Origin of the sequence: Xanthomonas arboricola pv. guizotiae (genome assembly GCF_002940205.1) — a bacterium.
In the GTDB taxonomy this organism is placed as follows: Bacteria; Pseudomonadota; Gammaproteobacteria; order Xanthomonadales; family Xanthomonadaceae; genus Xanthomonas; species Xanthomonas arboricola_C.
The window spans coordinates 1-56,445 of the sequence record NZ_MDSK01000009.1 but is presented as its reverse complement, the minus strand read 5'-3'; the positions used below and the strand labels follow the sequence as shown (position 1 = coordinate 56,445).

Below are 56,445 nucleotides of genomic sequence, written 5' to 3'. Positions count from 1 at the left end.
GCGAGCGGTTGAGCAGGCGCACGCTCCACACCAGCCCCGCATACAACGCCAGCAGCGCCAGCAACGCACCCGGCGCGCCCCAGGCCATCAGGAACGGAAAGAATTCGGTGCCCACATTGATGTTGGGCGCATCCAGCGGGATGCTGGTGCCGGCAGTGGCGATCGAGCCACTGAACGGCACCAGCTGATTGACCAGGAAGCTGGCGTTGACATAGCCCTTGGCCAGGATCGCGCCGAAGTTGTACGGCCCGGCGCTGATGTACAGCAGCAACCACTGCACGCCCTGCGGCATGGCACGATACAAGGCACTGAACGGCAAGGCGACCGTGGCCAGCGAGCCGGAACGCAGTGCGCCGAGGATGGAAAACACCCCGCCGCCGGCCAGCACCAGCAGGCCAATGGTCTTCCACGGCAGGCGACGTGCCGGATCGCGGCGCAACAGCATCACCAGCACGAACGAAAACAGCCCGGCAAAGATGCGGTTGCGGTCGATCACCACGATCGGAAACACGAATCCCAGCGTCAGCATCGCCGCGCGCAGCCCGCGATGGCGCACGCACAGCAGCGCGATCGGCGGCAGGATCCAGCACATGTTGGAGATGTGCCGCACATGCGCGCGCAGCGGGCTCAAGGTGGCATACGAGGACGGATCGCTGAACAGCGGAATCGGAAACAGCGCCACGTCCACGATGCAGAACAGCGTCACCACTGCCGCCAGCGTCATCACCAGGAAGGCGTCGCGGGTGCCGGCGTAACGGTAGGCGCGAAAGCGCTCCAGCGCAGGCAACTGCACGCGCAGCACGGCGTCCAGCACGCAGGTCGCGGCGGCGGCGGCCGCCAGCAGCGCGATGCCGTCAAGATAGTCGCCGGGCAGCGTATAGGTCAGCAGCGTCAGCGCGCAGCTGAGCAGCATCGGCAGTGCCAGATAGGTCGCCGGCCGGCGCAACAACGTGCTCATGCCGGTTTCACCGCGCTGCGCGCCAGCCTGGGCCACCACCTGGCTGGCAGCGACACCCAGGCATAGGCGAGCAGATGCCCGATCACCCGGTGCGGCCGGCGCTGCAGGAACGCCACCTTGGCGGCGATGTAGTGCGACTGCGCGTGCAGCAAACTGCGCTCGGGCGCATCGAACAATTCCGCACAGCGCATTGCCACCTGACGCGACTCGCTCAGGTTGGCGATGCGCGCGCGCACGTCCGCGGTCTTGCTGAGATTGCGGCCATGCAACCGGTACGCGCACACCGGCACGTCGACAAAACCCAGCGCATCACGCGCGGCCAGGCGCAGGAAAAAATCCCAGTCTTCGATCCGCAGCGACTCGTCCCAGCCGGCGCGCGCATCGAAGGCACTGCGACGCAGCAAGGCCACCGCGCCGCCGACCGCCCACTGCTGGATCACCGCGCGGCGGATGCCGGACGCGGAGCGGTACAGGTCCACATCCACCCGGTGCAGGTCGCGCATGGCGCTGCCGTGCAGCAGCTGCCCATGCTGGTCGACCACGCAGGCATCGCCAATCACCGCCAGTTTCTGCGGATGCGCGCGCAGGTAGCGCACCTGCGCATCCAGCCCGCCGGCCAGCAGATAATCGTCGCTTGCGCCCAGCCGCAGGTACTCGCCGCGCGCACGCAGCGCCAGCTCGTTGAGCGTGGTTGCCACCCCACGGTTGGTTCGCTGTACGAACTGCACCGGCAGCCGATGGCCATGGCTGGCGATCCACTGCGCAATCTTCTCGCCGGTCGCGTCGCTGGAGCCGTCGTCGATGATGACCAGCTCCTTGCACGGGTATGGGTCTTCCAGCACGCTGTCCAGGCAGCGTTGCACGAAGCGTTCGTGGTTGAAGGCCGGAATCAGCACCGATACCAGCGGCCAGCGCGCGCGCCCGGCAGGTTGGGTGGAATCGCTCATGCCGGCTGCGCCAGATAGCGCCGCACCACCACGATGTTGAACAGCAGATACAGCACGTAGTTGGCGAGGAAGGCATACATCGCACCGATCAGCCCCCATTGCGCGGTGAACAGATACACCAGCGCCAGATAGCTGACGGCAAACACGCATTCGGAGATCACGAACAGCCGTGTCATCGCCTTGGCCAGCATCACGTACGACAGCACGAAGGCCGCGATCTTGATCACATCGCCCAGCAGCTGCGGGGCGTACAGCGGCGCGGCCCGTGCAAACCGGGCGTCGAACAGCAGCCAGGTCAGCCAATCGCGACACAGGTACACGCCCAACGCCATCACGATCACCGCCGGCAGCACATGGCGATACGCGGCCCGCAGCTCGCGCCCGAGCGCTGCGCGCTCCTGCAGCGATGCCAGCTTGGGCAGGTAATACACGTTGATTGCGGTCGTGAAGAACAGCAGATACGCGTCCGACACCCGGCTCACCGCCTGCCAGTAACCCACCTGCTGCCAGCCGAACTGCAGCGCCAGATGGTCGCGCACCAGCATGGCCACCAGCTGCGGCACCAGCGTGGCGGTCAGCGTCATCACCGAGAACGCCGCCAGCCTGCGCGTCATCTGCGCATCGAAGCGCATGCGCAACATCTCGCGCCGGAAATAACCGCTGCGCCGCAGCGCCGGCACGCCGGCCAGCAACCACAGCACCTGGCCCAGCACCAGCGCCAGCAAGGCGCCCTGCAGCTGTGCCCGGCTGGACAGCCATGCCACCAATGCCGTGCTCAGCACCGCGCCGCTGACCTGCACGAAAGCCAGGCGACGCACGTCCATGAAGCCGTTGATCACCGCCAGGATGTAGTTGACCAGTGCGATGCCCAGCTGCGCCACCGCCGCCACGCAGATCAGCGGCCGGTACGCCGCATCGCCGAGCAGGCGCTCGGCAATGGCGCCACTGAACAGCAACGCCAGTGCCGCCATCACGCAGGCCGCGCAGAACGCGTACCACAGCGCTGCGCCGAGCAGACGTGCCAGCGCAGCCGCGTCGTCGCGGTACTCGGCCACGTACTTGACGATGCCGGCACTGATGCCGCCGCCTGCCAGCACCGCCAGCACCGCCATCAGATTGAGGAACTGGCCCAGCCGGCCGACTCCTTGCGGGCCGGCGTAGACCGCCACCAGCTTCACCACCACCAGCGCGGCCAGCAGCTTGGCCAGCGTCGCAACGCCGGTGTAGGCGCTGCTGCGCACGACATTCATGCAGCGCCGCCAAACGACTGGCATGCGGCAATCACCTGCGCAACCGACGCATCGTCCAGTGCCGGCCCCATCGGCAGGCTCAGCACCTCACGGTGCAGCCGCTCGCTCACCGGCAGGCAGGCATCGCCCAAGGCGGTGTAGGCCGGTTGCCGATGCGGCGGCACCGGGTAATGGATCTGGGTATGGATGCCCGCGCGCAGCAGATGCGCCTGCAAGGCATCGCGCTGGGCGCTGCGCACCACGAACAGATGCCAGACGTGCTGCGCGTCGGCCACCACCGTGGGCAAGGTGATCAGGGGGTTGTCGATGCCGTGCAGGTAGCGCTGCGCCACCGCACGGCGGCGGCCGATCTCATCGTCCAGATAGCCCAGCTTGACCCGCAGGAACGCCGCCTGCAATTCGTCCAGCCGCGAATTCACACCCTGGCAGAGGTGGTGATACTTCAGCTGCGACCCGTAGTTGCGCAGCGCGCGGATGCGCTCGGCCAGGCGCGTATCCGAGGTCACCACCGCGCCGCCATCGCCGAGTGCGCCCAGGTTCTTGGTCGGGAAGAAACTGAACGCCGCCGCATCGCCGAAGGCGCCGGCACGGCGCCCGTGCGCGCTGGCGCCATGCGCCTGCGCGGCATCTTCGATCAGCAGCAACCCGTAGCGATGCGCCAGCGTCTGTAGCGCCGCCATATCGGCCAACTGCCCATACAGATGCACCGCCATGATGGCGCGCGTGCGCGGGCCGATCGCCTGCTCCACGCTGGCCGGGTCGATGTTGAAGGTCGCAGGGTCCGGCTCCACCGGCACCAGCACCAGGTGGTTCTGGCTGATCGCAAGAAAGCTGGCGATGAAGGTATTGGAGGGCACGATGATTTCATCGCCCTCGCGCAACACGCCCAGCTCGCGATAGCCGCGCAGGATCAGCGACAACGCATCCAGCCCGTTGCCCACACCCACCGTCTGCGCAGCGCCACAGTAGCTGGCGAATTCTTCCTCGAAGGCGGCCAGCTCCTGCCCAAGCACATACCAGCCGGCGTCGATCACCCGCGCCGCGGCGACCTTCAGCGCATCGGCATAGCGCGCATTGACCGCGCGCAAATCCAAGAACGGCACATCCATTACAGCATCCACCGATAAAAATCCTGTACCACGGCGCGTGCGCCGAAACGTTCCTTCTGTTCGACCAGACCGTCGTTGAGCACCTGACCGGCCTGCTCGGTCGAGATACCGAAGCTGAAGTAATGGCGCTGCGCATACACCTGGCTGATCAGCTCGGCCAGCAGCAGGCTCAGCGCATCCAGCTGGCGACCGCGCGCGGACACCGCCAGATACTGGGTGTGCACGCTGCGACCGAAATCCAGTACCAGTGCTGCCGCCAACAGCTCCCCTTCGGCTCGCGCCTCATGCAGCACGATCTGCTGCGGAAACCGGCGTTGCAGCAATTGCAGCTCGTCCAGCCGATGCGTCGGCGCCACCTGGTGGCGCTGCAACACCTCGGTCAGCAGGGCATGAAATTCATCGAGTCGGGTGCCGACCCGGATCTGCATACCGGCCTTGCGCGCCTTGCCCAGCGAGCGTCGCCGTTCGGCGCTGAACGCAAATGGCTCGCGCAAGGCGATCGCCGAGGACAGATCGCGCCGGTACAGCTGCGCGCCCACGCGATGCAGGGCGTACAGGTCTTCTTCGGCCGGATATGCGTGAAAGATATGCGGCACCGGCTTGTACACAAGCGCGCGTACCCCGCGCGCACGATAGTGCGCGGCGATCTGTTCGAACACCTGCAAGGTCGCAGCCGCGCGCAGGGCCGTGGACGACAGCAGGCCGGCATAGGTCAGGCCGGCGTGGCTGCTGACACAGTCGCCCTCCACGTTCGCCGGCAACACCGCCACCACCTCACCACCGCGCTCGATCAGCAACGATGCGTCCACGAAGCGGTCGGCGTGATAGTCCATGTAGCCGCGCCGATGCAACACATTGCCGTTGCGCGAGGACGCCACCAAGGCATCCCAGGCAGGCGCATCGCCGGGCAGATACGACCTAACCGAAAACATGGCGCCCCTGCAGGTCCGGCGGCAACGCGGCATCGGCCAGGCCGAAGCCGGCCTGCCCCATTGCATTGCCGTTGTAGAACATCAACACCCGATCATGCTGCTGGATCAAGGCCGGGTAACAGAGTGTCTGCGCATCCCAGCCGTGCTCGGACAGCTGCAGCCCGAGCTGGCCGTCATCGCGCTGCCACTGCACACCGTCGCGACTGGACGCGAAACCCGGGAAATACCCGCCGTGCGTATCGCCGCGGGTGAAATACATCAGATAGCGATCGCCCAGGCGGTACACGCGCGGACGGCCGATGCGGTACTCGTCGCCCTGCGGACGCAGGCACACCGCGTCGTCGGCAGGGAGATGGCGCAGATCGTCGGTTTCCGCATAGCGGATGTGGTAGCGCGGATACGGCTGGCCGCCGATGCTTTCCCAATCGTCGCCCACCGCGTACCACAGCCGCCACCGCCCATCCTCGAAACGAGCCGAGTGCACTGCGGCAATCGTGCTGCGCCCGGGCGCGCGATCCAGCAGCGGGGTGTCCTGCAAGCGCTGGAAACGCTCGCCGCCATCGCGGGACAGCGCAAGCCCGGTGAAGGCCAGGAACTTGGCCTTGGCCACGCGCTGGAAGCCGACATAGAACATGTACAGCCCATCCGGCCCGGCCACCACATCGCCGAGAATCATGCCGTTGTCGTCGAAACAGCCAGCGCGGCCGATGTCCAGCACCGGCTGCCGGCTGACGCCGACGATCTGCGTGGGTGCGTCGGCGCGTACGTCCACATAGCCGATCCGGCTCACGCCCTGCGCATCGCGAAAGCCCGCATAGACACGCAGTACCTGCGCAGACAACCGGTAGGGCGTCGGCGTCAGCGCGGCGTGCTGCATCCAGCCGCCCACGCCATCGCGTGCGACGTCGAAGACCAGGCCGCGCTTGGTCCAGGCAAACATGCTCACAGCTCCACGTCGAAGCTGGACCTGCCGGCCACCGCGCGCGCCGGCGAGCCGACGTAGACACGCTCGGCATCGGTATGCCGGGTCACCAGCGCAGCGGCGCCGATGATGTTGTCGGCGGCGATGCGCACCTTGTCGCTGAGCGTGGCGTTGACACCGATGAAGCTGCCGCGCCCGATCTCGCAATAACCGGAAATCACCGCATGCGAAGCGATGAAGACATTGTCCTGCACCACCGTGCGGTGGCCGATATGGTTGCCGCTCCACAGGATGCAGTTGTCGCCGATCCGGGTGAACGGCTGGATCACGTTGCCTTCGAACAGGAAGCAGTTGGCGCCGATCTGCGCATTGCGCCAGACGAACGCACGCGAGCTGACATAGCTGGCGCAGCGATACCCGCGCCGCAGCATGTCCTGGAAAAAGCGCGTCCGCAGGCGATTGAGCTGCGTGGCCGGGATGGCGACGAAGACCTCGTACTGTTCGGGCGGATAGCGCTGTTCGAGCTCCTCGTAGGCCACCACCGGCAACTCGGCCAGCGTGGGCCGCAGCAGGAAGTCGCGCTCCACGCTGAAGGCCACCACCGTGTAGTCGCTGTCGTGCTGAAAATACTCGCAGGCGATCTGCGCAAATTCGCCTGCGCCCACGATCACCAGGGGCTTGTGCACGCTCATGCTTCCAGCCTGCGTGCATCCAGACCGCTGCCAGCGCGCACTTCGCTGAGGAACTGGTCGTAATCGAGAATGTAGTCGGCGGGATCGTAGAACTGGTCGGCCAGCACCATCAGCACGCAGTCGGGGCTGAAGCGATGCAGGTCGCGCCACACCATACGGCCGAGCAGCAGGCCCTGCGATGGATCGTCCAGCACCACTTCCTGCTGGCCGTGGCCGTCGCCCTGATCCAGCAGGATCGTCACCGAGCCATGCAATGCCACGGCCAGCTGGTTGAGCCTACGGTGCGCATGCTGTCCACGATGGACGCCGTTGCGGGTGCCGAACAGGTAATACACACGACGTATCTCGAACGGGACATTGCGCTGCTGCTCCAACGAGATGAGCAGCCCGCGATCGTCGCCGTGGGTATGCAACTGGATGCGTTCGATGGCCATGATCGGAAGGGCGTAACCGCTGACTGCACGTAGTGCGACATGCCTGAGTGCGCCGGCCTGCGCGAAAGGTTGCGCAGCGTCACGGCGCTGCGAACCCAGGTGCGCGCAAGCGCAGTCGCTGCCGCCAACACCGTGCCCGTGCACGCCACCTGCGCACCGCGATGCAACCTTTCATCGGCATCGCCGCACATATCGGTGCACGTTCACCTGGCCGCTGCTGTTGGCCGGCGTGGGGAGCCAGGCCTGGCAGCGCACTGCGAACTGCCGGAACCAACGACCACCACCGGTGAGGACACCGATCAGATGCGTTCATCCCCTCAGGCGCCCGACACGGCAGCCACCGCCAGCGCCCCCACGCTGCCACTGCCGGAACAGACCGCGCCGGCCGCGCGCGTCGTTCCCCTGCCCAAACCCATGCGCGTGCTGCACTGGCTGACGGTGCTGTGCCTGGTGATGGCGGCCACCTTGATCCTGTTGCGCGCCGAGCTGGATGGACGCGCACTGCGCCAATGGCTGCTGGAAGGCCATCGCCATTTCGGCCTGATGGTGCTGCTGCTGTTCGTGTTGCGGGTGGGTCTGCGCCTGCGGCTGCGCACGCTGCCGCCCGGCCCGCCTGCATCGCTGCTCATGCGTCTGGCCGCCGGCGGCACCCATCTGGCGATGTACGGCCTGATGCTCGCGCTGCCGCTGATCGGCTGGTCGCTCAGCAATGCCTTCGGCAAGACCGTCTATCTGTTTGGCCTGGCCCTGCCCAATCTTGTGGAAGCCGATGCAGACCTGGGCGACACCCTGGGTGCCTGGCATCTGAATGCCGCCTGGGCATTGCTGGCCCTGGTGCTGGTGCACATCGGCGCCGCGCTCTGGCACCACCTGGTACTGCGTGATGGCCTGCTGCGCCGCGTATTGCCGGGCAAGCACGCATGAGCAGTGCCGGTTCTGCCGCCCGCCGCCGTTTCCACCCTGCCTTACCCCGTTCCGTCGAACAAGGACTTTCCATGCCTACTTCCCAGCCTGCTCCGCGCCGCGCCGCCGCATCGCGCACTGTCTCCCTGACGTCCTTGTTGTGCGTGTCCGGTCCGCTGTTGCTGCTGGCCAGCACGCAGGCGCAGGCGGTTCCCTCGTTCGCACGCCAGACCGGCTCTTCGTGCGCGGATTGCCATGTCGGTTCCTACGGTCCCTCCCTCACGCCCTATGGCATGCGCTTCAAACTGGGCGGGTTCACCGATACCAATGGCGAGGGCACCAAGATTCCAGTCTCCGGCCAGCTCACCTGGTCGCGCAACAATCCCAGCCGCGGCGACAGCACCGCACGTCTGCGCCAGGCCGATCTGTACCTGGCTGGTCGGGTCAACGACAACATTGGCGGCTACTCGAAGATCCGCTCCACCAACAGCGGCAATGCCACCTTCGATACGCGCCTGGACGACGTCGATCTCCGCTTCGTCGCCAAACCGTTCCAGTTGGGCGGCAAGGACACCATGATCGGTGTCAGCGTCAACAACAATCCGGGCATCTCCGACCCGATCCACGTGTTGCCCAATGCCTCCACGCTGACCCCGGCCTCCAACGGCGGCGCGTCCACCATGCTCAGTTCCTCGGCGCTGTCCAACCGCGTGATCGGTGCCAGCTTGTACGGCCTGTACGACAAGAACTGGTATGGCGAAGTGGGCAGCTACAGCGCCCTGTCGCCGTCTGCGCAGGACCGCCTCGGCTGGCCGATCAACGGCGACCCGGGCAAGCTCAGCGACACCAGCTATGCGCGTCTGGCCTATATGAAGGACATGAAGCGGCAGTTCTTCTCGGTGGGCCTGACCGCGCTCAATACGCGCCGCCAGCGTCCGCGCAACGGGCCCAGCGACGACCTCACCGATCTCGGCTACGACCTCACCTACCAGTTCCTTGGCACCCGCGAACACGTGGCGTCGCTGGCCTACGTCAACATCTACGAGCGCCGCAAGTACGGCAGCCCGCTGATGCCTTCCGACCCGAGCATGCCTGCGCTGGACCGTGGCAGCGTGCGCGATCAGACCTTCAGCGTGAACTACGCCTACAAGCAGACCTATGGGGTGCTGGCCGCGCACATGATCAACACCGGCTCGTTCGATGCGGCGCGGTACTCGCCGGTGGGCATTCCCGACACCACCAGCAATCTGATCCTGCTGTACTGGAGCCCGTTCGGCCGCGAGGGCACCTACACCACCAACGCCAACCTGCGCGTGTCGGCCGGCTGGTTCCGGTTCGACAAGTTCAACGGCAGCACGTCCAACGTGTTCCGCGGCCCGCCGATCACCAATCCGCGCGATCTCGACAGCTTCACGCTATCGGTCAACCTGACGTTCTGATCCCACCACCGCTGCACGCAATCGTACGGACCCACATGCATCCATTCAACAAGACCCTGATGTGCGCTTCGCTCGCCGGCCTGCTGCTGGCCGGCGCCACCCTGGCTACCCCGGCACGTGCCGCCGATGGCAAGAGCGTGTTCACCACCGAATGCGCCGAATGCCACAGCGCCACCCAAGGCAAGAACAAGAAGGGCCCCTCTCTGTTCGGCATCGTCAACCGCATCCCTGGCAGCGCGGCCGATTTCAGCGGCTACTCGCCCGCGCTCAAGGGCTATTCGGCAGTCCTCAAGAGCCGCTCGGAGGATCCCCCGTCGAGCAAGGGCGCTTGGGACGCAAATAGCCTGAAGGCCTTCCTGAAGCAGGACTCCAAGGCAGCCCTGCCCGGTACCAAGATGAAATATGAGGGTCTGGAAGACACAGATGAACTGAACGCACTGATCACCTACCTCAACACCCTGCACTGAGTCGTACCGCGCAGGACATCGCCACGGCGGCCGGTACGGCGCCGTTGGCGAGGAGGAAGAAGCAGGCGAGGACGCGCAGCGGACCCTGCTGGACGTAAGGACATTGCCAGCGCCCGGGCCTGCTTCAAGCGCGGTACAGCCGGCACGCCGCAGTCTCCGCCGCCGGCAGCCTGACCACCCGCAGCAGCACGGCACAGGTGCGCGGGACCGCGTTGCCTGATGCACTCCCTTCGCGTATACGGACGGAACCGGCGCAGCTGCGGCGGTCTCTTCCTGCGTGATGGATCACTATCGCGCCCCGCTCCGTGCCGACGTCCCACGCCCTTGCCGAACGTTTTGCCCGCCAAGCAGTCCCCTTTCCGAACGCGACGCCGGTGCGCCTGCGACGGGCAGTCATGGGCCGCGCCCGGCCCGGCGTCACGGCGGCGCCGACTCCTTTTCGCTGGTCTGCAGTGCGCGCACCCGCGCTGCCGGCAGCTGCAGCAGCTTCGCCGCACGCGGTTGCGCAGGGGCCTGCTGCTAGCGCTGATGGCCAGCCCCTGCGGCAGCGCGCTGGCGGACAACCTGGGCGGCGCGGTGGCGCTGACCTCGCAGTTGATCGACCGCGGCATCTCGATCGCGCCCAACAAGGCCACCCTGCAGACCGCCGGCTACTGGCTGCCCGCACCCGGCTGGTCGATGTCGGCATCGGTCGCGCTGCAATCGCCCTCGCTGAGCAGGCCGGTGGCGGTGACCGCCCAGGCCGCACGTGCCTGGATGCTGGGCGACCGCTGGCAGATGCAGGCCAGCGCGCTGTATTACGGCTACCCCACCAACCAGGCCACGCGCACCTTCGACCGCCAGGAGGCCAGCCTGGCCTGGTCCTATCGCGACGTGCTGACCCTCTCGGTGGCGACCTTCAATTTCCCGCGCGCCGACCAGTCGCCGTGGAATGTCGCCATCGACGTCACCGCCAATGTCCCGCTGCGCGACGACCTCAGCCTGACGGTCGGCGCCGGCTCGTCACGGTTCCCGGCGATGGCCTACGGCGCCGCCCGGTCCGGCCGCTATCAGTATGGGCAATTCGGCCTGCGCTGGAGTCGGGACCGATGGACGCTGAAGCTGGAACGCATCCTCACCAGCGGCAACACCCCACGCCTGCAGGGCGGCCCTGGCGAAACGCCCTGGCTGAGTACCGCGTCGGTCACCTTCTGATCCCCACGCAACCTTTTGCCCGCCCGCGGGCACTGACATGCGTCCCAAGCCGTGCCAGCCCCGATGAATGATTCCGACACCCTGGGTGATGCCACCGATCGCATGCTGCTGCGCCGCATGGCGGCGGGCGATCGCGCCGCGTTGTCCACCATGTACACCAGCTATCACGGCCGGCTGTGCCGCTTCCTGTCGCGCCTGACCCGGCGCCCGGACATCATCGAGGAAGCCATCAACGACTGTTTCTGGATCGCCTGGCAGAAAGCCGGCGACTTCCGCGGCGATTCGCAGGTTTCGACCTGGATCATGGGCATTGCCTACCGCTGCGGCCTCAAGTGCCTGCGCCAGCACGACGGCGAGGCCATCGACGATACCGCGGTGGTGGAAGACCACGCCCCCAGCGCCGACGACAACGACGACCGCGAGCTGCGCGACTGGCTCGACAAGGGCATGGAACGGCTGTCGCCGGACCAGCGCCTGGTGATCGAACTGGTCTACGGCGTCGGCCACAAGCTGGAAGAAGTCGCCGAGATCATGCAGTGCCCGGTCGGCACCATCAAGGCCCGGCTGTTCCATGCGCGGGTCAAATTACGCAATGTGCTGCCCGGCCTGGCCGGCGGCGCCCCCTATACGGAGACCATGCAATGAAGACGTTTTTCATCGCGCCTGGCAAGGAATGCTCGCTTGCCTGGGAACTGATGCCCGCGGTCCTGCTCGACAGCGCCACCGAGGAAGAAAACACCTGGCTGATCGCGCACGTGGCCAAGTGCGCCTCGTGCAGTGCCGAGTTCGCCCAGCAGAACCGCCTGCGCCAGGCGCTGGCGCTGCCGTCTGCGGTAAAGCTGGACGCCAACGCCGGCCTGCAGCGCCTGCTCGGCCGCCTGGACGCGCCGGAGCAGGCCAGCGCGCCCGCGCCGCCGCCAGCGCGCCGCTCCGGTAGCTGGACGGTGCGCGCCCTGGCGGCCGCGGCGCTGGTGCAGGCAATCGGCCTGGGCGTCATGGGCGTCAGGCTGGCCGCGCCCGCGCCCTCGCACGATTACCGCACGCTCAGCAGCGCCACCGCCCAGCCGGTGCCGCAAGGCGCCATCCGGGTGGTGCCGGACGCCAGGATGACCGTGGCCGACTGGGACCGCCTGCTGCATGCACAGCAGTTGCAGGTGATCGGCGGGCCCAACGAGATGGGCGCCTACACCGTGGTGCCGGCCCAGCCGCAACCGCCGGCCCAGCCGCAGCAGACCGTGCAGCAACTGCGCGCCAACCCGGGCATCCGCATGGCCGAGATCGTGTCCGCACCATGAAGCGCCTGCTCGCCATCGGCATCATCGCCGCCTGCATCGGCCTTGGCCCGCAGGCCGCCGCGCAGGAGCCGGCGCACCTCGCCGCCAGCGCCAGCACGCCATCGGCGGCCGATGCGCACACGCCCGACAGCAGCCGCGACATCCTGCTGGCGGTGGCCAACCCGCTCAGCGCACCGCCGGCCCGCGCCGGTTCCAGCCTGATCGGCTACGCCTCCAGCTATTACGGCGCCGGTCAGAAGGCCGCCGTGCGCATGGAAGCACTCAAGCAGCGCTACAAGCTGCGCGAAGTCTCCGGCTGGCCGATCACCTCGCTGGGCCTGTATTGCGCCGTGCTGCAGCCGCCGCCGGGCGTCTCGCGCGACGAACTGGTCAGCGCGCTGGCCGACGACGACGGCGTGGAGCTGGTGCAACCGGTGCAGGATTTCTCGGTGTTTTCCGCCGACGCCTCGGAAAAGACCACTGCGCTGTCCGGCTACAACGACCCCTATGTGGATCTGCAACGCGGCTTCATCGCCACCGATGCGGCCAGCGCGCAGACCGTCACCCAGGGCCGCGGCGTGGTGGTGGCGGTGGTCGATACCGGCGTGGACACCACGCATGCCGACCTGAAGGCGCGCATCCGCGATGTGCACGACCTGGTCGACGACTCGCCGGTGATGACCAGCAGCGACTCGCACGGCACCGAAGTGGCCGGCATCATCGCCGCCGGCAGCAACAACCATCAAGGCATCGTCGGCATGGCACCCAAGGCCATGCTGAGCATCTACAAGGCCTGCTGGTATGCGCCCACGGTCGGCGCCACCGCACGCTGCAACACCTTCACCCTGGCCAAGGCGCTGGCGGCGATCAACAACAGCTCGGCGCGCGTGATCAACCTGAGCCTGGGCGGCCCGGCCGACCCGCTGCTGAGCAGGATGCTGCAGCACCTGGTGCAGCAGGGCCGCATCGTGGTCGCCGCGATGCCGCCCAACGGCCGGCTGGACGGCTTTCCCAACGATGTGCCGGGCGTGCTGGTGGTGCGCAGCAGCAGCCCCACCGCGGCCATGCCCGGCGTGCTCAGCGCCCCCGGCAAGGACATCCTGACCACCCAGCCGAACGGCCGCTACGACTTCACCTCCGGCTCGTCGATGGCCACCGCGCATGTCAGCGGCGTGGTCGCGCTGCTGTTGTCGCTGTCGCCGTCGCTGGACGCCACCGCATTGCGCGAGCTGATGCAGCGCACCAGCAAGCTCTCCGACGGCCAGTTGCAGGTCAACGCCGGCGCCGCCGTGCAGGCGCTGGCGCCTCCCGCCAGACATTCCAACTGACGACACCGGCATGGCCAAGTGGATTCCCTTGTGGCTGCACAGACTCAGCTCGCCGCCGAGCTTCTATCGCGTGGCCGGACGCGTGCGTCCGTGGGCCTTGGGCCTGGCGCTGTTGCTTGCTGCGGTGGCCGCCTACGGTGGGCTGGTGCTGGCGCCGCCGGATTACCAGCAGCACGATGCCTACCGCATCATCTTCATCCACGTACCCAGCGCCTGGATGAGCCTGTTCATCTACGCGGCGATGGGCGTGGCGGCCTTCATCGCACTGGTATGGCGGATCAAGCTGGCCGAGGTGGTGACCATGGCCTCGGCGCCGATCGGCGCGGCCTTCACCTTCATCACCTTGTGCACCGGCTCGCTGTGGGGCAAGCCGATGTGGGGCACCTGGTGGACCTGGGATGCGCGGCTGACCTCCGAGTTGCTGCTGCTGTTCCTGTATCTGGGCGTGCTCGGCTTGTACCACGCGGTGGAAGACCGCCGCCAGGCGATGCGTGCGGCCGGCTTGCTGGCATTGGTGGGCCTGGTGAATCTGCCGATCGTGCATTACTCGGTGGTGTGGTGGAACACGCTGCACCAGGGCTCCACCGTGCGCCTGCTCGGCCCCTCCACGATGAGCGCGGACATGCTGTGGCCGCTGCTGACGATGACGCTGGCGACCAAGTGCTATTACCTGGCCAGCCTGTTCGGCCGCGTGCGCGTGGACCTGCTCGCCCTGGAAAGCGGCAAGGACTGGGCGCGCCGCATCGTGTTGACGGAGCACACCGCATGACGACCCTGCTGGCGATGGGCGGTTACGGGCAATACGTGTGGACCGCGTACGCGCTGTTCGTGCTGGTGCTGCTGGCCGACCTGGCATCGCCATGGTTGCGTCGCCGCCGGCTGCCGCGTGAGCTGCGCGGCCAGCTGCAACGGCAAACGCCGCGGCGCACGCGCGAGCTGTCGGCAACAGCGCCGCTGGAGCGTGACGCCCCATGAACGCCACCCGCAAGCAACGCCTGTGGCTGGTGATCGGCGCGCTCGCCGCTGCGGCATTGGCGGTCACGCTGATCGTGCTCGCGCTGCAGCGGAACATGAGCTACCTGTTCACGCCCAGCCAGGTGCATGCCGGCGAGGCGGCCAGCTACCGGCAATTCCGCCTCGGCGGCATGGTCAAGGCCGGCTCGATCCAGCGCGCCACCGACAGTCTCACCGTCCACTTCACCGTGATCGACAGGCATGCCGCGACGCAGGTCGAGTACACCGGCATTCTTCCGGACCTGTTCCGCGACAACCAGTCGGTGATCGCCAACGGGCGCATGCAGGGTGGGCGCTTCGTCGCCAACGAAGTGCTGGCCAAGCACGACGAAACCTATATGCCGAAGGAACTGAAGGACGCGATGGCCGAAGGCCATGTCGGCAAGCCGATTCCCGCCGCCGCGGTGCCGCTGTCTGCGCCGCGCTGATGCGGCGCGCAGGCTGTTCCTTCCCTCGATGATTCCTCTTCGCTGCACGATGCGATTCGCCCATGACGCCTGAACTCGGCCAGATCGCCCTGATCCTGGCATTACTGCTCTCGCTCGCCCAGGGCGTGCTGCCGCTGATCGGCGCTTGGCGCGGCAGTGGCGCGTTGATGGGCATCGCGCGGCCGGCCGCGGTCGGTCAGGCGCTGTTCGTGTGGATGGCGTTCGGACTGCTCGCCTGGTCGCTGCTGTCGCTGGATTTTTCAGTGCGCTATGTCGCCGACAACGCCAATATCGCCCTGCCCTGGTACTACCGCTTCGCCGCGGTGTGGGGCGCGCACGAAGGCTCGTTGCTGCTGTGGATCGCGATCCTGTCGAGCTGGACGCTGTTGCTGGCCGCCTTCAGCCGGCATCTGCCGCAGCATTTTGCCGCGCGCGTGCTGGCGGTGCTGGGGCTGGTGTCGGTGGGCTTTCTGGCCTTCATCCTGCTGACCTCCAATCCGTTCGCGCGGCTGTCGCCGATTCCGCTGGATGGCAACGAACTCAATCCGGTGCTGCAGGACCCGGGCATGACCTTCCACCCGCCGGTGCTGTACACCGGCTATGTCGGCTTCTCGGTGGCGTTCGCGTTTGCGGTGGCGGCCTTGCTGGGCGGCGAGCTGGAACAGGCCTGGGTGCGCTGGGCGCGGCCGTGGACCAACGTGGCCTGGGCCTGCCTCACTGCCGGCATCGTCGCCGGCAGCTGGTGGGCGTACGCGGAGCTGGGCTGGGGCGGCTGGTGGTTCTGGGACCCGGTGGAAAACGCCAGCTTCATGCCGTGGCTGGTCGGCACCGCGCTGATCCACACCCAGGCGGTCACCGAAAAACGCGGCAGCCTGCGCGCCTGGACCATCCTGCTGTCGATCCTGGCGTTCTCGCTGTCGTTGCTGGGCACCTTCCTGGTGCGCTCGGGCGTGCTGACCTCGGTGCACGCCTTCGCCGCCGATCCGCGCCGTGGCCTGTACATCCTGATCTTCCTGATCGCGGTGGTCGGCGGCTCGTTGCTGCTGTATGCGCTGCGCGCGCCCCGGATCGCCAGCGGCAAACCGTTCGCCGCCGCCTCGCGCGAGACCGCCATCCTGGTCGGCAACCTGCTGCTCACCGTGGCGGCGGCGATGGTGTTGCTGGGCACCTTGTTTCCGCTGGTGGCCGATGCCTTCGGCCTGGGCAAGGTGTCGGTGGGGCCGCCCTACTTCGGCTTGCTGTTCCCGCTGCTGATGTTGCCGGTGATGCTGTTGCTGCCGTTCGGCCCCTATCTGCGCTGGGGCAAGGCCGAGGCGGCGCCGTTGCAGGCACTGGGCACGCGCGCCGGCATCGCCGCAGTCGCCTGTGCGCTGGTCGGCAGCCTGTTTGCCGAGGGCCAGCCCAGGGCGATCGCCGGGATCGGCGTTGCCGCATGGGTGGCGGCCGGCACCGCGCTGTACATGTACAAGCGCTGGCGCGAGATGCCGCGCGGCCGGCGGTTTCCGGCGGAAATGGCCGGCATGCTGCTCGCGCATGCGGGCGTGGCGGTGTTCGTGGCCGGCGTGCTGGTGTCGGAAAGCCTGTCGGTCGAACGCGACGTGCGGCTGTCGCCCGGGCAGACCGCCGAGATCGCCGGTTACGCCTTCCGCTTCGACGGCGTGCAACTGATCGACGGGCCGAACTGGAAGGCCGAACAAGGCAGCGTGCAGGTCAGCCACGATGGCCAGCTGGTCGCGCAACTGCACCCGCAAAAACGCCTGTACAGCAGCGAGCGCATCCAGACCGAGTCGGCGATCGACCCCGGTATCACCCGCGATCTGTATGTCGCGCTCGGCGAGCCGCTGGACGATCAGCACATCGAGTACGACTGGACGCTGCGGCTGTACTACAAACCCTTCATCCGCTGGATCTGGGCCGGCGGCCTGCTGATGATGCTGGGCGGCTTCGTCAGCGCCTGCGCCCGTCGGTTCCGTGCGCCGGCGCTCGCCACGACGGCGGCCACGGCACCGGCACACCGCACCAGTGTCACTGCGCAGGAATCGCACGCATGAACCGTCTGCTGCCCTTGCTGGGTTTTCTGTTGCTGGCGGCGCTGTTCGGCTTCGGCATCTACTGGACGATGCAGCACAACCCGCGCGATGTGCCCTCGCCGTTGATCGGCAAGCCGGCACCGGCGTTCTCGCTGCCGCGGCTGGATCGGCCCGAGCAACGCGTCAGCCGCGACCAGCTGCTGGGCAAGCCCTATGTCCTCAACGTGTTCGGCAGCTGGTGCGCCGAATGCGTGCACGAACATCCGGTGCTGATGGCGCAGGCCAGCCGGCTCGGGGTGGCGCTGATCGGCTACAACTACAAGGACGCGCCTGCCGACGCCACGGCCTGGCTCGCGCAGTACGGCAATCCGTATGCGTTGGTGATTGCCGATGAAGCCGGCCAGACCGCGATCGATTTCGGTGTATACGGTGCGCCGGAGAGTTTCCTGATCGATGCGCAAGGCGTGATCCGCTACAAGCACATCGGCGTGCTCACGCCCGCGGTCATCAACGACGAGCTGCTGCCCGCCATCGCCGCACTGCCCAAGGGCACGCGGTGACGGCGGCGCGCTGGGTTTGGCGCTGGTACTGGCGCATGCACGGCCGGCAACTGCGTCTGCTGCTGGTGCTGCTGCTGGTGCTGCTGCTGGGCGTGCTGCTTGCGCCGCCGCTGGCTGCGCAGGCGGTGGACCCGCTGCCGTTCAAGAACCGCAGCGACGAAGCGCGTTATCAGCGCCTGACCGCGCAGTTGCGCTGCCTGGTGTGCCAGAACGAGAACCTGGCCGACTCCAACGCCGAGCTCGCGCGTGACCTGCGCCACCAGGTGTTCGCGCAGTTGCAGGCCGGCAGGAGCGATGCGCAGATCAAGCAGTACATGGTCGATCGCTATTCGGACTTCGTGCTGTACGACCCGCCGGTCAGGCGCGGCACCTGGCTGCTGTGGTTCGGTCCGTTGCTGCTGCTAGGTGCCGGTGCGGGCGTGGTGATCCATACCGTGCGCAAACGTGCGCGCGCCGGCACGCCGGTGGCGCCGCAACCGGAGGAAGAATGGTGATGACCGGTTTCTATATCGCAAGCGCCGCGCTGGTGGTCATCGCCTTGCTGTTGGTGTTGGTGCCGTTGCTGCGCCAGCCCGCGCGCAAGGGCAATGCACGCTACAGCCTGCCGATTGTGCTGGTGCTCGGCTTGCCGATCGCCACAGCCGGCTTGTATCGGCTGGTCGGAACGCCGGATGCGATCGCACGGCGTGTGTATGCGACGGCGCAACCGACAGACGCGCCTGCCGCCACCGCGGGTGAGCAAGCGCGGGCCGCAGAGGCCAACGCCGACGCTGCGCAGGAGCAGGCGTTGGAATCGTGGATGCAGCAAGCCAGGACCCACGAGCAGGACAACCGCCCCGCCGATGCGCGCGAGGCCTATGCGCAAGCGCTCAAAATCGCGCCGGATCTCAGCGCCGCCATCGTCGGCTGGGTGGCCGCGAACATGGCCACGCGCAGCGATTTCGCCATCGACGCCGACTCGCGCAGCCGCCTGCAACAGGTGGTCGCACGCGAGCCGGATCACCAACGCGGCCTGTGGCTGCTGGGCATCAGCGATTTTCAGCAGCACGATTACCGCGCCGCCAGCGAGCACTGGCGGCATCTGCATGGCTTGCTCGATGCCGGCTCGCCGATGCAGAAGGCGGTGGCCGACAAGATCGCCGTGGCCGAGACGCTGGCCAGTGCGCGGCAATCCGGGCGCGCAGCGCCCTGAAGCGGCGGCGAGTTGTTACCGCGTTCAACCACGCCACGCCCCCCGCCGACGGCAGCGCACGCGTGGTGTCAGGCGCGATTGACCGCGCAATCCAATCAGCCCGACGGCCCCAGCACCTCCTGCAGCTTTCCGCTGAACTCGCCCAGCGTAAACGGCTTGGCGATCATGCTCATGCCGTCGGCTAGAAACTCGCCGCGATCGCGCGCGGTTTCCGCATAGCCGGTCATGAAGATCACCGGCAGATCCCGCCGCGACTGCCGCGCGATCTCGGCCAACTGGCGCCCGTTGAGTCCGGGCAGGCCCACATCGGTCACCAGCAGATCGATGCGCCGCTGCGAGGCCAGGATCGGCAGCGCCGCATCGGCGTCGGCCACCACATCGGCCTCGTAGCCCAACTCGTTGAGCAGCTCGGTCACCAGCAGTCGCACCTGTTCGTCGTCTTCCACCACCAGCACCTGCTGGCCGCGCCCGGCCACCACCGCACCGGCTTGCGGTCGCGGCGACAGCGCCTGCGGATGGAGACCGGCGGGCAGGTACAGGCTCACCGTGGTGCCCTTCCCCAGCTCGGACTCCACCCATACCTGGCCATTGGACTGCTGCATGAAACCGTAGATCATCGACATGCCCAGTCCGGTGCCCTGCCCGATCGGCTTGGTGGTGTAGAACGGTTCGAACACACGCTCCAGCACGTCGGCCGACATGCCGACGCCGCTGTCGGTCACCGCCACCATCGCGTAATTGCCCGGCGCCAGCGTCACCCCGCGGCCCAGTTCCAGGGGCTGCGCTTGGACCTGCAACTGCCGGGTGGCGATGCGCAACCGCCCGCCAGTGGGCATCGCATCGCGGGCATTGATCGCCAGGTTGAGCAGTGCGCTCTCCAGCTGGTTTTCGTCGACATAGGCCTGCGGCAGGTCCGCCTGCAGATCGGTTTCCAGATGCACCGATTCGCCCAGCGTGCGCGCCAGCAATTCCTGCAGCGACACCACCAGGTCGTTCAGATGCAGATGCCGCGCTTCCAGCGATTGCCGGCGCGAAAACGCCAGCAGCCGTTGCGTCAGCGCGGCCGCGCGCAGGGCCGAGGCCGACGCCACGTCCAGAAAGCGGCCCAGCCCTTCGGTGCGGCCCTGGTCGATGCGCAGGCGCGCCAGATCCAGCGCCGACAGGATGCCGGTCAGCATGTTGTTGAAGTCGTGTGCGATGCCGCCGGTCAGCTGGCCCACCGCTTCCATCTTCTGCGCCTGGCGCAATGCCGCTTCGCTGGACTCGCGTGCCAGCATCTGCTGCTGCAGCTCGGCAGTGCGCTCGGCCACCTTGACCTCGAGCAGGCTGGCCTGCTGCTGGATCGATTCCAGCGCCAGCGCGCGCGCGGTGATGTCGGTGGCAAACACATGAAAGCCGTCCACCTGGCCGTCCGCATCCAGGCGCGGCATGTAGCGGATCTCCGCATCACGCCGGCGTCCGTCGGCGTGCGGCCAGCTGGCCTCCACCGTCAACGCCCGCCCGGCCAGTGCGGCCTCGATCCAGGCGCGGCGCTGCTGCACCACCGCCGGCCCCACTACGTCCCCCATCGGGCGCCCGATCACCTCGGCAGGCGGGATGCCGATCCAGTCTTCATACGAGCGGTTGGCGAAGCGGTACACCAGATGCTTGTCGATGAAGGCGATCAGCACCGGCAGCGCATCGGTGACGCGGCGCAGCTCGGCCTCGCTCGACATCAGGGCCATTTTGCCTTCGGCCAACTGCGCCATCTGGTCGCGGATCACGAACTGCTTCTGGCGCGATCGCAAGGCGGTGGAAATCGCGCTCAGCAACGACGCTGAACTCAGCGGCCGTTCCAGTTCGATGACATTGGTCACTTCCGGCGGCAGTGTGGCCTGACGCCCGCTGTGGCTGCCGCGCGGCGCACGCAGCAGCACGAACGGAATATCCGACCAGGCGGCCTGGCTCTGCAGGATGTGCGAAAGCTGCTGCAGATCGCCACCGACCGCTTCCTCGGTCAACACCACTACGCCGGAGCTATCGAGCAGGTCGTCGGCCAGCGCAGCCAGCGAGCCGTACACCCGGCGCGTCAGTCCGCGCTGGCCGACGATGCCGGCAATGCTCTCCGCATCGCGGCCGAACGGGGCGATGATGTGGACGATGGATCCATCCGCGTCACAGGTAGTCAAGTGGACGATCCAGCAACGGCGTATCGTCCCCCACGAAATGCGGAGTACCGGTCAGTACGCCGTGGAATTTCTCCAACGGCTCGCTCAGATGGATACCGCCCGTGCCGATGCGCAACTCGCGGATCGCATCCTCATGCGCGCCGCTGCGGTTCTTGATCACCGACAAGGCCTTGCGGATGCGCCCTTGCGCCTCGAAGAACCGGAACAGGATGACGGTGTCGGCCATGTAGGAGATGTTGAGGTTGCCGGTGGACATCGTGCCGACCAGGCCGTACTGCGGATTGACCAGGAACGTGGTCACACCGCTCTGGTTGAGGTAGGACAGCAGCTCGTGCATCTGCAGCATCAGCTGCTTTTCCTGCGGCATCGAGGTGAGGTAGCCGTTGAGGCTGTCGATCACCAGCACGCGGCAGCCGCGCTCTTCCACGCTGGCCCGCACTGCCCAGGCAAACTCGCCCGGGGTCAGCTCGGCCGGATCCATCTGATGCAGTTCCAGCAGGCCCGCGTCCAGATACTTGTGCAGATCCATGCCCAGGCTCTCGGCACGTGTCAGCAAGGTGCCGGTACGCTCGTCGAATTCCAGGATGCAGCAATGCTCGCCGCGCTCGCAGGCGGCGGTCACGTACTGCAGCGCGATATTGGTCTTGCCGGAACCGGCAGGCCCGGTCAGCAGCGTGCTGGTGCCGCGCAGCGGCCCGCCGTGCAGCAGCGCATCGATACGCGCCACGCCACTGGACACCGGATCGCCGATGAACGGCACATGGTGATCGGAGGCGATCAGCCGCGGAAAGATCCGCATGCCACCGGTGGTGATGGTGATGTCGTGGTAGCCGGCGATGAAATCCACGCCACGCAGTTTCTGCACCTGCATGCGCCGGCGCGCCGCGCCGAAATCCAGCGTCATGCGTTCCAGCGAAATCACCCCATGGCACAGGCTGTGCAGGTGCGCGTCGCGTTCGCCGTTTTCGCCGGTGAGGTCATCGACCAGGAACACGGTGATGTTGCGCGGCGCAAAGAACTGCTTGAGCGCCAGCACCTGACGCCGGTAGCGCAGCGAATCCTGCGCCAGCAGGCGCAACTCGGACAACGAGTCGAACACCACACGCGTCGGTTTGACCCGGTCCACTTCGGACTGGATCAGCTTGATGGTGCCATCCAGCTCCATTTCCCACGGATGCAGAATGGACTGCTGGCGTCCATCGCCCAGAAACGCCTCGGCCGACGCCAGCTCGAAGACATGCAGCGCCTCCAGCGACCAGTCGTGCGAAGCGGCCACTTCGTTGAGCTCGTCGATGGTCTCCGACAAGGTCACATACAGACAGCTCTCGTCCTTGGCAGCGCCATCGAGCAGGAACTGCAGCGACGCGGTGGTCTTCCCCGAGCCCGGCTGGCCTTCCAGCAGGTACAGGCGGTTGGGCGGCAGTCCGCCGCGCAGAATGGTGTCAAGCCCCGCGGTACCAGTCGTAACGCGGCTTGCGCTCATCGGCTTCAGATGTCCCATGGCTTGAATTTATCACGGGCGCGTCGTCGAACGTTGCGCACCAATGCGTGAATCAGCCTGCTTGGTGCGGAATGAGCGCACGCGATACCACGGCGTGCTGTGAACTGCGCCGCGCTTTAGGACAGTTCCGACACGTTCGTCACGCGCGTGCGCCTAGCGTTGCGCCTGAAGTGCGTCGCATGCTTGCGATCGCTCGAGGACAGCGGTGAATCACGCATCATGTAACGCCCGTATCCTGTTGGTCGAAGACGACGATGCCATTCGTGCGATGACCGCAGATATCCTGGGTGACGAGGGCTACCAGGTCATCGCTTCGCCAGACGCCGAGCAGGCGCTGGAGCAGCTCAACCAGGCGCGTCCGTTCGATCTGCTGCTGTCCGATATCTGCCTGCCCGGCATGAACGGGCGCGACCTTGCCGACAATGCGCGCCGCCTGTATCCCGCCCTGCCGATCGTGTTCATGACCGGCTACGCCGGCGCCATCGCCAAGCGCGCGGATTTTCTCGATACCGGCATGCGTCTGTTGACCAAGCCGTTTTCGTTGCGCGACCTGCTGGGCATCGTGCAGACAGCGCTGTAGGCAACCTCAACCGAATCATCGCCAAGCCTGCATGCAGGCCTCAGTGCGATTTGCGTTCCAGCAGTTGCGCCACGCGGCGTTCCAGGTCCACGGCCAGAAACGGCTTGGTCAGCACCTCCATGCCCTCCTCCAGTTGCCCGGCGCCCACCGCCGCGGTGGCCGCGTAGCCGGTGACGAACAGTACCGGCAGCGTCGGCCGGTATTGCCGCCCCGCGTCGGCGACCTGACGCCCGTTCAATCCGCCGGTCAGGCCGACGTCGGTCACCAGCAGATCGATCGTCTCCTGCGAGCGCAGGCGCTCCACCGCCGCGCTGCCTTCGGCGGTCTCGATGACGCGGTAGCCCGCTTCGCTCAGCACTTCGGACATCAACACGCGGATCGCGGTTTCGTCTTCCACCAGCAGCACCGTGCAGCTGGGCGCGGTCGAGCGCAGCGGTTGCTCGGTCGCCGGCACCGCCTCGTCCTGCGCCGGCACGCCATCGACGCGCGGCAGATACAGCGCCATGGTGGTGCCGACGCCCAGCTCCGAATCGATCCGCACGTGGCCGCCGGACTGGCGGGTGAATCCGTAGATCATCGACAAGCCCAGACCGGTGCCTTGCCCGATCGGCTTGGTGGTGAAGAACGGCTCGAACACCTTGGACATCACATCGGCGCTCATGCCGGTGCCGGTGTCCTGCACGCTCAGGCACACGTACTCGCCGATCGGCAGATCCAGCTGCTGGGCGGCGCCGGCCTCCAGCACCCGGTTGGCGACAGCGATGGTGAGCTCGCCGCCATCGGGCATCGCATCGCGCGCGTTGATGCACAGGTTCAACAGCGCGTTTTCCAGCTGCGGCGCATCCACCAGCACTTTCCAGGCGTCGGCTGCAGGGCGCAGCCGCAAGGCGATCGAGGGCCCGAGCGTGCGCGCGATGATGTCGTGCATGCCCTGCACCAGCGCCTGCACCTCCAGCGCGGTGGGCGCCAGGGTCTGCCGGCGCGAGAACGCCAGCAACCGCTGGGTCAACGCGGTGGCGCGCGCGGCGCTGGATTGCGCCATGTCCACGTAGCGCTCCAGGCGGTCGTACCTGCCCTGTTCGATGCGCGTCTGCAACAGCTCCAGACCGACGCTGATCGCCGTCAGCAGATTGTTGAAGTCGTGCGCCAGCCCGCCGGTCAGCTGGCCGACCGCCTCCATCTTCTGGCTCTGGCGCAGCTTTTCCTCGGCCAGCAGCAGCGCCGCGCTGCGTTCGCGCACGCGCTCTTCCAGGGTTTCGGTCAGCTGGCGCAGCTGCTGTTCGGCCAGCCGCTTGTCGGTGATGTCGGCAGCGGTGCCGAACCACTCCACGATCTGCTCGCGCTCGTCCAGCAAGGGAATCGCGCGCATCAGGGTCCAGCCCACCCGCTGATCGGCATCCAGCACGCGGTATTCCACGTCCAGCCCGCTCTTGTTGAGGATCGAATGCGCAATGGCTTCGGCCAGCCGCGCGCGATCGTCCGGGTGCACCATCTCCTGCTGCCAGTTCAAGCTTGCCGAGAGCGCATCGCTCAGCGCCCCCTCGCCAACCAGCTGGCGGAGCTCGCGCCAGTCTGTGCTGGCCGAAAAGATCGACTGCGAGGACGCGCGCACCAGCGCATCCAGCCGGCGCTCGCTCTCGCGCAGGGCTTCGCTGGCCAGCCGCTCGGCAGTGCGGTCGCGCAACACCTTGACAAAGCCGATCGCCGCGCCGGTTTCTTCGCGCAGCACCATCAGCGAACCGTTCGCCCAGAACCGCTGGCCGGACCTGCGCACATGCCAGCGCTCGTCCATGCCGCTGCCGCTCTCCAGCGCCGCCGCCGCCTCGATCAGGATCTGCCGGCGCTCCACATCTTCCGGGGTAAAGGTGCGCTCCAGGGTCTGGCCCAGCATCTCGGTCTCGGTCCAGCCCAGGATGCGCTGTGCGCCCTCGTTCCAGGACGTCACCAGGCCGTGCAGGTCGGTGGCGATGATCGCGTAGTCCATCACGCTGTCCAGGATCTGCCGGTTGCGCACTTCCGCCTCGCGCACCGCCCGTTCCAGGCCGATGCGGTCGGTGATGTCCAGGCCCTGTACGAAGATGCCGGAGACGGTGCCGTCGGCGCCGGCGATCGGCTGGTAGACCAGATCCAGCAGGCGCCGCTCCACCGCACCACCCGGCTCGGCCTGCACGTTGTAGGCCAGCGCATTGGCCGCATAGGCGCGACCGGACCGATACACCTCGTCCAGGCGATGCAGATGGCCCTGCTCGACCAGATCCGGCAAGGCCTCGGCCAGCGGTTTGCCGATCACCTCGCGGTGCCCGATCAGCCGCGAGTAGCACGGGTTGGCGAATTCCACCCGATGCTGCGGACCGCTCAGGAACGCCATGAACATCGGCGCCTGTTCGAACAACCGGATCAGCCGCTCGTGCTCATCGGCAAGACGGTTTTGCGCCATCTTGCGCTCGGTGACTTCGTTGGTGACGCAGAACGCGCCGCCCACACGCCCATCGTCCAGATAAATTGGCGAGAACGAGAACGTCCACCAGGTGTCTTCCGGCGTGCCGTAGCGGTTCATGCCGATCGGCACTTCCTCGAAGCGCGAGGCGCGCCCCGCGAACGCGGCCTCGATCGGCGCACGCACCGCTTCCCATGCATCGGCCCACAATTCCCGCAGCGGCGCACCCAGCGCACGCGGCTGCCGCGGCCCCAGAATCGGCGTGTATGCATCGTTGTGGAAAAAGGTCAGCGCATCGCCCCACACCACGTACATGCTTTCCGGCGAGCTGAGCATCAGGCTGACGGCATTGCGCAGCGGCGACGGCCACTGCGTCGTCAGCCCCACTGGCGTTGCGGCCCAGTCGTAGGCACGCACGGCCTGCGCCATGGCGCTGTCGCCATACGGAAACGCCGCGCTCATGTGGCGCCCAGGCGTGCTGCCGCCCGACGGCAGGCGTCTTGCGTGCAAGGCGCAACGCGGTGCGCGGCCGGCTTACCAATCACCCAAACAAGCATCTTTGACGAACCATTGAAGAACCAGGGGCCAACGCCGCGCGTCGCCGGCCGGCAGGAGCGGAACAGGCCGACATGTCGGCCTGACCTGGCACCAACGCCATCCGGCGTGGCCGTTGGCGCCCTGCAAGGCGTGCAGCGCCCGCCTACGTTACAACACTCGAGACGATGCCTGCCGCCTGCGCGCCGCCCCACCATGGCGCGTTGGCGCGGCAGCCGGCATCGATGCCCGGCCGCGGCGCGCAGGCGATGCCCGGTGGGGCGCGTGCCCGGATAAAATCGCGCGATGGCCCAACGGCATGGCACGATGACGCAGATGCAGGATCGCGATGCACTCATTCACCCACTGGCTGCGGTGGCGCCGGGGTATCTGGCCAACCATGCTGCGCGGGTCTTCAATCGTCTGGTGGATGCGCAGCTGCGGCCGCACGGCATGTCGCTGGCACTGCTCGGGCCGATCATGCTGCTGTCCTGGAAAGGGCCGATGCTGCAGCGCGACCTGGTGATCGACTCGGCAGTGAAGCAGCCGGCCATGGTGGCGCTGCTGGACAAACTGCAGGGCCTGCAGCTGATCGAGCGCGCCCCGACGCCGCAGGACCGCCGCGCCGCGGTGGTCTCGCTCACGCCGCGCGGGCGCAGGATCGCCGAGATCGGCGGCAGGATACTGGTCGATCTCAATGCCGATGCGCTGAAGGACTTCTCCCCCGAGGAGGCGCAGCAGGCTGTCGCATTCATGCAGCGCCTGATCGCCAACCTGGAGCAGCGCGACCAGGCCATGTAATATCACTCATGATATTTCTTGCTTCGGGTGATCTGTCATGGCGCGTCGCATCCTCATCACCGGCGCAAGCGTCGCCGGCAACACCGTGGCCTGGGCGCTCGCCCGGCAGGGGGTCGACGTCAGCGTCGTCGAGCAGGCCGCGCAGTTTCGCGATGGCGGCCAGAACATCGACGTGCGTGGCGTCGGCCGCCAGGTCCTGCAGCGCATGGGCCTGGAGCAGGCCGCACTCGCTCACGGCACCGGCGAGGAAGGCACCGCCTGGGTCGACGACCACGGCGATGCGGTGGCGACCTTCAAGACCGACGCCATCGACGGCGATGGCCCGACCGCGGAGCTGGAAATCCTGCGCGGCGACCTCGCCCGCCTGCTCTACGACGCCGCCCGCCAGAACGCCGAGTACCGGTTCGGCGACCGCATCGCCAGCATCGACGACGACGGCGAGGCTGCCGCCGTCCGCTTCCAGAGCGGACGCAGCGACCGCTTCGATGCCGTCATCGTCGCCGAAGGCGTCGGCTCGGCCACACGCGAGCGGCTGTTCCCCGGCGAGAACGACCCGCGCTGGATGGATCTGACCATCGCCTACTTCACCATCGCACGCAGCGCCGACGACGACCGCCTGTGGCGCTGGTATCACAGCACCGGCGGGCGCAGCATCTCGTTGCGCCCGGACCAGCACGGCACCACGCGCGCCATGCTGTCGCTGCAGAAAGCCCCCGAGGGCGAGCAGGACTGGGATGTGGCGACCCAGAAGGCCTATCTGCGCGAACGCTTCGCCGACGCCGGCTGGCAGGCCAGGCGGGTGCTGGACGGCATGGACACCACCGAGGATTTCTACTTCGACGCCTTGCGGCAGGTGCGCATGCCGCGCTGGCACGCCGGCCGCGTCGTGCTGACCGGCGACGCCGCCTGGTGCGCAACCCCGCTGGCCGGCATCGGCGCCACCCTTGCGGTCACCGGCGGCTATGTGCTGGCCAACGAGATCGCACGCGCCGCGACCCTGGAGCAGGCCTTTGCCGCCTACGCCGACGCCATGCGGCCGATGGTGGAACAAGGCCAGGGCGTGCCGAAGATCGGCCCGCGCCTGATGAATCCGCACAGCCGGCTCGGCATCCAGCTGCTGCACGGCGCGCTGAAATTCGCCAGCCACCCCAGCCTCCAGCACCTTGCCGCCAAGCTGATGACGCCATCGATGAAGGCGCCGGATCTGTCGCGCTACGACTGAGGCCGTCTGGAGCGGCGGCTGTGCTGCGGTGGCCGCACGGTGCGTGCTGATCGACGCCCGACATCGGCCGCAGTTTCCGCGCAGCAGCCCTCTCCACGCCTCGGCCACTGGCAGCGCCTGAATCCGCCGCCGTCCCGACGCTGACCGGCACCGCGACGCTGCGGCCGCGGGCGCTGGCTTGCGACCTCGATGCGCTGGCCTGGCGGCGGCGCGAAGCCAACCATGGATGAATCGCGCCCGGGCCGGCGGTTTCATTTCCGCTGAGGCAGGCCGCTAACGAACAGGTCGAGACATCCTTCGTGCAGCGGAAACGCTGCCGACCCCATCGGTGTCCCGGGCGCATCGCCTCCCAGCTGTTGCTGGGATTCTTCCCGCTCTTCCGCTCGCCGGATCACCGATCACACTCCCTATGTCCCTGCTTTCGAATCTGCGCATCGGTCAGCGCCTGGCCCTCGGCTTCCTCGCGATCATTGTCCTGATGGTGATCCTCACCGTCGTCGGCATCCAGCGCGTGCGCAGCATTGACCAGCAGCTCACCGCCATCAACGAAGTGAACAGCGTCAAACAACGCTATGCGATCAATTTCCGCGGCAGCGTGCACGACCGCGCGATCGCCCTGCGCGATGTCGTGCTGCTGGACGACCCGGCAGACCGGCACACGGCAGAGCAATCGATCGACAAGCTCGCCGCGGACTACGCCCGCTCCGCCAAGCCGCTGGACGACATGATCGCGGCCTCCACGGACACGGAAGAGAAGGCCATCCTCCAGCGGATCAAGGCCATCGAGCAGCGCACCATGCCGTTGATCGCGCAGGTGCGTGGATTCCGCGATGGCGCCGACAAGCCGCATGCCGAACAACGCCTGCTGCAGCAGGCGCGCCCTGCGTTCGTCGACTGGCTGGCCAGCATCAACGCCTTCATCGACCTGCAGGAGGCCAAGAACCGCGCGGCCGCCAAGGACGCGGTGACTACCGCGCGCGGCTTTGCGATGTTGATGGTGGTCTCCACCGTCATCGCCTTGCTGCTGGGCGCAACCATTGCGTTGCTGCTGACCCGCAGCGTGGTGCTGCCCTTGCGCCAATCGCTGCGGCTGGCCGAGCGCATCAACGACGGCGACCTGCGCAGCCAGGACCTGCCCACCAGCAAGGACGAGTCCGGCCAGCTGCTGCGCGCGATGCAACAGATGCAGCGCCGCCTGCAGGATGTGATCTCCGCCCAACGCAACATGGCGGCCCGCCACGATGCCGGCGAGATCAGTTACCGCACCGACGCCCAGCAGTTCCCCGGCGAATACGGGCACATGGTGCAGGACACCAATGCCCTGGTGCATGCGCACGTGCAGACCCAGTTGCGCATGACCGAGGTCATGGGCAGCTATGCCGTCGGCGACCTGGCTCCCGAAATCGAGCAATACCCCGGCGAAAAGGCCGCCATCACCGCCACCATGCAGCAGGTCAAGCAGAACCTGCGCGCCATCAACGCGCAGATCCAGCAGCTCACCCAGGCCGCGTGCGCCGGCAACTTCGCACTGCGCGGCCAGCCGGAAAAGTTCGAGCACGACTTCCGCCTGATGGTCGAAAACCTCAACACCATGATGGCCACCTCCGACACCAACCTGGCCAGGTTTTCCGACCTGCTGCGGTGCATCGCCGATGGCGACCTGACCGTGCGCATGACCGGCAACTTTCACGGTGTGTTCGCCTCCATGCGCGACGACGCCAACAGCACCGTGCATCGCCTGACCGACATCGTCACGCATATCCAGACCACCTCCAACAGCATCGGCTTTGCCGCCGAAGACATCGCCAGCGGCAACCAGGAACTGGCCCGCCGCAGCGAACAGCAGGCCGCCAGCCTGGAACAGACTGCCGCCTCGATGGAAGAGCTGACCTCCACCGTCAAGCAGAATGCCGAACACGCCGGCCGCGCCAATCAACTCGCACTGGGTGCCGCCGCGATCGCCTCGGAAGGGCGCGATGTGGTCGGCCAGGTCATCGAACAGATGTCCGGCATCGAGGCCTCGTCCAGGCGTATCGCCGACATCATCTCGGTCATCGACGGCATTGCCTTCCAGACCAACATCCTTGCGCTCAATGCCGCCGTCGAGGCCGCACGCGCCGGCGAACAGGGTCGCGGTTTCGCCGTGGTCGCCTCGGAAGTGCGCACCCTCTCGCACCGCTCATCGGACGCCGCCAAGGAGATCAAACGCCTGATCGACGACTCCGTGCAACGCGTCGCCGACGGTGCGACGCTGGTGCACAAGGCCGGCACCACCATGGGCGAGGTCGTCACCAGCGTCCAGCATGTCACCGACATCATGGGCCACATCTCCGCCGCCTCGCAGGAACAGGCCGGCGGCATCGAACAGGTCAACCTGACCGTCGCGCAGATGGAAGAAACCACCCAGCAAAACGTCAGCCTGGTCGAAGCCGCGAGCACGGCGGCACGCTCGCTGGAAGCGCATTCGACCCAGCTGACGCGCGCGGTCGAAGTGTTCAAGGTCGGTGCCTCGGTGATCTGACTGGGTGGGATAGCGCGATCCTCAGTGACTGGCCTTGTTGCTGCCTGCGCTCGCGCAATGCTGCGCACCTGCGCGAGCGCATCACGGCGAAGTGACGCTGCATCGCATTGATGTGGTCGCTACATCCGCACAGCGCACCGAGACATCGGCTTGCATCTCCACAACACCTGGGCATGATTGCGCCATGGACCGTCTCCGCCCCTTCCGCACGCTGGCGCTTGCACCGCTTCTGGTAGCCTGGCTTGCCGCCTGCGCGGCGGCAGGCCCGGTCGCCAGCCAGCCCATCGAAGGGCCGGTGCGGCTGGGACAAATCGCCGCGGTCGATGGCCCCAGGGTACGTCCCGACCGCGTCATCGAAGACAGCCGTTGCCCGGCCGAGGTGCAATGCGTGGTGGCGGGCCGGTTGATCGTCAGGGCGACCGTGTTCGGCGGCGGTTGGTCCAAACAGATCGATCTCACGCTTGGCGTCCCGGTGCCTGTGGCCGATGGGGCAGTGACGCTGGTCGCCGCCACTGCCCTGCCAGCAGATTCGACAACGGCCTCCGCGTCCGACCTCCTGTTCACCTTCCGCTTTCAGGGTGGCCGTTGATCAACGTGCTTCAGACCCGGCGCGCTGCAGCACGACCGTAAGACCCTACCGGCGCCAACACCTCATCCAGCGCTGCACAGGACGCCTGTCGCTCGCGTTGTCAGCGTTCGAGGACTTACGCGATCCTTCTTTCTTGGCAGTCATCCGCAGATGCCGGACGATAGCGACGTGTCCTCCCCCTACGTGAGCAGATTGCCCAGACATGACCACCGATAGCGCCCTCTCGATCGTTCAAGCGCAGCTGGATGCCTACAACGCCAAGGATATCGACGCGTTGCTGGCCACCTATGCTGACGATGCCGAGCATTACACCTTGCACGGACCACAGCTGGCCAAGGGACATGCCATGCTTCGCGAGCGGTTTCTGGCCCGCTTTCAAGAGCCGGACCTGCATGCGCAGCTGTTGTCGCGGACCGTCGTCGGCAACATCGTCGCCGACGCAGAGCGCATCACCCGCAACTTTCCTGACGGGATCGGCCTTGTTGAGATGCTATGCCTCTACGAGGTGGTCGACGGAAAAATCCAGAGAGCCTCATTCGCGACCGGCGCACGCATCGACACCGCACCTGCTCGATGAAACATTTCAGGCGATCGGCCTAGACCGGGCGCCTTTTCAGGCCGAGCGTAGAAAAGCCATTGAACGCATGCTGGTTTCCAGTGCACCGCCCTGCTTCCCGGCATTACCAGGTCACAGGGCGGCACTGGCTACACGCGTTATGCAGCCAATGCGAGCTTCGTCTTGCCGGAGGCGCTGCGTGAGCTGTTGGCAACACTCTCCACCAACGCCGTCGCCTGATCCTCAAGTGCGCGGGCCGATGATGCCATGGTGTCAACAAGAGCGGAGTTTTGCTGGGTCGCTGCATCCATCTGCGAGATGGTTTGATTGATCTGCTCGATGCCAGCGCTCTGCTCGTGACTGGCCGCGGCAATTCCGCTCATGATGTCGTTGACCTGCCGCACCGAGGAAAGCAGTTCTTCCATGGCCTTACCCGCCACGTTGACCTGCTCCGCGCCCTGACCCACCTTCGCACCCGAATCGGCGATCAGGTCGCGGATCTCCTTGGCCGCCATGGTGCAGCGCTGCGCGAGGCTGCGCACCTCGGACGCAACGACCGCAAAGCCACGTCCCTGCTCGCCAGCCCGCGCCGCTTCCACGGCCGCGTTCAAGGCAAGGATATTGGTCTGGAACGCGATGCCATCGATGACGGTGATGATTTCGCCGATCTTCCGCGACGACGCCTGGATTGCCGCCATGGTGCTGACGACACCATTGACCAGCTCACCGCCATGCAACGCGGTCTCTGCGGCCTTGCTCGCCAGCGAATTGGCCTGACGCGCACCTTCGGCGTTCTTGCGAACGATGCTGGTCATCTCCTCCATGGAGCTTGCAGTCTCCTCGAGCGCCGCCGCCTGCTGCTCCGTGCGCCGCGACAGGTCATCGTTGCTGCGCACGATGTCACCTGCCGCACTGCTGAGCGTATTTGCCACCTCGCCCAGCTGACGCCCGGCTTCCACGTCCATCAATGCTCCAACCGCGCGCAACGGCGTGCCATCGGCAGCGCGCTTGGTCAGGCCGCGTGCGCGGAACCAGCGGTACTGGCCGTTCTTGAGCTGCAGGCGATACTCGATATCGAAGTTGGTGCGGCCACTGCGGTCGTTCAAATGCGCCGCGAACGCGTTCAAAGAACGCTCCTTGTCTTCCGGGTGCAGCCGTGACGCCCAGCTATCGAGCACGTTGGGGAAGTCCTGCTCGGACTCGAAGCCGAGCAGATGGCGGAACTGCTGCGACCACCAGAATTCGTTGTTCGGATTGATCGGGTCGCCCGCGATCACGCTCATGTCCCACAAGCCGTCGCTGAGCATCTGCGAGCCGAGCTCGAAGCGCGTCAGCGTGATGTCGAGGAACTGCTCGCGCGCACGGCGCTCGGTGATGTCGGTGAGCGAACCCGCCACACGGAGCGGCAAGCCCTGTGCATCGCGCTCGGTAGTGCCAAATGCGCGGAACCAGCGATATTCGCCGGACTTCAGACGCAGGCGGTTTTCCACGTCGTAAGGGGTTCGACCGCTGCGATCGGCAAGGTGCGCCGCAAAGGCATCCAGCGTCGGCTGCTTGTCATCCGGGTGCAGGCAGGCGACCCAGCTGTCCAGGACATTGGGAAAATCCTGTTCAGAGGCAAAGCCCAGCAGCCGGCGCATCTGCGGCGACCACCACACCGGGCTGTCGGGGTGGCTGGGATCGCCGGCGATGACACCAATATCCCAGAGCCCGTCGGTCGTACCACTGGCGACCAGCTCGAAACGGCCCTCCAGATGGCGTAACGCGGTCGTCGCGTCTTCCGCCTCGGCCTTGGCCAGATCACGCTCCTGCTGGGCCGCATACAAACGCTCGGCCATCTTCTTCAGAAGCACAGCCGAGCCGTTGTTGGGCCACTGCGCACTGCCCCCCTTCAATGTGGCATCAACCGCTTTGGTCAGTGCCTCCACCTTCTTGTGGCTGTCGGAGAAAAACATGGCGACCTCTGCTGCTTGCTTAGGGGATGCGTCCCTAGCGGCGGCGACCGGACTTTCTTGATGGTCCTTTCCCGATCCACCCGCCTGGCTGCGTCGAGCATTCAGCTAAGCAGCCGCAGTCCCGATGACTCGCGCCCGCCGGCTGCCACTGCTTGCCACGCGGCGCGGCGGTCGCCTGGCAGCCCACGCGCCGATTGCCGCAGCGCGCAATGGCATCTCGAAACCTTCGCCTGGCAGCTGCGATCCGGGGCACTGTGGCCCGCGGATGCAGACGTACTGCATGACACGGGCAAGCAAGGAGGACGGCTAGACCCCGTCCGGCTCGTGGATCGGGCAGCGATTGAACTCGGAACGGAATCGGCGCGAGGCTGCCATCACGATACGGCGCGCCCGGTTGATGGCACCCAGCGGCCGGTGCGCGGCCAAGGCATGCCACGGCGAGAAGGCGATGCGGTCTTCCAGCTGCTGCGAGTGCTCTGCGTCCCAGCCGGCCTGGCGCTCCACCACCACACGCGCGACCGCCACGAAGGGGCTGATGGATTGCGGCCACTCTACCGACGCATCCTCGACCGGCATCTTTTCCACATCCAGGCACAGCTGCACGCGCAGCTCCCACTCGGCCGGGCTGTCCAGGGTGCTGATGACGTGATGAACGGCTTCGCGCTGCGCGTCCTGGGAGTCGCCAACTTGCTGACCATCGAGGTCAACCAGGTTTCTGGACACCGGCGCAAGCGAGAACTTGGCGATGTAACGCCCGTAGAGGAATGGCACCTGCGAGAAAAACGTCTCGCCCAGCGGATGAACCTGCGGCTGCCCGCCCAGCTGCTTGATGCTGCCGCTTTCCCCGCCGATCTTTTCAAGGGTGTTCTCGACCCCCCGAAGCACTTTCGAAAGCGCTGCCTTGGCGCGTGGCGCCTTTTCCGTGGTGGTCGCAAGCACGCGGAAATTACGCAAGAACCCATCCGGGCCCGGGGTGGTGAAGGAAGGGCCATTGACCATCAAGAAATCCTGGCTGTGCTTTTCGTCTCCGCCCTCGACGCGTTCACCGCTTACACCCAGCACCTTCAACGCCAGGGCACGCGGAGTCGAAACAGCATCGCTCAGTTGTTCTGCAGGTGGCGATGACAGACGGATGTAAGCATCGTATTGCCCGGGTCCTGCGAACAGGCCTTGCCGCAGCGCTTCTGGGAGATCGTTGAAGACGGTGAGTCTGGCGGTCAACAGGCCCTGCCCTTTGGCATGGACTGCGCGGTGCGCATGCCCTTGCTTTTCAGCCACGGTCGTAGCCATGTCGACGAACAGCGCCTCCAGCGAACCAATGGTTTCCTGCTCGCTGACGCTGGGCGTTTCCAGATCGGGACGATACTCGACGGGCGCGTTCATGAGGTTCCTGGCTTGATGGCGGGTCAGGCCAATGTGCTACACCCGCTGTTGACACTTCGTCGAAGCCGAAGAGAGTCAACTGTCGGGGGCCGCACGCCTACTCTGCCCTGCCCTGCAATGGCAACGGCTGGCATGCAGGCGATCCAGCCCACGCCCGGCAGTCCTTTCGCTCTTCGACCCGGAGCTGCCGCTTCGTTGAAGAGAGCCGGCACCCGGTCATTCCAAGTCACTGATCTCGATCGCTCCATGCACCATTTTTGGCCAGACCGCGTGCTCGTGTCTTGCTCGTCCACTGCCGCAAGAATCGTCGCCCATCGGCACACCGAGACACTGTCATCGCTGCTGGAAAGACGGCGGTGTTGTCGCCTGCCGGCAGCCCGCACCTGCATCGAGGTCAGGGCACCCGCTCAAACGACACCATATCGGGTTGACCCTCCAGGAGCAGCGAGAGCACGGCGCTGCCATCGGGACGAAGCTGCATCCTGGCTTGGCTGTCGCTGAGCCGCCGGCAATAGCCTCTATCGTTGGCAACGATCCAGGCAATCAAAGCACCTGCCTCATGCCCGGCATAGCGCAATTCCACTTGGCAGTCCCGAGGAGCGCCGTAGCGCAGGCGACCGATCACATCACCCGGCCGGACCGCCGTCGCCACCAGTTCCAGCTGCGCCGACATCAGGGCGATTGAGCGCCAGCGTCCCGCTTCGGTCAACGCCGCACCGGCCTTCTGGTCCAGGGCAATGACCAGCGGCGCCTCGCGACCCGACAGCGTGAGCTGCATGCCCGATGCCATCCCATCCCCTGCCTGGAGCTGGGCACGCCAGCCGGAGAGCGCATCGCAGAACTTGCCACCATTGCGCGACTGCAGCGCGTAAGCGTCTGCCTGTGCACGCAACTCCAGTGCGCAATTGAACGGAGGCCCGAACCGCAGGTCCGCGCTCCGCACGCCATCGGCTCCCGCTGGGCGCGCCTTCAGACCGACGTAAACCGGCCCCGTGCCGCCGCTGGTGGACAGGATTCCGCGCCACTCCCCAGCCGGAACACTGTCAACCGCAGCAGCCTGTGATGCAGGCAGCACCAGGCAAAGAGCGAGCGCTGAAATCATGCGGAAGATGTGACGCGAACGATGATGCCGACCAGACATTGGAAGCCCCCATGACGAATCTGACTGAGTGGAAAGGCCGCCCCGGCATTGCTCAGCATCGGCTGCAGCAACAGCGGGAGCGGCAAGCAGATGATGGGCATGAATCAGCTGCTGCACCGAGACAGACGGCAGAGATTTGCAGACGCGTTGGCCACATCGGTTGCAGCTGCCCTGCGAACGGTCCGCTGGAAACCGCGCAGTACTGCCTGCCATGACGAATCGGCGGGCCCTGAAAAAGCTGTCGCCTCAGTCATCTGCAGCTGCATGTGGCGGAGAGAGTGGGATCGGATCACCTCCGACCTAAGCCCTTCTCACCGTTGCAGAAAGCCTACTGGACAGGTTTCCTTTCAATGTTTCCTCGATCATAGCCTCCGTATCGGCCCGATTGCTAGCGCCCGCTTGCCAGGGACAAGCTGCTGACGCCATTGTCTGTCTGCATAAACTCGGACCTCACAGACATGAGCAACTCAAACAGCCCCCATGAAGCACGTGTCGCGGTATTGGTCGACTGCGACAACGTGCCGACAGACATCGTCGAGCACGCGTTGCTCATGGTGGCGCAGTTCGGCCGGGTTGTGCTTCGCCGCGGGTATGGCAACCACAACACGCTCGCCAACAAGTGGCAGGAGGTCCTGGTCCGCCAGGCATTCACCCCATGCCTCCAATACCAATACGCCTCCGGCAAGAACACGGCAGACATCGCCCTGGCGCTTGACGCCTTGGAAGCACTGTTCGACCACCGAGCCGACACCTTCTGCCTGGTAACCAGCGACTCAGACTTTTCCTACCTCTGCCGCAAGCTCCGGGAGCGCGGCGCCACGGTCTTCATTGTGGGCGAGCCCAAGACCCCGGATGCCCTGCGCAACGCCTGCGACCAGTTCTTCGAATGGGACCGGACGGCCAAGGAGGTGGCCGCACCCGAAGTCCAAGGCAATGAACTGCCTGTCCTGAAATCGGAAGCGACGAAAGAAGAACCCCCTCGCGTAGAAACCAAGCCACTGCCGAAACGGCGTCCCCGGTTCTTGGTCGAAGCCGTGACACTGCTGACCGGCGACACCTCTGAGGGCAAGGTGGGACTGTCGGCACTGGGCCAATACCTCAAACGCACTGACCCATCTTTCTCGCCCAACCTTTACGGCCACTCCGGTCTGCTCAACATGGTGAAGACCTACGATCTGCTGACGACGCAGCGAGAGGAGACCGGCGGTTGGTCGGTCAGCATTTCGCACAAGCCAGAGGTTCTCGACCAGACGGGATGATCCGCACTAGATTGATGACCGCCGTGGGGCGACAACCTTACCTCACGGCATGTGAGCTACTCCACCAGGGTGAAAGCAAACTTGAGCTTGAGGAAGATGCCTATCCATCCCGAGCTGTTCGCCCTGGGCTTCCTGGCCTGGCCCTGGCGCGCGCGCCGAGGACCAGGAGCGTTTGTCCCCAGCAGCCAGAGCCTTGCCCAAAATGGGCAAGGCCACTGAGTCCCCAAAGCGTTTAGCCGGCACCTTCCCCAAGGTCTATGGCCTCAGCCTCAAGTCCATTCTTTCCCTTCTTTCGCAAGCCTAGGGAAACAGGAAAGCATCGGGCGCACATCCACCACGCTGAAAGAAACGAGTGCAGCGTGTGGCGAGACTCCCAAGGATTACGTGCCTAATAACGGCCGCATAGCGGCATACATCGGATCTCTAATCGCAGCCGGTGAGATCACCTCGACGACAATGAGGATTGTCCAGGCAGATGAACAACAATGACCGACTCTACGTTCAGCCCTATCCCAAGCACCTTTCAGATGCTTCAGAAGATCAAGCGCCCGAAGAGGGTAAGCAAGCTTGAGCGCATTGAAAACTACATATTTTTTGGGCTACTGGCTCTTACAATTTTCGGTCTTGGCGTGGTAGCAGCTGACAACTTTGATTGGATTAGCAGGCCTACTGCTAAGGACATTCTGTTGGTGGTGCTACTGGTTATGGCGATTGGATTCCTAGCCCTAGGCCTACTTCAAATTGCTCAGGTCATTTTGGCCTGGAAAGAGGGTTATGAACCGATGGCAGACCGAATCGACATAGCCATCTCTGCAGAGAGCGAAATTTTGGACGAACTCGGCACATGCAATCCGCAGACTCTCCGCGAGCGCTCAAAGCACATAGACCTCGAAAACAAACTCTTGACTCGCCGGGCAGGACTTTCCACGTTCTTCGGCGCGATTGGCGTCGTGTTGGTCAATCTTTTCGACGCCGGGGAGAAGGTCAACATGTGGTCCAACCCAGCCAACGCCAAAGTATTTGTTTACGCCGGAAGCCTCGGCATCCTCATCGGCTCGATCGTGGTTTTTATATTGGCCGGAAAGCTTGAGCGCATTGCGGGACTGTTCGGACTGGCGGCAGATCGCATTGAACAGAGGCCTGCGCCAGAAAAAGAGATTGTCTGACAGCACGTCACGACCGCTCGCGCCACCCTGCCGGTGCCCATTCCCAAATGGACATACGAAACATTGAATTTTGGCACGCATTCAAATTTGTGAAATAGCGCTCGAAGCGAGCTCTTGCGCAAGCCACGATTCTTGGTTGGATGAGGACTTCCCCCACACGCAGGAGTTTTCATGACCACCAACCCACAACAACTCGAAATCGCCGGCCAACTGCTCGCCGGACTGATGAGCCAGACCCTTTCGGACGAACCGCTGGTGCGCCAACGCAATGTTTGCAATGCCTGGGCCTCTGCTGGCGAGCTGATCGTTTACAGCCAGAAGAAGCCGCCCGGCGGAGGTGGCGCCGCTCAATCGTTGGACAACGCCCCTCCGATGTCCTCTCCGGCAGTGCGCACCCGCGAGGCCGTCATCGTGCGCGAGTTCCCGTCGGTGGAGGAATGGCGCGCGGGCCGGAAGAAGAAAGACGCGCAGCTAGATCCAGTGCGCGGCAAGAAGCGTCCGACCCTTCACTGAGACGGCCGCAAGCACGCAAACATTGAGCCCCGCAGTGCGGGGCTCTTTGGTTTCAGTGGAAGCGCGGCGGTTTGGGAACATAGACAGGTGCAGGGGCAGGAGGGACCGAGATTGCAGGACCTGGACGCGGTCCATCGGGCTGGTTCGCCACGTCGAGTTGGAGGGGATAGCGCTGGAGCATGTCCCAGCTCCAGGCCTCCAGGTGCGTCGCGCTGGCCGACGCCTCTTTCTCGCAGAGGACTTGTTCCTCCGGGATCACCCGGGCCCTTGCATCGGCCAGCTCTGCGGCTCGGGCTTCGAGGGTGCTCAACCGACGCCCGCGCCGCTGCTTCCAGTCTCCCTGCGTCCATGAGGTCCCCGGCTCGGGATTGTTCGCCAAAAATTCGTGCCACGCGTTCTCGGCCATGTGGTGCAGCTTCTCGGCTCGGCGCACCGCCAATAGCCGCCGGGCGAACTTCATGGTCGCTGCCTTGAAGCGCCGCAACTGGCGCAGCAATTCGTTGAGGTCTGGCCGAAGCTGCGCCACTTCGGCGAAGGCAGTCACGCGCTCCCTGATCCACTGCATCAAGGCCAGGGTTGCTTGGAGCGTCTGAGCCAAGCGGGGATCCGCGTGAACGGCCACTCCCCATTCGTCGCTGGCCTCCTCTGCGAGCTCCGCGACTGAACGTGGCGCGCGCGACGGCGTGGCCTCCTCGGCCTCCATCAGTCCCAGCCCACGGGCAATGGTCGCCATGCTTCTGGACACCTCGATGTGCCCTGCCCCAGGCCCGAGCGGCAAGGACAGCCCGTCAGAAGGTCGGCGAGCCTCGCGCTCGGCCTGGGCCTGACTGTGACCGTCGGGCACGGGCATGGCTCGCCCTTCTTGCTCGAAAACGGCGATGAGCTTTTGGAAGGTCTCCTCGTTGGTCTCTTCGATTCGACGGTTTGCGTCCGAACGCTCTGACGGCTGGCCCCGCCGGGTCAGGGCTGTGCCGTTCTTGCCGACGTGCTGGGTGGGCTCGCGGGACAGAATGGCAGCGGCGGCCAGGTCGCCACGCGCCAGAGCGTCGTCGGCTTGGGCAGCCAGGCTGCGATGGTCCACGCGAATCTCGAGCGCGGCTTTCTCAAGGTGGGCATTGATGGTGGTGGCGATGAGTTCGCGCACCCATTGCACTTCGACACGTCCCGAGGGCCCGCCGTCCAGTTCCTTGGTTTTGTCCGTGAGACCGTCTGGTCCCATGCGACGGGTCGTTGCCAGGACATGGACGTGCCAGTTCAGCCCATCTTTGGAACCAGGGCTGTGGATGCTGGCCTGGGCCGCGAACCCGTAGCGACCGACGAGCGCACGGGTGACTTCCACGGCCAGGTCGGACCGCTGGAGGTCATCGAGTTCGTGCGGCAACGCAAACTCGAACTCGCGTGCGACCGTGGAATCCTTACGACGCTCAGCTGCTTCCGCCGCCGGCCAGAGCTCAGCGGGGACCAGGGCCCAATCGGGCGCGTCCTCCGGGGCGATGCAGCGCGTTTCGACCACGCCGTCGCGACGGCGGTAGTCGTGGCGCATACCGGTGATGGCGTCCTCGAGCAGCAGGCCGGCACGATAGGCGGCCGCTGCGATGGACGAATGTCCTTTGGCGCGGCTGAAGGTTTTGACGTTGGCGTGGTAGATGGCCATGAGGCGGCGACTCCGAAGCAATGGGGTTGCTTGGTTTATGCCTCGGCTTTGGATTTTCGCAAGCGCCCTCGGCGCTTGGGGTTCAAGGGGCGAAGCCCTTTGCGCACGTGTCACCATGTGACACCTAGGTGCGCTCTTGCTTCTTTCTTTGAAGCCCTGTTTTTCAAGCTTTTCGATTTTCGATGCGGACGAAATTCGAGGCCACCTCGATGCTTGACGCGAGCCTTTTTCCTGCTTGACTCATTTCCATAACGCAGGAGAAACCCATGACCAACACTAATCACTATCACGACCAAATTCAACGCGCCACGGAGCGACTGGCTCAGCGTCAAGCGCGCGAGCTTTTAGCGCAACAGCGCCGTGAAGCGAAGTCGCTAGCAATAGCAAAGCGGGAAGAAATGAATCGAAGGCATCGCGTGGCGGACCTAGTCTTCTTGGCCGGAGTCCAGAAGTTGGATGATGCGGAACTCGTAGGGGCCTTACTGCTTCATGCTAAACGGCGACATTCTCAGGAAATCCAAGTCGAGGCTCGTATGTTGGGATCTATCAAGATAAAGAGTCCAGCCAAATCACCAACGACGGCAGCTGCACACTAATCTCCATCGCAGGAGGTCACGTCAGGTTGTCACAGTGGCAACCTGGGCGGAGTTAATCGAATGCACGTAGCGCACTATTCCATGTTCGACATGCAAGGAGCTTGCCGTGGCATACGACTCACGGAAGCGATCAAGCCTGTCCTGCGTTAACGTCAACAGGCCATGAGAGAGCTCAACGTTAAAGGCCGTCACTGTTGAGGCAGGCCCAATTGTCTTACCTGCACTAAGTGGCAGGCCTGCAGCTGTCGCGAGCTGAGCAAGCTCAGCGGCTGCGACATAGAGGCGCGCTTCGTCGTTGGACGACAAGACGATGTCATCCATGTAAACGCTGACCGTCATGTCTTCGGAGGCTTCGCACTGCCGTAAAAACCGCCCTACTCGACTGCGGTCAAGCGCTAAAGATGCCAAAATGGGGGATTGAACATACCCATATGGCAGCATGGTCTTACCAGCGTCGGGACGGATGACCACGCTTTCGCTTGCCATCTTCCTCGCATCAACGTAGGAAAAGCTCTCCTTCAAGCTGCGCGTGACTCTCGATTGATTGATGCGACCAAAGAAGTCGTCAAGATCGCAGCGATAGAAATATTGATTTTTCAAATGTCGCCGGAGAGCCGCCACATGCCCACCCTTGCGAAGGTGAAAGTAGAACTTGGGGCGAGCCCACACCTTTGACACAGATAAACGGATCGCCTCACCTGCAGCTTTGCCCAAGGGAGTCGGGACATACACCCATCGCCCTGGCTTTACCTCAAAGCGGTGTTCCCATCTCTTCATCGCGAAGCCCACGAGTAGTTAGATGCCATGTTCATGAGCGCTGCCAGGAAACGGAAAAATCCGCCCCCAAACGACAGCAACGCATGAACTAGGCGGGTCTTACGAATGTATTTCTTCATAAGATCACTCCTCTATTCTTAGCTCCGGCTTGCCTAGCGCAGGGCGCATGGACACATAACCAACGGCGACCACCGAATAGAGACATGCGGCGTCGAGTAAGTCACTTGGTGACGAATAGAGGGACAGGCGGAGAGCCTATCGCCAGAGCCAGCACAGTGTAACTCAAGGCAGGGTCACATAGTTATCCTCGGCCCCTGTTCCTGCTGCTGATTTTGCTGCTGCGTCTGTTCCATCTGCTGCTGCCGCACGTGGTCCTGCTTGATAACTTCGGCCTGCTGCAGGCTCTGCTGGGCCGGCTGCTGGGAGGCCTCGCGTCCATCGACATGGGCATGGAACATCGGCGCGACTCCTACCCCATGCGGCGCGTAGACCGCGAAGACGTTGTGGGCCCCATCTCGGCCTAGCCCCCCGGTGACCTGGTCCACTCGCTTGAGCAACGGGTCGTCCACCTGCTGCTTGTAAAGCGCAGCCGACACGTTCCGGCTTTCTTCGTCGTTCCAGTTCCCTGTCCCCTGCACCCAAGAATGGATCTGCTGGTAGGTAGAGTGGTCCGGGTGAGCGGGATTGTCGGCCAGCACCGCTTGGTTGCGAGGGACGGCCTGGGACTCGATGTCGGGCTGCCCCACGCCGCTTTTTCCGATCTGCCGCACCTCCGTGGGTCTCAGCTGCCCATCAGAGGTATCCGTGAACCCGAAGGCTTTCCCCTGCCCTCCCAGTCCAACGCCTGCCGCCTGGATCTCTTCCGCCGAGCTGCCGAGCTCTTTAAGGTTTAGGCCAAGGCTCGGAATCGACTGGCTGGAGGCCCGGTCGAGGTCACGGGATACAGCAGCCCCGGCGGAGACGACGTAGGACAAGTAAAAAGCGTTGTAGTCGGACTGTCCTAACGCGCCCAAGCTTTTGCCGGACTGATCGAACTGACAAATCGCCACGGCTTTTATCGCCGGGCTGTCGATGCGGTTGTCGGTGTGCTGGATGCCCTGGACATCCATCTGGATGCCTGGAGCCAGCCGCCCATTCGTGACGCAGGGCGTGGTCGGGTCGAGGCGATGAAGCAGTTCTGCTTCGCTGACGTTGCTGTCTTGGTGCTTGACCCGACTGGCCACCGAATTCATCGACACCATTTCTGCGAGCGCTTCGTTCTCCCGGGAAGCGTTGATGTATTCCTTTGCCAACGGGGTGATGTCCACCGTCGCATCGCCGTAGCGTGCACCCTCTTTGAGCGCCTCATCGATTCGGTAGGACAGCTTGTAGGTGCTGAGGTCGTTGGAGCGGGCCATCAAAGCATGCCCCGTCTCGTGCCCAAGAACGCCCGTCAGCTGGTCTATGCGCTCTGTCCGGGAAGGTCGCTGCAATACATCGGCGTTGACGCTGATCGTCTTTTCACCATGGTTATAGTGCCCGCCTTCGTTGGGCGTGCGAGCGAACTTGATGTGCTCAAGGTCGCCGTTGTCGATGGCTTTGGTCATCACCTCGACCAGGTAAGGAGAGGACTCCACTGCCTCGCGGAGGTCCTTGGCTGCACCTGGGGACAGAGACGATTGTTGTTCGGTCTCCTGAAGCATGCGCTCAATGCGAGGGTCAAGCATCGCTGCGCTCCATTTCAAAGACAACGACCGTCACGCAGGTCGGCGCGTCGCGATGGTCAGGAGTCGCGGCAATGTAGAGCCCGAGCGAAGGGCCGACAATCTTGTCGAACGTGATTCGCTGGTCGTCGCCAAAGGTTGGCACATACACCCGGAAGCCGTCGGCTTGCATTTGCTTTTTCAATGCGTCGTAGGCAAGGCACGCATTCGGGGTGAGGGTCAGTTCCACCCGGTGCCCTGGGTGCTTAGGTGATGGCTTCCACACAGCCCAATCGTAAGTGCCCTGTCCCACCTTGCCGGTCACCCCTCTGCGCTCTTGCTTGGCGTCGGGAGGAAGCGCGATGCCCAAGACTCGCTCCACATTGGCAGGGTTGGAGTCTGCTTGGGAGTGAAGGGACTGGGCGAGTGCTTCGATCTGCTTGAGAAGCTGCTCTGGGGTGTGCTCAGCCCCTGGTTGCAAGGTGGGATAGCCATCCCAGGTCATCATTGGCGCCGAACGCTCAGGAGCGGCGGCATCGACCAGTGCGGCGACGCGGTCCTGCTCGCGCCGAATGTCAGCGGAGGTCGGTTCCTTCACGGCTTTCTCCTGATGTGCGTTTGACGATTGCGCGCATGCGGCCACTCCCAACAACAGCGTGACTGTTGAAAGGGCTTTGGCGATGCGGGTTCCTTTGTTGAGATCCATGGCAACCAATCCGACGCTTGAGATTCTAAAGCTTACTGTCAGTTCCTGGGCTCATACCAGGCGGGCGCCTGGCCGATGTGCTTTTGTCCTCGCATCTACGCCGACTGGTCTTCCAAAAACTTGGCCAAAATCGCAGCTGAGGGGTAGCTGGACATCGAGGCAATACCATTTGCCAACTCCACAGGGAACAGCGCCCCTTCGAATTTATGACTCACGATGGATGGCAAGGTGGCTAAAATCCGCTGTAGCCCGATCAAATCCTCGGCAAGCGGACGTTCGCCCGAATCTAGATAGCTGCCGGTCGGCACATTGAGAACCATAGACATACCCGGGTCGAGCTTCACAAAAAGTTTTTCTCCCCAGTTGGTCCGCTTGCCGTAGGGATTGGACAAGTCCGGGGAGCGGTAAACCTCACGGCGGACATAGTTGTGATCGAGCGCGGCATAGCTGCCCGGCTCACCTCGCTCGTGCGGTGACGCAAACTGCACAATTGATTGCAGGTGGTCTACGAAGGCACCACTCTTTTCCTGTCCGATGATGTGCACACCACGCCCCTGGCTCACAGCGAATGCCAAGAACTCACGGATGTTAGGAACAAGCTTTGAATATTGACTGCGAAGCGATAGTGGCCCGTCTTTGATGAAAAGCGTCTCCCCTACAAGCGACTTATCCGTGTGACCCCACGCAACTCGAATGGCTGTAAAGAGCATCAGATGCTCCATAACCAACATGTAGGAGGACGCCACTGAATCGGGAGCGCTGTCCTCATCCATGTCCAAATGAAAGCCAATCAGGTCCGAGACAAAGACTGTCTGCTTGCAAAGAGCACATACACCCTCGTCTGCGTCATGCGGCAGCCCTTCGATCATGGAGTGACAATGCGGGCACTCAAAGGCGGGCGACGACGATGTCCCATCGGTCCACTTTTTATAGACGAGCCATTTTAGAGTGTCAAAGAAAGCCCCATCTTGGTCGATCTTAAAAGAGTCCCTAACGATGTGACGCACGGCGTCGTAGTTGTTACCCAGCGGGGTCCGCACATTCTTTAGTGGGAACACGGTGGAATGGTAGATCGCGCTATCCCTGAGAACATCCTGCAGCAAAAGAGGGTGCGGATTTTCCTTGTCAATGGCATCAAGTTTGGCGCGATCTACCAACAGCAGTGCTGCTTTCACGAACGCCACCTCTTTAGGCGGCTTGCCCTCTGAGCGAACGGCAACGAACGAACCATCGACCGCCCAAACACTTCGGAGTGGGAGCGACCGTTCAGTGTCGATGGGGTGCCACAAGGTTCCGGACGTATCGGACACCAGCGGCTTGGCGTGCTCGAAATCGCGGACCAACTCTTTGACCCACGCACTCTGGACAACCGACAAATGACCCAGCTTCGACGCTGATTCAAAGGGCAAGCGCGTTCCGGCACTGTAAGGCATGTCAAATGGCCTCGAACTTGTTTGCCTGCACTGGGATGATAAACCGATGCGACATCGTAAGCATGCGCATATAACCCGGGGTCTTGGCTCTGAGGATGTCCTGCTCAATTCCTTCAAATGCGATTTGCACTCGCCCCAAAGCCCGGGCTTCGTCCTGGCTGGACAAATGGCCCACGAAGAAATTTTCTGTCTGAGCCAAGAGGTCCTTGTTGATCGTGGACGGTGACTGGGTCGAATACACCATGCCGATGTGGAACTTCGCCCCCTCTTTAGCAAAGCGCGCATACACCCCGGTCAAATCACGCGCATCAGGAGGAAATAGATTGTGAGCCTCCTCGAAATAGAGCTGCACGAAGCGGCCACCCAGCGTATTGCTGACAAACTTTCTTTCCTGGTGTGAAAACACGGCCTTCGACAGCATGTCGGCGAAATAGCGGCGAATCTCGTCGTTCGCATTGCCTAGATCAAGAATCACCGTAGCGCCCTGATCCAGGAGACCCAATATCTCGTTGATGAAATCGCCAGCGTGAGGCGAATGGAAGTTCTTGTAAGCCCGTAGCATGCCGGGCCCTGTTCGGCCAGCTCCAGGATTGAGGAAATCTAACAAGGCGATGTCGTCGGGATCGAATACAGCCTTCTTCGATGATGAAGAGGTCAAAGTAGGATCGGACGAATTTTCCCGTCGAAATTGAGCCATCACCTCAAGCTCGGCCTGGAGAAGATCGATTGAATCAATCGCAGCTGGCGGCGTGCCGGCACCCGTTCCTGCATAGGCAGCGGCACGCAAATCCGCCTTGAAATGGGGGTCAAAGTGCTTGGTATGGCGAGCCACGAGCCCCAAAGCGCGCAGCCTCCGCTCATCGACTTCAAATCCAGCCTTGTTCAAAATGGCCCAGAACATTTGAATCTTACGAATAGGGCGCACTTTTTCTTCCGCCGGAAGAGCCTTCACTGCGTCCACAGACGGCAACGATGCACTGGCAAAACTCTTCACATAGTGCGACGTATTGTTGTCTTGCGTCAGCATCGACCCGAGAATCTGGATCGCTGATTCGGTCTGTTCGTAAAAGTTCAATCGCAACGGCTTGGAGGGCGTCTCCGGGCGACTTGTCAATGCATAAACCTCACAACGGTCTGCATTGGCCGAACGAATCGACTTGTTTCCGTCTTGCGGATTGTCATTGGCATACTCGCCATTCACATCAAAGATCAACTGGCCTACTGACCTGTCATCCGCAGTTGCATCAAGCATGCCTTTGGCAATGAGCTTGACTACGTTGGATTTTCCGAGCCGCGTCTTACCGAACATCGCAGTTCGGCAGCCTTTGAAATCTCGCATGGAGATTGAGACGGCGATCCTGCTTGTGGTTGCGCTGGAAAGACCGCATTCCATCGTCCTCAGCGCGCCGATTTCGATCTGGCTCTCTGGCTTAACCATGCCATTGACGATCACCTTCAATAGAGCGTCATCCGGCGCGAAAACTTTGTATCGATGAGCGCTCACCACATTGTTCACATCACCGGAGTAGGCCAGGCGCTGCATAGCGGCAGGATCGGCGTAGAACATCCCCAACACATCACAGTCCAGCGCACCCCACTGCAACTCGCTTTGTGTCCAAACATCCAGTTCGGGCATGGACTTCTTGTGCAGCTCGAAATACGTCTGCTGAACCTGGTTGCTCAGTGGCGTGGGTGATACACCGGTCACTCGAAGAAGGGTGAAATGCGCAGGTGCTGTCGCCGTATTGACCGGCGTCATGATCAAAAAAGAGCCGCGAGGGATTCCGCCCACAGCCAGCTTGTAGGGGTCGCTCGTGATGATCTTTGCAGCGTCAAAACCTAGCTCTAGCACGTAGCCTACAAAGCGCATCTTGCTCGTCAGCTTTGCTGCCTCATTGCGAGCCTCCGTATCAAGGAAACTTCGTAGGGCATCAATCGGATTGCCTTGCGTGGCCGAGGTATCCATCAAGCTTCCAAGCGTGGACATAGTGACTCCTTTAGATATTGCAGGTAATAATGAGCTCTTCGAATTGCTTGCGACTTGAACCGTCAGCAGAAATCTGAGAGAACCGGCTCGCTGAACGTGTCAGGAAATCCCAACTTTCATACAGTGCGCGAACGGAATGATGGTTGGCATTGGTTGCCACGACTTTGGCACCGCGTGCGCCTGCACGCTTGAGCGCTCGTGCTAATCGTTCCTGGTCAGCCCAGGAGAAGAGAACTTCGTTGTATTTGATAAAGCCGTTGAGGTTGTGTCGCACGGTGTATGGAGGATCGGCAAACACTAAATCATCCTCCCCCGCTTCATTAATTATTTCTTCGAAGTCGCCTACGCGAAGGTCGGCTGTAGCCAGCAATGCAGCCATAGACTTGAAGTCATCATTTTCCATCAGGACGCTATCTTTGCTACCGCGAGGCACGTTGAACTCACCTTGGCGGTTCACACGGTAAATTCCGTTGAAGCAGGTCCTGTTGAGATAGATCATTCGCGATGCCTTCTGCACCAGCTTCGTGGGCGTTCGCGCACGGACGGTGTAGTAGTAATCGCCGTCTACATCGTGAAGGCGCTGGTGGTAAGCCAAGCTTCTCTTGAGTCCAACCCAGTGCCCCTTGATAGCCTGGTAAGCGGCTATGACCTCCGGGTTCACGTCGTTGAGCACGGCCTGTTGCGGCCGTAAATGAAAGTAGACTGCGCCACCGCCAAGGAAAGGCTCGAAATACCTGTTGTAGGTGGTAGGGAAGAGGCCCGCGTGATGCCGGACAAACCAGCGCTTCCCCCCTGCCCATTTCAGGAACGGGCTAAGCGTAGATTGGACGCTATTCACGGGATCCATGCCCTCAGACTCGCTCCGATTTGCGTTAGAACTCATTTGAACAACGCGATCCACGCAAAGTTAACAGAAATCCCGCGTCTTGTGCGGGACTGCCTTACCCCGACTTGACACCAGCTTGGCAGCAGAGATATGGGTCACACCCATCCCCTAGCCGCCAAGCTGGTGTGCTGACGCCCGCCGATGACCAGGTGGTCGAGCAGCCGGATGTCCAGGAGGCACAAGGCCTGCTGCAGGCGCTCGGTCACCTTACGGTCTGCTTCGCTCGGCTCCGGGTTCCCGCTCGGGTGGTTGTGGAACAAGATGAGGGCGACCGCGTTGAGCTCCAGCGCGCGCTTGGCGACGACTCGAGGATGGACTTCGCAGCCGTCGACTGTGCCGCTGAAGAGGTGTTCGGTGGCCAGGATGTGGTGCTTGTTGTCGAGGAAAACGACGCCGAAGACTTCGTGCGGCAGGTGGGCGCAGCGAGCGATCAAGTAGCTGCCGGCTTGCTCAGGACTGTGGATGCGGCCTTGGCGTTGAAGGCGTTGCTCCAGAATGGTCGCGGCGGCGAGCAAGATGCCTTCCTCGTCCATCTGGAGTTGGTATTGGGCCTTCAGGTCTTGGGCGCGCTTCATCGGTTCTTCTCCACCAGCGCGTTGTGCGCCTCGTGGGAACCGACAGGCGAAGCGTCCGGCCCGACCGCACCCGGGAGCGAGCACCGCGCAAGCGGCGCGCAGCGAAGGGCCGCAACAAAGCGCCAGCAACGAGGAGGAGGCTTGTCCTTGTGGTCGGGACAGCGGAGCTAGGATTCCCTTCAAGAGGCCCAGCGTTGGTGGAGACACACCATGCATGCCCTACAAGGCCTGCCGGCTAAACGGCATTCGGATGGGCGGGGTGACTGATGTCAGCAGCGATGGCTTGGCTTTGCGGCCAGCGGGGCCTCTGCGGACCTGTGCTTGCCTTACGCACGCATCGCTGCGCATGAGCAGCACGCAGGCATCGGGATGGGCTAGTCGGCGCCAATGGGCTCAGGCGTGTTCGTCCGTGTTTTCCAGCCCGCGCCAGGACAAGATTTCTTCGGCCCGACGGCCGACGAACTGCGCGTCCTCGATCGTCATCGCCTTGCTCTCGATGGCAGCAGCCATGTTGGCAAAGGCTTGCCAAAAATGACGGCGATCAGGACTCGAGGCCCGCAGGGCGGGCACCGCAGCATCCAGGCATTCGAGGTGACGGCGAAGCTCGGCTCTGTCCATGGGCCTGAGTATCGGCAGCGCGGTCGCACCGCTTGAGACGCAACACCGCCAACACAACAAAATCAGCACCTTCCAGCTGCCGGCACAAAGCTGATCAAACATGCCGTTTCCTGGAAGATTTTCGAGGCTTGGCAACATCAACCAATCCCGGCCGTGTGGGCAGGCAACACGGTCTGACCGCCTCAACCCTAAGTTCTGTTCGTCCATCGACGAACGAGAATCAGCTGGCGCGCAAAAAAACGCCCCAGCGATGGACTGGGGCGTTCTTGGAAAAGCTAGACCTGATCTCAGCTCGGCAAGGTTTCGATTGGACCCACGTCACCGGTCGGAATTCTGCCACCGCATGAGCCGTAACAGCCACCGCCGATCAGCACCCCGCCGCCACCGCCGCCCGTTCCAGCGGAGCCACCACCACCACCACCGCCGCTCGAAGGCTGCTGAGCAATCTTCTCGGCCATTTCCTTTGCCTTCTTTCCGCAAGGCTTCTCAATGTAGACCATGCCACGGCCGGTATAGTTGAGAATCTTTACGGTATAGGAAACATACCCCTTGTAGGAGTTTGCGACCCAATTTCCCTCACCCACCAGTTTTGAAGCTGCCGAATCAAGCCTATCCATAAAAGCGGCATTGGCAGGATTCTTGCTGTCGCTAAACTTTGGCAGCTGCGACAAAGGCACGTTAATTGGCACCAGCGGCGGCATCGGGAGTTCCGAGCACGCAAATGCAGCCCCCATAAGCCCCGTGAGTGACATCGCAGCGACGCCAGCTTTTTTCATAATTCCCATTTACGCCCCACTCCTTTTAAAAAACAATTAACCACACAAACCTACTGACCGATTGGACGTTTATCCAATACCGGTGCCCTGCCATGCTTCGACGTGTAGATCCGGTCTATTTCGGCGTTGAGTCGCAAGGCTTCAGACTCCCCGAGCATTCTTTGCTCTGTTGAAAGTGACTTAGACATCATCACTTCTCGAGTAACAGAGGCACGGGTATCTCCACGCATTTCCGCCACACGCGACACGGCATACGCAGCAACAGGATCACCGCTTGCGCTGCCGCCTTGGAAGGACGCCAGCATGTTTAAAGCAAAGAGGTTTCCTTCCGCTCCAGCATCCACCAAGCGCTGTTGCGCCGTGGGGTCTGAAGGCAACAACCGCGCATCCAAGATCGTTTGAGCGACTTTATCACCCGCGTCCGATGCCTGCTTCAGCAGGGCCTCCGGGGCGACCATGTAAGCCTCTAGCTGCTTTTCGTTGGGATAACCATGACGATCCAGCCACTTCTGCTCGGCCTTGCTTTCGGCATAGCCAGGATCGTTATCGAAGCTCATCCCGTCTCTAGTTCTCGGCACTTCTGGGAACGGATGTCGAACACGAGAGTCATTCCGAAGATCGACGCCGCCTTCAATCGACTGAGACGGAGCCAGTTCTTTGACTGATTCGTTCGCTGCATTGGGAGTCTCACTCTGGGAGATGCCCTGCGTTGACCCTTCGTCGTCCTTACGTGCTTCGTGCGTCCAGATGATGCCACCTACTACGACTGCCAGTGCGGCTGCACTTAGAGCTACTGCTTTGTTGCCCATCTCACCTTCTCGTAATTCCATTACAGCTGCGCAATCGCAGTCCCAAGGAGGATAGCGTTGCAGATCAGCTCGTTTCACGCAAGCTTAATCTTGCACAAACTTAGGTCCTTATCGGAGCAACGTCTGTCGAAGCAGCGGACGACGAAGATGCGAGTGCGAATCCGATTTTCTCGCTGATCCAGCGCCATGACTCCAAACGAGACCTGGACTCGCCATGATGTCACACGTGAACTTTTTACAGGATGCCGGCATGACGCTACTCAATCGTCCGCGAGGAGAGCGACCATCGGTCTCGCGTCCGGCAATGTCAAATTATGCTTAGGTTGTTTCGTAAACCATAGGTCTCAATCCCCTCACGATGTAGGGAATTTCTGAGTTGCCTGCACCGTCGCAGCCATCAATTAAATCAATTAAACTAACGAAAACAACCTAAAATTTATTTTTTATTCATTTTTCAAACAAGCTCTATTGGGTTATTTAGTTAGCTTATTTACTGCAAACAGTACGGAATTGACTGCGATAAATTGACACGAATCCCCTCGCAACCCTTGTTCCATAAGGGTTTCCGCCAGGTAACGGATTGGCGAATCTGGGAGGCCCCTCAGAGGGGACACCGCGACGTCTAAGGACTGCGCCGACACCGCAGATTTTTGTATCGCCCCCGTTGACGAATTTTCGTCCTGTCATATCCCTACTTCCATCCAAAGATGGAAGTGACCCATGACCAGCAACCCCTCCGCAGCACTCAACGATTACATCGATTTGCCCTTCGGCCTCCTGCATTTGGAAGGCATCCACATTGGCCGCTACCGTATTGACCTCGCTATTGTCCGAGGCCGGGAAGCCGCCATCAACCTGCAGGAATGCATCCTCGCCGCGCTCGACGAAACCGGACGGAAGAGCGGTCTGAAGAACAGCACGCGCTATCCCGCGCAGCTGCCCATGGGCACGCCGGCTCGCCCCCTGGCCAAGGAGATCGAGGATCATCTGGCGGACATGCGTCGTCGGCAACTGGAGCCCAAAACCATCCAGTCCACCGAGCGCACGTTGAAGCTGCTGCTTCTTACCTGCGGCAACATCTCGGCGGCTCGAGTGGACTATTACCACATCCAGGCGCTCTGGAAACTGCTGCGCTGGGCCCCAAGGAACTTGGTGTCTGATCCGCTGCTGAAGGATCTAACCTTCGACGAAGCGATCGCGCTGGGGAAAGAGCAAGACGTGCCGCCGCTGTCACCTGCCACGGAAGAGCGTCACCGCCGATTCCTTGTTGCCTTCTTCAACCACTTGTTCAACGGACAAGCCATCGACGTGTCACCGATGAAGGCGTTTCGGAAGCCTAAGGAAGATCACACCATCGACCCCGACAAGGCGATCCGCTTGTTCGAGGACGCAGACCTGCAAGCCATTTTTGACCCGGCCAACTTTCTGCCCTGGGCCAAGAAGCCGCAGTATTGGTGGGCGCCGATGATTGGCCTCTATACGGGGGCGCGAGTCAATGAAGTCTGCCAGTTGAAGTTGACCGACATCATCGAGGAACGCGGCATCTGGTGCATCGCCTTCCAGAAAACGTTGGACAAGGACTTGGCTGCCGACCCGAAGAAGAAGCGGCGCAGCAGGCAAAGCATGAAGGGAGCCGGCTGCATGCGCATCATCCCCATCGCTCAGCCGCTGCTGGAAGCCGGCTTCTTGGATTTCGTGGAAGACATGAAGGCCACGGGCCATGCCCGCTTGTTCCCGCTGCTCTCTGCCGGCGTGAACCGCACGACAGGCGAAACGAATGCACGTTACAGCCAGCAGTTCGTGGTGGACTTCGGGCGCTACCTGAAGACCCTCGGGTTTGAAAAGGGAATCGGGTTCCATGCCTTCCGCCATACCTTGGCAACCGAGCTCGATGTCAACGATGTCCCTGAGAAGCAGATTGCCTTGGTCACGGGCCACAGCACCGATCCACGCGACCGGATTCAAGTGCTGCGCGAGCACTACCTACACAAGCGATCGCGGGCGACACGCAGCAAGCAGATCAGCGCATTGGAGCTGTATCAGCCCAAGGTGGAACTGCCGCGCTACCAGCGGGGGCAGTTCGCTAAATGCCTGGCCGATCCCAGCAAGTTCTACCCTTAAAAAGCCCACCGGAAGGGAATTAAGCAAGCTCAAGCATATATTCAACAAGTCCCGGCGCCTCTTCCGCCCGGGAACACCACGCCGTAAAGTTGCGTGGAACCCCTCGCACGGCCAGGACGCTTTGCAACTGTTGGGTTGAAAACCGTCTAGCCGCCTTTCGTGCCGCACTGCTTGAAGGAGGAACAGTGCACATTGACTTTATTGAAGTAGCAAACTTTCGGAAACTACTTGCCACAAGGATAGATATTGCGAAGGAATCAACGGTCTTTGTCGGCGCCAATAATAGCGGCAAGACATCAGCGATGGTTGCCTTACGACGCTTCCTTCTGGATCAGCGTGACTTCACCATCAATGACTTCACTTTGAGCCACTGGCCTGTCATCAATGAGCTCGGGAGTAATTGGGAAGCAGAGTCTGAAGACGGTGAGCCCATAGACTTCGACTGGGGCTCAATATCACCATCATTGGATGTTTGGTTGCAGGTTCCTGACAATCAGTTGCATTACGTTCAAAAGATTCTTCCAACACTTGACTGGGATGGCGGTGCTATCGGCGTGAGACTCCGTTACGAGCCGAAAAGCCCCGACGACTTCAAGCGTGAGTATCTAAATGCGAGATTGGCGACGAAAAAAGTAATGGCAGCAGCCTCGAATCTGGACGAGAGCAGTGAAGACCCCTTCTCTCTATGGCCAAAGTCGATGATTGAGTTTCTGTCCCGACGGCTCCGGTCGATGTTTGAGGTCAAGGCCTATCTACTGGATCCGGCAATGCTAGATAACCCAGAAGATGGATTCGCAAGTCCTCAGGCGTTGCCGACTGATAGCGAGCCGCTCGAAGGCGACCCCTTCAAGGGCCTGATACGTATTGACGAGATCAGCGCTCAGCGCGGACTTGGATTGGCCGCGTCCAGTAGTGCAGACCAAGAAGACGAGACCGTGCAGCTGGGGAAGAAGCTATCCAGTCAGCTTCGCAAGTATTACGCGCAACACCTCGACCCGTTTGACCAACCAGAAGCGAAAGACCTCCAAGCGCTGCAAGCCCTACATCAAGCAAGAGTTGCATTTGGCAAGCAACTTTCAGATTCATTTGAATCAGCGCTCAAAGAGCTGGAAACCGTTGGCTACCCAGGTTTGACAGATCCAAAGCTCAAGCTCGCGGCTGATCTTCGCCCCCTTGACGCCCTCAACCATGGTTCGGCCGTTCACTACGAGGTCCCTACACACCTCGCCGAAGTTGGTTTTTCCAATCGCTTGCCCGAAGACTCAAACGGACTTGGATATCAAAATCTGGTCTCAATGGTTTTTGCGTTGATGAGCTTTCGCGACAAATGGATGCGCGTTGGGAAAGCTTCAAAAAAAACATGGGCAGACGATGACAATATTCCGCCGCTACACTTGGTATTGGTAGAGGAGCCGGAGGCACATCTCCATGCTCAAGTGCAACAGGTCTTTATCGCACATGCTTACGCGGTGCTCAGAAAGCATGAAAGCCTAGGCAGCTTAGCCGGCTATCACACCCAGATGGTTGTTAGCACCCACTCAAGCCATCTTGCCCACGAAGCTGAATTCACATCCCTGCGCTACTTCCGGCGTATGCCGGTTAAAGCTATAAAAGGCTCTGTCCCCATCTCTCAGGTTGTCAATCTTTCAAGGATATTTGGCACCCAGGACGACACTACTCGCTTCGTGAAGCGCTATTTAAAAGCAACCCACTGCGACCTTTTCTTTGCTGATGGTGCGATCCTTGTCGAGGGGCCCGCTGAAAGGATAGTCGTCCCGCACATGGTGCGCTGCCGCGCGCCCTATGCATATCTCAGGCATTGCTACCTCACCTGGCTAGAAATCGGGGGCAGCCACGCCCATCGCTTACGCCCCCTTCTAACCAAACTTGGGCTCAATACACTAATCATTACAGACTTAGACGCAAAGGCTGATGATGGAACCAAAGCCGTTCCGGCTCGATCATCAGGACAATTTTCACGGAATCAGACGATAAAGACGTGGGCTCCTCAGGAAGAGTCTATTGATCTCTTACTAGACATGCCAGAGACATCCCTCTGTGAGACGCATGACAGTGGGTTCGGTTTCCGAGTCGCCTACCAGCAGCCGATCAAGATCGACTTTGGCGCAACCAAAAATGTAGAGGCCATTGCAAATACGTTCGAGGACGCGCTTGTTTACCAAAACATCGACTTCTTCAAGTCCTTGCAGGGTGGAGGTTTGGCGAAGCAAATCCGGCAGTCAATTGCTGATTCGAAAGACGTCACCGAGCTCTCTAGCAGCATCCAGAAGGCTCTGAAAAATGGCGACAAGGCAGAATTCTCAATGACCCTCTTAGAGCGGCTAACAAAACCCTTGAATTCTGTTGAGTCGGCGACAACATTGCCGGCATGACACGTCGCAACGAGATCCCTAGTGCGCTTTGGA

At 63.2% G+C, this 56,445-nt stretch carries 52 protein-coding genes (1 of these 52 only partly in view); 26 read left to right on the top strand and 26 right to left on the bottom strand.

Annotated elements, in window-relative coordinates; translation table 11 throughout:
• The 8 genes in view from XarbCFBP7408_RS07480 to XarbCFBP7408_RS07445 are tightly spaced (at most 7 nt apart) and all read right to left on the bottom strand, a layout consistent with a single transcriptional unit that may run on beyond the window.
• Positions 1–958: the 5' portion of a hypothetical protein gene (locus XarbCFBP7408_RS07480; protein ID WP_104562484.1), read on the bottom strand. It extends 176 nt beyond the left edge of the window; the window shows 958 of its 1,134 coding nt (coding positions 1–958); the start codon lies at positions 956–958; its stop codon lies off the left edge, out of view.
• Positions 955–1,905, bottom strand: coding sequence for a glycosyltransferase (locus XarbCFBP7408_RS07475; protein WP_104562417.1), 951 nt, complete (start codon positions 1,903–1,905; stop codon positions 955–957). Before XarbCFBP7408_RS07475 ends, XarbCFBP7408_RS07480 begins: the two co-directional genes overlap by 4 nt.
• Complete coding sequence (locus XarbCFBP7408_RS07470) at positions 1,902–3,155, bottom strand: O-antigen translocase (protein ID WP_104562416.1); 1,254 nt, start codon at positions 3,153–3,155, stop codon at positions 1,902–1,904. Before XarbCFBP7408_RS07470 ends, XarbCFBP7408_RS07475 begins: the two co-directional genes overlap by 4 nt.
• A complete protein-coding gene (locus tag XarbCFBP7408_RS07465) occupies positions 3,152–4,264 on the bottom strand; it encodes a DegT/DnrJ/EryC1/StrS family aminotransferase (protein ID WP_104562415.1) in 1,113 nt (370 codons plus the stop codon). The genes XarbCFBP7408_RS07470 and XarbCFBP7408_RS07465 overlap by 4 nt, the downstream gene beginning before the upstream one ends.
• The gene (locus tag XarbCFBP7408_RS07460; protein WP_104562482.1) at positions 4,264–5,175 is read right to left on the bottom strand and encodes a GNAT family N-acetyltransferase; all 912 of its coding nucleotides are present in this window, start codon (positions 5,173–5,175) and stop codon (positions 4,264–4,266) included. Before XarbCFBP7408_RS07460 ends, XarbCFBP7408_RS07465 begins: the two co-directional genes overlap by 1 nt.
• A 7-nt stretch (positions 5,176–5,182) precedes the next feature.
• A complete protein-coding gene (locus XarbCFBP7408_RS07455; protein ID WP_104562414.1) occupies positions 5,183–6,136 on the bottom strand; it encodes a hypothetical protein in 954 nt (317 codons plus the stop codon).
• A 2-nt stretch (positions 6,137–6,138) separates the two neighbouring features.
• Positions 6,139–6,810 carry an acetyltransferase gene (locus tag XarbCFBP7408_RS07450; RefSeq protein WP_104562413.1) on the bottom strand — a complete coding sequence of 224 codons (672 nt, stop codon included), beginning with the start codon at positions 6,808–6,810 and terminating at the stop codon, positions 6,139–6,141.
• Complete coding sequence (locus tag XarbCFBP7408_RS07445; protein ID WP_016902088.1) at positions 6,807–7,244, bottom strand: sugar 3,4-ketoisomerase; 438 nt, start codon at positions 7,242–7,244, stop codon at positions 6,807–6,809. Before XarbCFBP7408_RS07445 ends, XarbCFBP7408_RS07450 begins: the two co-directional genes overlap by 4 nt.
• Before the next feature lie 303 nt (positions 7,245–7,547).
• Here XarbCFBP7408_RS07445 and XarbCFBP7408_RS07440 point away from each other — a divergent pair, with 303 nt between their 5' ends.
• From XarbCFBP7408_RS07440 to XarbCFBP7408_RS07375, 14 genes are all read left to right on the top strand, one after another.
• Positions 7,548–8,168 (top strand): cytochrome b, encoded by a 621-nt coding sequence (locus XarbCFBP7408_RS07440; RefSeq protein WP_181106399.1) that lies wholly within the window; start codon positions 7,548–7,550, stop codon positions 8,166–8,168.
• A 71-nt stretch (positions 8,169–8,239) separates the two neighbouring features.
• Complete coding sequence (locus tag XarbCFBP7408_RS07435; RefSeq protein ID WP_104562411.1) at positions 8,240–9,586, top strand: cytochrome C; 1,347 nt, start codon at positions 8,240–8,242, stop codon at positions 9,584–9,586.
• 35 nt (positions 9,587–9,621) lie between these two features.
• A complete protein-coding gene (locus XarbCFBP7408_RS07430) occupies positions 9,622–10,053 on the top strand; it encodes a c-type cytochrome (protein WP_104562410.1) in 432 nt (143 codons plus the stop codon).
• 528 nt (positions 10,054–10,581) lie between these two features.
• On the top strand, positions 10,582–11,247 hold the full coding sequence (locus XarbCFBP7408_RS07425; protein ID WP_104562481.1) for a hypothetical protein: 666 nt from the start codon (positions 10,582–10,584) through the stop codon (positions 11,245–11,247).
• Positions 11,248–11,298: 51 nt separating this feature from the next.
• Positions 11,299–11,892 (top strand): sigma-70 family RNA polymerase sigma factor, encoded by a 594-nt coding sequence (locus XarbCFBP7408_RS07420; protein WP_181106397.1) that lies wholly within the window; start codon positions 11,299–11,301, stop codon positions 11,890–11,892.
• Positions 11,889–12,542 (top strand): zf-HC2 domain-containing protein, encoded by a 654-nt coding sequence (locus XarbCFBP7408_RS07415; protein ID WP_181106395.1) that lies wholly within the window; start codon positions 11,889–11,891, stop codon positions 12,540–12,542. Before XarbCFBP7408_RS07420 ends, XarbCFBP7408_RS07415 begins: the two co-directional genes overlap by 4 nt.
• Positions 12,539–13,849 (top strand): S8 family serine peptidase, encoded by a 1,311-nt coding sequence (locus XarbCFBP7408_RS07410; protein WP_104562408.1) that lies wholly within the window; start codon positions 12,539–12,541, stop codon positions 13,847–13,849. Before XarbCFBP7408_RS07415 ends, XarbCFBP7408_RS07410 begins: the two co-directional genes overlap by 4 nt.
• A 10-nt stretch (positions 13,850–13,859) precedes the next feature.
• Positions 13,860–14,618, top strand: a complete 759-nt coding sequence (gene ccmC, locus XarbCFBP7408_RS07405; protein ID WP_104562407.1) for a heme ABC transporter permease CcmC — start codon at positions 13,860–13,862, stop codon at positions 14,616–14,618.
• On the top strand, positions 14,615–14,824 hold the full coding sequence (ccmD, locus tag XarbCFBP7408_RS07400; RefSeq protein WP_024940343.1) for a heme exporter protein CcmD: 210 nt from the start codon (positions 14,615–14,617) through the stop codon (positions 14,822–14,824). The genes ccmC and ccmD overlap by 4 nt, the downstream gene beginning before the upstream one ends.
• Positions 14,821–15,291, top strand: a complete 471-nt coding sequence (ccmE, locus tag XarbCFBP7408_RS07395) for a cytochrome c maturation protein CcmE (protein WP_039520724.1) — start codon at positions 14,821–14,823, stop codon at positions 15,289–15,291. The genes ccmD and ccmE overlap by 4 nt, the downstream gene beginning before the upstream one ends.
• 62 nt (positions 15,292–15,353) lie before the next feature.
• Positions 15,354–17,342, top strand: a complete 1,989-nt coding sequence (locus tag XarbCFBP7408_RS07390) for a heme lyase CcmF/NrfE family subunit (protein WP_104562406.1) — start codon at positions 15,354–15,356, stop codon at positions 17,340–17,342.
• Positions 17,339–17,881 carry a DsbE family thiol:disulfide interchange protein gene (locus XarbCFBP7408_RS07385; RefSeq protein WP_102253900.1) on the top strand — a complete coding sequence of 181 codons (543 nt, stop codon included), beginning with the start codon at positions 17,339–17,341 and terminating at the stop codon, positions 17,879–17,881. Before XarbCFBP7408_RS07390 ends, XarbCFBP7408_RS07385 begins: the two co-directional genes overlap by 4 nt.
• Positions 17,882–17,916: 35 nt before the next feature.
• Positions 17,917–18,375 carry a cytochrome c-type biogenesis protein gene (locus tag XarbCFBP7408_RS07380; RefSeq protein ID WP_104562480.1) on the top strand — a complete coding sequence of 153 codons (459 nt, stop codon included), beginning with the start codon at positions 17,917–17,919 and terminating at the stop codon, positions 18,373–18,375.
• Positions 18,369–19,073 (top strand): tetratricopeptide repeat protein, encoded by a 705-nt coding sequence (locus XarbCFBP7408_RS07375; protein WP_104562405.1) that lies wholly within the window; start codon positions 18,369–18,371, stop codon positions 19,071–19,073. Before XarbCFBP7408_RS07380 ends, XarbCFBP7408_RS07375 begins: the two co-directional genes overlap by 7 nt.
• Positions 19,074–19,168: 95 nt before the next feature.
• Here the strand turns inward: XarbCFBP7408_RS07375 and XarbCFBP7408_RS07370 are convergent, their stop codons facing one another.
• Both XarbCFBP7408_RS07370 and XarbCFBP7408_RS07365 read right to left on the bottom strand, forming a co-directional pair.
• On the bottom strand, positions 19,169–21,241 hold the full coding sequence (locus tag XarbCFBP7408_RS07370) for a PAS domain-containing sensor histidine kinase (RefSeq protein ID WP_104562404.1): 2,073 nt from the start codon (positions 21,239–21,241) through the stop codon (positions 19,169–19,171).
• Complete coding sequence (locus XarbCFBP7408_RS07365) at positions 21,228–22,742, bottom strand: ATPase domain-containing protein (RefSeq protein WP_104562403.1); 1,515 nt, start codon at positions 22,740–22,742, stop codon at positions 21,228–21,230. The genes XarbCFBP7408_RS07370 and XarbCFBP7408_RS07365 overlap by 14 nt, the downstream gene beginning before the upstream one ends.
• A gap of 235 nt (positions 22,743–22,977) precedes the next feature.
• Between XarbCFBP7408_RS07365 and XarbCFBP7408_RS07360 the strand changes: the two genes are divergently transcribed.
• Complete coding sequence (locus tag XarbCFBP7408_RS07360; protein ID WP_104562479.1) at positions 22,978–23,322, top strand: response regulator; 345 nt, start codon at positions 22,978–22,980, stop codon at positions 23,320–23,322.
• 40 nt (positions 23,323–23,362) lie between these two features.
• Here XarbCFBP7408_RS07360 and XarbCFBP7408_RS07355 read toward each other — a convergent pair whose 3' ends face one another.
• Positions 23,363–26,221 (bottom strand): hybrid sensor histidine kinase/response regulator, encoded by a 2,859-nt coding sequence (locus XarbCFBP7408_RS07355; RefSeq protein WP_104562402.1) that lies wholly within the window; start codon positions 26,219–26,221, stop codon positions 23,363–23,365.
• A gap of 408 nt (positions 26,222–26,629) precedes the next feature.
• On the opposite strand from XarbCFBP7408_RS07355, the gene XarbCFBP7408_RS07350 reads away from it, so the two are divergent.
• The 5 genes from XarbCFBP7408_RS07350 (at position 26,630) to XarbCFBP7408_RS07330 (ending at position 32,003) form a co-directional block, all read left to right on the top strand.
• On the top strand, positions 26,630–27,094 hold the full coding sequence (locus XarbCFBP7408_RS07350) for a MarR family winged helix-turn-helix transcriptional regulator (RefSeq protein ID WP_104562478.1): 465 nt from the start codon (positions 26,630–26,632) through the stop codon (positions 27,092–27,094).
• A 37-nt stretch (positions 27,095–27,131) separates the two neighbouring features.
• The gene (locus tag XarbCFBP7408_RS07345) at positions 27,132–28,316 is read left to right on the top strand and encodes an FAD-dependent monooxygenase (protein WP_104562401.1); all 1,185 of its coding nucleotides are present in this window, start codon (positions 27,132–27,134) and stop codon (positions 28,314–28,316) included.
• Positions 28,317–28,725: 409 nt separating this feature from the next.
• Positions 28,726–30,837: a methyl-accepting chemotaxis protein gene (locus XarbCFBP7408_RS07340; RefSeq protein WP_104562400.1), complete on the top strand. Its 2,112-nt coding sequence runs from the start codon at positions 28,726–28,728 to the stop codon at positions 30,835–30,837.
• A 184-nt stretch (positions 30,838–31,021) separates the two neighbouring features.
• Positions 31,022–31,426 (top strand): hypothetical protein, encoded by a 405-nt coding sequence (locus XarbCFBP7408_RS07335; protein ID WP_104562399.1) that lies wholly within the window; start codon positions 31,022–31,024, stop codon positions 31,424–31,426.
• Between the two features lie 202 nt (positions 31,427–31,628).
• Positions 31,629–32,003 (top strand): nuclear transport factor 2 family protein, encoded by a 375-nt coding sequence (locus tag XarbCFBP7408_RS07330; RefSeq protein WP_104562398.1) that lies wholly within the window; start codon positions 31,629–31,631, stop codon positions 32,001–32,003.
• 137 nt (positions 32,004–32,140) lie between these two features.
• Here the strand turns inward: XarbCFBP7408_RS07330 and XarbCFBP7408_RS07325 are convergent, their stop codons facing one another.
• The 3 genes from XarbCFBP7408_RS07325 to XarbCFBP7408_RS07315 form a co-directional block, all read right to left on the bottom strand.
• Entirely contained in the window at positions 32,141–33,937 is a 1,797-nt protein-coding gene (locus tag XarbCFBP7408_RS07325) for a methyl-accepting chemotaxis protein (RefSeq protein ID WP_104562397.1), read from the bottom strand.
• Positions 33,938–34,243: 306 nt separating this feature from the next.
• On the bottom strand, positions 34,244–35,320 hold the full coding sequence (locus tag XarbCFBP7408_RS07320; protein WP_104562396.1) for a catalase family protein: 1,077 nt from the start codon (positions 35,318–35,320) through the stop codon (positions 34,244–34,246).
• Positions 35,321–35,714: 394 nt separating this feature from the next.
• The gene (locus XarbCFBP7408_RS07315) at positions 35,715–36,461 is read right to left on the bottom strand and encodes a hypothetical protein (RefSeq protein ID WP_104562395.1); all 747 of its coding nucleotides are present in this window, start codon (positions 36,459–36,461) and stop codon (positions 35,715–35,717) included.
• A 458-nt stretch (positions 36,462–36,919) separates the two neighbouring features.
• Between XarbCFBP7408_RS07315 and XarbCFBP7408_RS07310 the strand changes: the two genes are divergently transcribed.
• The 3 genes from XarbCFBP7408_RS07310 (at position 36,920) to XarbCFBP7408_RS07300 (ending at position 39,399) form a co-directional block, all read left to right on the top strand.
• Positions 36,920–37,720: an NYN domain-containing protein gene (locus XarbCFBP7408_RS07310; RefSeq protein WP_104562477.1), complete on the top strand. Its 801-nt coding sequence runs from the start codon at positions 36,920–36,922 to the stop codon at positions 37,718–37,720.
• 527 nt (positions 37,721–38,247) lie between these two features.
• Positions 38,248–38,886, top strand: a complete 639-nt coding sequence (locus tag XarbCFBP7408_RS07305) for a hypothetical protein (RefSeq protein ID WP_181123294.1) — start codon at positions 38,248–38,250, stop codon at positions 38,884–38,886.
• 171 nt (positions 38,887–39,057) lie between these two features.
• Positions 39,058–39,399, top strand: a complete 342-nt coding sequence (locus XarbCFBP7408_RS07300) for a hypothetical protein (RefSeq protein ID WP_104562393.1) — start codon at positions 39,058–39,060, stop codon at positions 39,397–39,399.
• Positions 39,400–39,451: 52 nt separating this feature from the next.
• Here XarbCFBP7408_RS07300 and XarbCFBP7408_RS07295 read toward each other — a convergent pair whose 3' ends face one another.
• A complete protein-coding gene (locus tag XarbCFBP7408_RS07295; RefSeq protein ID WP_104562392.1) occupies positions 39,452–41,053 on the bottom strand; it encodes a MobA/MobL family protein in 1,602 nt (533 codons plus the stop codon).
• A gap of 266 nt (positions 41,054–41,319) precedes the next feature.
• Here XarbCFBP7408_RS07295 and XarbCFBP7408_RS07290 point away from each other — a divergent pair, with 266 nt between their 5' ends.
• Positions 41,320–41,649, top strand: coding sequence for a hypothetical protein (locus tag XarbCFBP7408_RS07290; RefSeq protein WP_081340661.1), 330 nt, complete (start codon positions 41,320–41,322; stop codon positions 41,647–41,649).
• 21 nt (positions 41,650–41,670) lie between these two features.
• Here XarbCFBP7408_RS07290 and XarbCFBP7408_RS07285 read toward each other — a convergent pair whose 3' ends face one another.
• The 11 genes from XarbCFBP7408_RS07285 to XarbCFBP7408_RS22690 all read right to left on the bottom strand — a co-directional run bounded on the left by XarbCFBP7408_RS07285 (position 41,671) and on the right by XarbCFBP7408_RS22690 (position 51,646).
• Positions 41,671–42,426: a reverse transcriptase domain-containing protein gene (locus XarbCFBP7408_RS07285; RefSeq protein ID WP_101361884.1), complete on the bottom strand. Its 756-nt coding sequence runs from the start codon at positions 42,424–42,426 to the stop codon at positions 41,671–41,673.
• On the bottom strand, positions 42,423–42,545 hold the full coding sequence (locus XarbCFBP7408_RS23085; protein ID WP_258072051.1) for a hypothetical protein: 123 nt from the start codon (positions 42,543–42,545) through the stop codon (positions 42,423–42,425). Before XarbCFBP7408_RS23085 ends, XarbCFBP7408_RS07285 begins: the two co-directional genes overlap by 4 nt.
• Positions 42,546–42,719: 174 nt before the next feature.
• Positions 42,720–44,132, bottom strand: coding sequence for an XVIPCD domain-containing protein (locus tag XarbCFBP7408_RS07280; RefSeq protein ID WP_104562391.1), 1,413 nt, complete (start codon positions 44,130–44,132; stop codon positions 42,720–42,722).
• Positions 44,125–44,814 (bottom strand): hypothetical protein, encoded by a 690-nt coding sequence (locus tag XarbCFBP7408_RS07275; RefSeq protein ID WP_228423557.1) that lies wholly within the window; start codon positions 44,812–44,814, stop codon positions 44,125–44,127. Before XarbCFBP7408_RS07275 ends, XarbCFBP7408_RS07280 begins: the two co-directional genes overlap by 8 nt.
• A 95-nt stretch (positions 44,815–44,909) precedes the next feature.
• Positions 44,910–46,247 (bottom strand): hypothetical protein, encoded by a 1,338-nt coding sequence (locus XarbCFBP7408_RS07270; RefSeq protein WP_101361885.1) that lies wholly within the window; start codon positions 46,245–46,247, stop codon positions 44,910–44,912.
• Between the two features lies 1 nt (position 46,248).
• Positions 46,249–48,234 carry an ATP-binding protein gene (locus tag XarbCFBP7408_RS07265; RefSeq protein WP_104562390.1) on the bottom strand — a complete coding sequence of 662 codons (1,986 nt, stop codon included), beginning with the start codon at positions 48,232–48,234 and terminating at the stop codon, positions 46,249–46,251.
• Positions 48,235–48,244: 10 nt separating this feature from the next.
• A complete protein-coding gene (locus XarbCFBP7408_RS07260; protein WP_104562389.1) occupies positions 48,245–49,081 on the bottom strand; it encodes a DNA adenine methylase in 837 nt (278 codons plus the stop codon).
• Between the two features lie 134 nt (positions 49,082–49,215).
• Positions 49,216–49,695, bottom strand: coding sequence for a JAB domain-containing protein (locus XarbCFBP7408_RS07255; protein ID WP_104562388.1), 480 nt, complete (start codon positions 49,693–49,695; stop codon positions 49,216–49,218).
• A 393-nt stretch (positions 49,696–50,088) separates the two neighbouring features.
• On the bottom strand, positions 50,089–50,313 hold the full coding sequence (locus XarbCFBP7408_RS07250) for a hypothetical protein (RefSeq protein ID WP_181107121.1): 225 nt from the start codon (positions 50,311–50,313) through the stop codon (positions 50,089–50,091).
• Between the two features lie 287 nt (positions 50,314–50,600).
• On the bottom strand, positions 50,601–51,098 hold the full coding sequence (locus XarbCFBP7408_RS22940; RefSeq protein WP_104562387.1) for a hypothetical protein: 498 nt from the start codon (positions 51,096–51,098) through the stop codon (positions 50,601–50,603).
• A 41-nt stretch (positions 51,099–51,139) separates the two neighbouring features.
• Positions 51,140–51,646 (bottom strand): hypothetical protein, encoded by a 507-nt coding sequence (locus tag XarbCFBP7408_RS22690; protein ID WP_162300962.1) that lies wholly within the window; start codon positions 51,644–51,646, stop codon positions 51,140–51,142.
• A 972-nt stretch (positions 51,647–52,618) separates the two neighbouring features.
• Between XarbCFBP7408_RS22690 and XarbCFBP7408_RS07235 the strand changes: the two genes are divergently transcribed.
• Together XarbCFBP7408_RS07235 and XarbCFBP7408_RS07230 are read left to right on the top strand one after the other, a co-directional pair.
• Positions 52,619–54,019, top strand: a complete 1,401-nt coding sequence (locus tag XarbCFBP7408_RS07235; protein ID WP_104562385.1) for a site-specific integrase — start codon at positions 52,619–52,621, stop codon at positions 54,017–54,019.
• A 185-nt stretch (positions 54,020–54,204) separates the two neighbouring features.
• On the top strand, positions 54,205–56,412 hold the full coding sequence (locus XarbCFBP7408_RS07230) for an AAA family ATPase (RefSeq protein ID WP_219820260.1): 2,208 nt from the start codon (positions 54,205–54,207) through the stop codon (positions 56,410–56,412).
• Positions 56,413–56,445 lie beyond the last annotated feature (33 nt).

Excerpts from the sequence above, each read along its gene's own strand:
- XarbCFBP7408_RS07340 (WP_104562400.1), top strand. The coding sequence starts at position 28,726 with ATGTCCCTGCTTTCGAATCTGCGCATCGGTCAGCGCCTGGCCCTCGGC.
- XarbCFBP7408_RS07305 (WP_181123294.1), top strand. The coding sequence starts at position 38,248 with ATGCTTCAGAAGATCAAGCGCCCGAAGAGGGTAAGCAAGCTTGAGCGC.
- XarbCFBP7408_RS07410 (WP_104562408.1), top strand. The coding sequence starts at position 12,539 with ATGAAGCGCCTGCTCGCCATCGGCATCATCGCCGCCTGCATCGGCCTT.
- XarbCFBP7408_RS07295 (WP_104562392.1), bottom strand. The coding sequence starts at position 41,053 with ATGGCCATCTACCACGCCAACGTCAAAACCTTCAGCCGCGCCAAAGGA.
- XarbCFBP7408_RS07375 (WP_104562405.1), top strand. The coding sequence starts at position 18,369 with ATGGTGATGACCGGTTTCTATATCGCAAGCGCCGCGCTGGTGGTCATC.
- XarbCFBP7408_RS07290 (WP_081340661.1), top strand. The coding sequence starts at position 41,320 with ATGACCAACACTAATCACTATCACGACCAAATTCAACGCGCCACGGAG.
- XarbCFBP7408_RS07465 (WP_104562415.1), bottom strand. The coding sequence starts at position 4,264 with ATGGATGTGCCGTTCTTGGATTTGCGCGCGGTCAATGCGCGCTATGCC.
- XarbCFBP7408_RS23085 (WP_258072051.1), bottom strand. The coding sequence starts at position 42,545 with ATGAAGAAATACATTCGTAAGACCCGCCTAGTTCATGCGTTGCTGTCG.
- XarbCFBP7408_RS07475 (WP_104562417.1), bottom strand. The coding sequence starts at position 1,905 with ATGAGCGATTCCACCCAACCTGCCGGGCGCGCGCGCTGGCCGCTGGTA.
- XarbCFBP7408_RS07315 (WP_104562395.1), bottom strand. The coding sequence starts at position 36,461 with ATGTCTGGTCGGCATCATCGTTCGCGTCACATCTTCCGCATGATTTCA.
- XarbCFBP7408_RS07310 (WP_104562477.1), top strand. The coding sequence starts at position 36,920 with ATGAGCAACTCAAACAGCCCCCATGAAGCACGTGTCGCGGTATTGGTC.
- XarbCFBP7408_RS07365 (WP_104562403.1), bottom strand. The coding sequence starts at position 22,742 with ATGGGACATCTGAAGCCGATGAGCGCAAGCCGCGTTACGACTGGTACC.
- XarbCFBP7408_RS22940 (WP_104562387.1), bottom strand. The coding sequence starts at position 51,098 with ATGGGAATTATGAAAAAAGCTGGCGTCGCTGCGATGTCACTCACGGGG.
- XarbCFBP7408_RS07445 (WP_016902088.1), bottom strand. The coding sequence starts at position 7,244 with ATGGCCATCGAACGCATCCAGTTGCATACCCACGGCGACGATCGCGGG.
- XarbCFBP7408_RS07345 (WP_104562401.1), top strand. The coding sequence starts at position 27,132 with ATGGCGCGTCGCATCCTCATCACCGGCGCAAGCGTCGCCGGCAACACC.
- XarbCFBP7408_RS07250 (WP_181107121.1), bottom strand. The coding sequence starts at position 50,313 with ATGGACAGAGCCGAGCTTCGCCGTCACCTCGAATGCCTGGATGCTGCG.
- ccmD (WP_024940343.1), top strand. The coding sequence starts at position 14,615 with ATGACGACCCTGCTGGCGATGGGCGGTTACGGGCAATACGTGTGGACC.
- XarbCFBP7408_RS07470 (WP_104562416.1), bottom strand. The coding sequence starts at position 3,155 with ATGAATGTCGTGCGCAGCAGCGCCTACACCGGCGTTGCGACGCTGGCC.
- ccmC (WP_104562407.1), top strand. The coding sequence starts at position 13,860 with ATGGCCAAGTGGATTCCCTTGTGGCTGCACAGACTCAGCTCGCCGCCG.
- XarbCFBP7408_RS07260 (WP_104562389.1), bottom strand. The coding sequence starts at position 49,081 with ATGGATCCCGTGAATAGCGTCCAATCTACGCTTAGCCCGTTCCTGAAA.
- XarbCFBP7408_RS07325 (WP_104562397.1), bottom strand. The coding sequence starts at position 33,937 with ATGTTTTTCTCCGACAGCCACAAGAAGGTGGAGGCACTGACCAAAGCG.
- XarbCFBP7408_RS07415 (WP_181106395.1), top strand. The coding sequence starts at position 11,889 with ATGAAGACGTTTTTCATCGCGCCTGGCAAGGAATGCTCGCTTGCCTGG.
- XarbCFBP7408_RS07235 (WP_104562385.1), top strand. The coding sequence starts at position 52,619 with ATGACCAGCAACCCCTCCGCAGCACTCAACGATTACATCGATTTGCCC.
- XarbCFBP7408_RS07355 (WP_104562402.1), bottom strand. The coding sequence starts at position 26,221 with ATGAGCGCGGCGTTTCCGTATGGCGACAGCGCCATGGCGCAGGCCGTG.
- XarbCFBP7408_RS07270 (WP_101361885.1), bottom strand. The coding sequence starts at position 46,247 with ATGCCTTACAGTGCCGGAACGCGCTTGCCCTTTGAATCAGCGTCGAAG.
- XarbCFBP7408_RS07435 (WP_104562411.1), top strand. The coding sequence starts at position 8,240 with ATGCCTACTTCCCAGCCTGCTCCGCGCCGCGCCGCCGCATCGCGCACT.
- XarbCFBP7408_RS07350 (WP_104562478.1), top strand. The coding sequence starts at position 26,630 with ATGCAGGATCGCGATGCACTCATTCACCCACTGGCTGCGGTGGCGCCG.
- XarbCFBP7408_RS22690 (WP_162300962.1), bottom strand. The coding sequence starts at position 51,646 with ATGAGCTTCGATAACGATCCTGGCTATGCCGAAAGCAAGGCCGAGCAG.
- XarbCFBP7408_RS07430 (WP_104562410.1), top strand. The coding sequence starts at position 9,622 with ATGCATCCATTCAACAAGACCCTGATGTGCGCTTCGCTCGCCGGCCTG.
- XarbCFBP7408_RS07455 (WP_104562414.1), bottom strand. The coding sequence starts at position 6,136 with ATGTTTGCCTGGACCAAGCGCGGCCTGGTCTTCGACGTCGCACGCGAT.
- XarbCFBP7408_RS07280 (WP_104562391.1), bottom strand. The coding sequence starts at position 44,132 with ATGCTTGACCCTCGCATTGAGCGCATGCTTCAGGAGACCGAACAACAA.
- XarbCFBP7408_RS07330 (WP_104562398.1), top strand. The coding sequence starts at position 31,629 with ATGACCACCGATAGCGCCCTCTCGATCGTTCAAGCGCAGCTGGATGCC.
- XarbCFBP7408_RS07285 (WP_101361884.1), bottom strand. The coding sequence starts at position 42,426 with ATGAAGAGATGGGAACACCGCTTTGAGGTAAAGCCAGGGCGATGGGTG.
- XarbCFBP7408_RS07425 (WP_104562481.1), top strand. The coding sequence starts at position 10,582 with ATGGCCAGCCCCTGCGGCAGCGCGCTGGCGGACAACCTGGGCGGCGCG.
- XarbCFBP7408_RS07440 (WP_181106399.1), top strand. The coding sequence starts at position 7,548 with ATGCGTTCATCCCCTCAGGCGCCCGACACGGCAGCCACCGCCAGCGCC.
- XarbCFBP7408_RS07450 (WP_104562413.1), bottom strand. The coding sequence starts at position 6,810 with ATGAGCGTGCACAAGCCCCTGGTGATCGTGGGCGCAGGCGAATTTGCG.
- XarbCFBP7408_RS07385 (WP_102253900.1), top strand. The coding sequence starts at position 17,339 with ATGAACCGTCTGCTGCCCTTGCTGGGTTTTCTGTTGCTGGCGGCGCTG.
- XarbCFBP7408_RS07320 (WP_104562396.1), bottom strand. The coding sequence starts at position 35,320 with ATGAACGCGCCCGTCGAGTATCGTCCCGATCTGGAAACGCCCAGCGTC.
- XarbCFBP7408_RS07380 (WP_104562480.1), top strand. The coding sequence starts at position 17,917 with ATGCACGGCCGGCAACTGCGTCTGCTGCTGGTGCTGCTGCTGGTGCTG.
- XarbCFBP7408_RS07390 (WP_104562406.1), top strand. The coding sequence starts at position 15,354 with ATGACGCCTGAACTCGGCCAGATCGCCCTGATCCTGGCATTACTGCTC.
- XarbCFBP7408_RS07275 (WP_228423557.1), bottom strand. The coding sequence starts at position 44,814 with ATGGATCTCAACAAAGGAACCCGCATCGCCAAAGCCCTTTCAACAGTC.
- XarbCFBP7408_RS07255 (WP_104562388.1), bottom strand. The coding sequence starts at position 49,695 with ATGAAGCGCGCCCAAGACCTGAAGGCCCAATACCAACTCCAGATGGAC.
- XarbCFBP7408_RS07300 (WP_104562393.1), top strand. The coding sequence starts at position 39,058 with ATGACCACCAACCCACAACAACTCGAAATCGCCGGCCAACTGCTCGCC.
- XarbCFBP7408_RS07265 (WP_104562390.1), bottom strand. The coding sequence starts at position 48,234 with ATGTCCACGCTTGGAAGCTTGATGGATACCTCGGCCACGCAAGGCAAT.
- XarbCFBP7408_RS07335 (WP_104562399.1), top strand. The coding sequence starts at position 31,022 with ATGGACCGTCTCCGCCCCTTCCGCACGCTGGCGCTTGCACCGCTTCTG.
- ccmE (WP_039520724.1), top strand. The coding sequence starts at position 14,821 with ATGAACGCCACCCGCAAGCAACGCCTGTGGCTGGTGATCGGCGCGCTC.